This window comes from Muribaculum sp. NM65_B17, assembly GCF_004793735.1.
Lineage (GTDB): Bacteria > Bacteroidota > Bacteroidia > Bacteroidales > Muribaculaceae > Muribaculum > Muribaculum gordoncarteri.
Genome location: NZ_SRYY01000001.1, coordinates 57,672 through 115,342 on the forward strand (window position 1 = coordinate 57,672; position 57,671 = coordinate 115,342).

General features: G+C 48.8%; 54 protein-coding genes and 1 tRNA gene (2 of these 55 cut by a window edge). 22 read left to right on the forward strand and 33 right to left on the reverse strand.

The features are described from left to right. A protein-coding gene (locus tag E5354_RS00270) for a tetratricopeptide repeat protein (protein WP_135946023.1) crosses the window boundary here: on the forward strand, positions 1 to 1,329 show its 3' portion. The gene continues 354 nt to the left of window position 1, outside the view; 1,329 of the gene's 1,683 nt are visible here — the last part of the coding sequence; its start codon lies off the left edge, out of view; it ends in the stop codon at positions 1,327 to 1,329. 175 nt (positions 1,330 to 1,504) lie between these two features. On the opposite strand, the gene E5354_RS00275 is transcribed toward E5354_RS00270, so the two are convergent. Beyond that, entirely contained in the window at positions 1,505 to 1,849 is a 345-nt protein-coding gene (locus E5354_RS00275; protein ID WP_135946024.1) for a winged helix-turn-helix transcriptional regulator, read from the reverse strand. 175 nt (positions 1,850 to 2,024) lie between these two features. Between E5354_RS00275 and E5354_RS00280 the strand changes: the two genes are divergently transcribed. Continuing rightward, entirely contained in the window at positions 2,025 to 2,651 is a 627-nt protein-coding gene (locus E5354_RS00280) for a flavodoxin family protein (RefSeq protein WP_135946025.1), read from the forward strand. 69 nt (positions 2,652 to 2,720) lie between these two features. Here the strand turns inward: E5354_RS00280 and E5354_RS00285 are convergent. The 6 genes from E5354_RS00285 to E5354_RS00310 form a co-directional block, all read right to left on the reverse strand. Next, a tRNA-Gly gene (locus E5354_RS00285) sits at positions 2,721 to 2,796 on the reverse strand. 168 nt (positions 2,797 to 2,964) lie between these two features. Further along, positions 2,965 to 4,602, reverse strand: coding sequence for a chaperonin GroEL (gene groL / locus E5354_RS00290; protein WP_135946026.1), 1,638 nt, complete (start codon positions 4,600 to 4,602; stop codon positions 2,965 to 2,967). 18 nt (positions 4,603 to 4,620) lie between these two features. Next, positions 4,621 to 4,896, reverse strand: coding sequence for a co-chaperone GroES (locus E5354_RS00295; RefSeq protein WP_135946027.1), 276 nt, complete (start codon positions 4,894 to 4,896; stop codon positions 4,621 to 4,623). Positions 4,897 to 5,108: 212 nt separating this feature from the next. After that, positions 5,109 to 6,320 (reverse strand): bifunctional 3,4-dihydroxy-2-butanone-4-phosphate synthase/GTP cyclohydrolase II, encoded by a 1,212-nt coding sequence (locus tag E5354_RS00300; RefSeq protein ID WP_123395992.1) that lies wholly within the window; start codon positions 6,318 to 6,320, stop codon positions 5,109 to 5,111. Between the two features lie 11 nt (positions 6,321 to 6,331). Beyond that, positions 6,332 to 8,257, reverse strand: coding sequence for an LptF/LptG family permease (locus tag E5354_RS00305; RefSeq protein WP_135946028.1), 1,926 nt, complete (start codon positions 8,255 to 8,257; stop codon positions 6,332 to 6,334). Between the two features lie 89 nt (positions 8,258 to 8,346). Beyond that, positions 8,347 to 9,246 (reverse strand): helix-turn-helix domain-containing protein, encoded by a 900-nt coding sequence (locus tag E5354_RS00310; protein WP_135946029.1) that lies wholly within the window; start codon positions 9,244 to 9,246, stop codon positions 8,347 to 8,349. A gap of 354 nt (positions 9,247 to 9,600) precedes the next feature. On the opposite strand from E5354_RS00310, the gene E5354_RS00315 reads away from it, so the two are divergent. The 4 genes from E5354_RS00315 (at position 9,601) to E5354_RS00330 (ending at position 16,038) form a co-directional block, all read left to right on the forward strand. Further along, complete coding sequence (locus tag E5354_RS00315) at positions 9,601 to 11,205, forward strand: DUF6377 domain-containing protein (protein ID WP_135946030.1); 1,605 nt, start codon at positions 9,601 to 9,603, stop codon at positions 11,203 to 11,205. Between the two features lie 257 nt (positions 11,206 to 11,462). Continuing rightward, the gene (locus tag E5354_RS00320) at positions 11,463 to 12,893 is read left to right on the forward strand and encodes a DUF6377 domain-containing protein (protein ID WP_135946031.1); all 1,431 of its coding nucleotides are present in this window, start codon (positions 11,463 to 11,465) and stop codon (positions 12,891 to 12,893) included. A 92-nt stretch (positions 12,894 to 12,985) separates the two neighbouring features. Next, positions 12,986 to 15,199: a heavy metal translocating P-type ATPase gene (locus E5354_RS00325; protein ID WP_135946032.1), complete on the forward strand. Its 2,214-nt coding sequence runs from the start codon at positions 12,986 to 12,988 to the stop codon at positions 15,197 to 15,199. Between the two features lie 116 nt (positions 15,200 to 15,315). Beyond that, the gene (locus E5354_RS00330; protein WP_246863696.1) at positions 15,316 to 16,038 is read left to right on the forward strand and encodes a nitroreductase family protein; all 723 of its coding nucleotides are present in this window, start codon (positions 15,316 to 15,318) and stop codon (positions 16,036 to 16,038) included. A 79-nt stretch (positions 16,039 to 16,117) separates the two neighbouring features. Here E5354_RS00330 and pulA read toward each other — a convergent pair whose 3' ends face one another. The 12 genes from pulA to pyrB all read right to left on the reverse strand — a co-directional run bounded on the left by pulA (position 16,118) and on the right by pyrB (position 28,654). After that, positions 16,118 to 18,124 (reverse strand): type I pullulanase, encoded by a 2,007-nt coding sequence (pulA, locus tag E5354_RS00335; protein WP_369698999.1) that lies wholly within the window; start codon positions 18,122 to 18,124, stop codon positions 16,118 to 16,120. Between the two features lie 85 nt (positions 18,125 to 18,209). Beyond that, positions 18,210 to 18,521 carry a T9SS type A sorting domain-containing protein gene (locus E5354_RS00340; RefSeq protein ID WP_135946033.1) on the reverse strand — a complete coding sequence of 104 codons (312 nt, stop codon included), beginning with the start codon at positions 18,519 to 18,521 and terminating at the stop codon, positions 18,210 to 18,212. 211 nt (positions 18,522 to 18,732) lie between these two features. Further along, entirely contained in the window at positions 18,733 to 19,281 is a 549-nt protein-coding gene (locus E5354_RS00345; RefSeq protein WP_123395984.1) for a 30S ribosomal protein S16, read from the reverse strand. Between the two features lie 106 nt (positions 19,282 to 19,387). After that, on the reverse strand, positions 19,388 to 20,587 hold the full coding sequence (locus E5354_RS00350; protein ID WP_246863698.1) for a nucleoside recognition domain-containing protein: 1,200 nt from the start codon (positions 20,585 to 20,587) through the stop codon (positions 19,388 to 19,390). 14 nt (positions 20,588 to 20,601) lie between these two features. Next, complete coding sequence (locus tag E5354_RS00355; protein WP_123395983.1) at positions 20,602 to 21,630, reverse strand: porin; 1,029 nt, start codon at positions 21,628 to 21,630, stop codon at positions 20,602 to 20,604. A gap of 113 nt (positions 21,631 to 21,743) precedes the next feature. Further along, a complete protein-coding gene (locus E5354_RS00360) occupies positions 21,744 to 23,708 on the reverse strand; it encodes a KUP/HAK/KT family potassium transporter (RefSeq protein WP_135946034.1) in 1,965 nt (654 codons plus the stop codon). Between the two features lie 130 nt (positions 23,709 to 23,838). Then, on the reverse strand, positions 23,839 to 24,384 hold the full coding sequence (locus E5354_RS00365) for an IS1096 element passenger TnpR family protein (RefSeq protein WP_123395981.1): 546 nt from the start codon (positions 24,382 to 24,384) through the stop codon (positions 23,839 to 23,841). Between the two features lie 127 nt (positions 24,385 to 24,511). Then, complete coding sequence (locus E5354_RS00370; protein ID WP_246863699.1) at positions 24,512 to 25,201, reverse strand: lysophospholipid acyltransferase family protein; 690 nt, start codon at positions 25,199 to 25,201, stop codon at positions 24,512 to 24,514. A gap of 163 nt (positions 25,202 to 25,364) precedes the next feature. After that, entirely contained in the window at positions 25,365 to 26,645 is a 1,281-nt protein-coding gene (glyA, locus tag E5354_RS00375; protein ID WP_123395979.1) for a serine hydroxymethyltransferase, read from the reverse strand. A 35-nt stretch (positions 26,646 to 26,680) separates the two neighbouring features. Continuing rightward, positions 26,681 to 27,247, reverse strand: a complete 567-nt coding sequence (locus E5354_RS00380) for a flavin reductase family protein (protein WP_123395978.1) — start codon at positions 27,245 to 27,247, stop codon at positions 26,681 to 26,683. Positions 27,248 to 27,264: 17 nt separating this feature from the next. Next, on the reverse strand, positions 27,265 to 27,726 hold the full coding sequence (pyrI, locus tag E5354_RS00385) for an aspartate carbamoyltransferase regulatory subunit (RefSeq protein ID WP_123395977.1): 462 nt from the start codon (positions 27,724 to 27,726) through the stop codon (positions 27,265 to 27,267). Continuing rightward, positions 27,713 to 28,654, reverse strand: coding sequence for an aspartate carbamoyltransferase (gene pyrB, locus E5354_RS00390; protein ID WP_135946036.1), 942 nt, complete (start codon positions 28,652 to 28,654; stop codon positions 27,713 to 27,715). The genes pyrI and pyrB overlap by 14 nt, the downstream gene beginning before the upstream one ends. 199 nt (positions 28,655 to 28,853) lie before the next feature. Here pyrB and E5354_RS00395 point away from each other — a divergent pair, with 199 nt between their 5' ends. Both E5354_RS00395 and E5354_RS00400 read left to right on the forward strand, forming a co-directional pair. Then, positions 28,854 to 30,227: an aminopeptidase P family protein gene (locus E5354_RS00395; RefSeq protein WP_123396187.1), complete on the forward strand. Its 1,374-nt coding sequence runs from the start codon at positions 28,854 to 28,856 to the stop codon at positions 30,225 to 30,227. After that, positions 30,224 to 31,132, forward strand: a complete 909-nt coding sequence (locus E5354_RS00400) for a DMT family transporter (protein ID WP_135946037.1) — start codon at positions 30,224 to 30,226, stop codon at positions 31,130 to 31,132. The genes E5354_RS00395 and E5354_RS00400 overlap by 4 nt, the downstream gene beginning before the upstream one ends. 70 nt (positions 31,133 to 31,202) lie before the next feature. Here E5354_RS00400 and E5354_RS00405 read toward each other — a convergent pair whose 3' ends face one another. Both E5354_RS00405 and tilS read right to left on the reverse strand, forming a co-directional pair. Then, positions 31,203 to 31,742 carry a beta-class carbonic anhydrase gene (locus E5354_RS00405; RefSeq protein WP_123395974.1) on the reverse strand — a complete coding sequence of 180 codons (540 nt, stop codon included), beginning with the start codon at positions 31,740 to 31,742 and terminating at the stop codon, positions 31,203 to 31,205. A gap of 3 nt (positions 31,743 to 31,745) precedes the next feature. Further along, complete coding sequence (gene tilS, locus E5354_RS00410; protein ID WP_135946038.1) at positions 31,746 to 33,083, reverse strand: tRNA lysidine(34) synthetase TilS; 1,338 nt, start codon at positions 33,081 to 33,083, stop codon at positions 31,746 to 31,748. Positions 33,084 to 33,192: 109 nt separating this feature from the next. Between tilS and pheS the strand changes: the two genes are divergently transcribed. The 4 genes from pheS to E5354_RS00430 are packed head-to-tail and all read left to right on the forward strand — an operon-like array spanning position 33,193 to position 35,984. After that, on the forward strand, positions 33,193 to 34,212 hold the full coding sequence (pheS, locus tag E5354_RS00415) for a phenylalanine--tRNA ligase subunit alpha (RefSeq protein ID WP_123395972.1): 1,020 nt from the start codon (positions 33,193 to 33,195) through the stop codon (positions 34,210 to 34,212). 18 nt (positions 34,213 to 34,230) lie between these two features. Further along, positions 34,231 to 34,893, forward strand: coding sequence for an endonuclease III (gene nth, locus E5354_RS00420; RefSeq protein ID WP_123396186.1), 663 nt, complete (start codon positions 34,231 to 34,233; stop codon positions 34,891 to 34,893). Positions 34,894 to 34,898: 5 nt separating this feature from the next. Then, positions 34,899 to 35,537 carry a trimeric intracellular cation channel family protein gene (locus E5354_RS00425; protein WP_123395971.1) on the forward strand — a complete coding sequence of 213 codons (639 nt, stop codon included), beginning with the start codon at positions 34,899 to 34,901 and terminating at the stop codon, positions 35,535 to 35,537. A gap of 6 nt (positions 35,538 to 35,543) precedes the next feature. After that, positions 35,544 to 35,984: a GtrA family protein gene (locus E5354_RS00430; protein ID WP_123395970.1), complete on the forward strand. Its 441-nt coding sequence runs from the start codon at positions 35,544 to 35,546 to the stop codon at positions 35,982 to 35,984. Here E5354_RS00430 and E5354_RS00435 read toward each other — a convergent pair. Beyond that, positions 35,968 to 37,179 (reverse strand): dicarboxylate/amino acid:cation symporter, encoded by a 1,212-nt coding sequence (locus tag E5354_RS00435; RefSeq protein WP_123395969.1) that lies wholly within the window; start codon positions 37,177 to 37,179, stop codon positions 35,968 to 35,970. The two genes, E5354_RS00430 and E5354_RS00435, sit on opposite strands and share 17 nt — an antisense overlap. Before the next feature lie 258 nt (positions 37,180 to 37,437). Between E5354_RS00435 and E5354_RS00440 the strand changes: the two genes are divergently transcribed. From E5354_RS00440 to E5354_RS00470, 7 genes are all read left to right on the forward strand, one after another. Then, the gene (locus E5354_RS00440) at positions 37,438 to 38,733 is read left to right on the forward strand and encodes a TolC family protein (RefSeq protein WP_123395968.1); all 1,296 of its coding nucleotides are present in this window, start codon (positions 37,438 to 37,440) and stop codon (positions 38,731 to 38,733) included. 20 nt (positions 38,734 to 38,753) lie between these two features. Next, the gene (locus E5354_RS00445; protein WP_246863700.1) at positions 38,754 to 39,938 is read left to right on the forward strand and encodes an efflux RND transporter periplasmic adaptor subunit; all 1,185 of its coding nucleotides are present in this window, start codon (positions 38,754 to 38,756) and stop codon (positions 39,936 to 39,938) included. A 30-nt stretch (positions 39,939 to 39,968) separates the two neighbouring features. After that, on the forward strand, positions 39,969 to 40,718 hold the full coding sequence (locus tag E5354_RS00450; RefSeq protein ID WP_123395966.1) for an ABC transporter ATP-binding protein: 750 nt from the start codon (positions 39,969 to 39,971) through the stop codon (positions 40,716 to 40,718). 5 nt (positions 40,719 to 40,723) lie between these two features. Further along, positions 40,724 to 41,944, forward strand: coding sequence for an ABC transporter permease (locus E5354_RS00455; protein WP_123396185.1), 1,221 nt, complete (start codon positions 40,724 to 40,726; stop codon positions 41,942 to 41,944). Further along, positions 41,937 to 43,016, forward strand: coding sequence for a sensor histidine kinase (locus tag E5354_RS00460; RefSeq protein ID WP_135946039.1), 1,080 nt, complete (start codon positions 41,937 to 41,939; stop codon positions 43,014 to 43,016). Before E5354_RS00455 ends, E5354_RS00460 begins: the two co-directional genes overlap by 8 nt. Positions 43,017 to 43,033: 17 nt before the next feature. Beyond that, positions 43,034 to 43,783, forward strand: coding sequence for a LytR/AlgR family response regulator transcription factor (locus tag E5354_RS00465; RefSeq protein ID WP_135946040.1), 750 nt, complete (start codon positions 43,034 to 43,036; stop codon positions 43,781 to 43,783). A gap of 61 nt (positions 43,784 to 43,844) precedes the next feature. After that, on the forward strand, positions 43,845 to 44,723 hold the full coding sequence (locus tag E5354_RS00470) for a CPBP family intramembrane glutamic endopeptidase (protein ID WP_168353784.1): 879 nt from the start codon (positions 43,845 to 43,847) through the stop codon (positions 44,721 to 44,723). 9 nt (positions 44,724 to 44,732) lie between these two features. Here E5354_RS00470 and lptB read toward each other — a convergent pair whose 3' ends face one another. Next, positions 44,733 to 45,533, reverse strand: a complete 801-nt coding sequence (gene lptB / locus E5354_RS00475) for an LPS export ABC transporter ATP-binding protein (RefSeq protein WP_123396184.1) — start codon at positions 45,531 to 45,533, stop codon at positions 44,733 to 44,735. A gap of 95 nt (positions 45,534 to 45,628) precedes the next feature. After that, entirely contained in the window at positions 45,629 to 46,249 is a 621-nt protein-coding gene (gene udk / locus E5354_RS00480) for a uridine kinase (RefSeq protein ID WP_135946042.1), read from the reverse strand. A gap of 114 nt (positions 46,250 to 46,363) precedes the next feature. Between udk and E5354_RS00485 the strand changes: the two genes are divergently transcribed. Continuing rightward, positions 46,364 to 47,113, forward strand: coding sequence for an MlaE family ABC transporter permease (locus E5354_RS00485; protein ID WP_135946043.1), 750 nt, complete (start codon positions 46,364 to 46,366; stop codon positions 47,111 to 47,113). Further along, entirely contained in the window at positions 47,110 to 47,880 is a 771-nt protein-coding gene (locus E5354_RS00490) for an ABC transporter ATP-binding protein (protein WP_123395960.1), read from the forward strand. Before E5354_RS00485 ends, E5354_RS00490 begins: the two co-directional genes overlap by 4 nt. 57 nt (positions 47,881 to 47,937) lie before the next feature. Here E5354_RS00490 and rlmB read toward each other — a convergent pair whose 3' ends face one another. From rlmB to E5354_RS00535, 9 genes are all read right to left on the reverse strand, one after another. Continuing rightward, a complete protein-coding gene (gene rlmB, locus E5354_RS00495) occupies positions 47,938 to 48,693 on the reverse strand; it encodes a 23S rRNA (guanosine(2251)-2'-O)-methyltransferase RlmB (protein WP_123395959.1) in 756 nt (251 codons plus the stop codon). Between the two features lie 30 nt (positions 48,694 to 48,723). Next, a complete protein-coding gene (gene recN / locus E5354_RS00500) occupies positions 48,724 to 50,385 on the reverse strand; it encodes a DNA repair protein RecN (RefSeq protein WP_168353785.1) in 1,662 nt (553 codons plus the stop codon). Position 50,386: 1 nt separating this feature from the next. Continuing rightward, the gene (locus tag E5354_RS00505) at positions 50,387 to 51,289 is read right to left on the reverse strand and encodes a DUF4835 family protein (protein WP_135946045.1); all 903 of its coding nucleotides are present in this window, start codon (positions 51,287 to 51,289) and stop codon (positions 50,387 to 50,389) included. After that, positions 51,286 to 52,482: a bifunctional phosphopantothenoylcysteine decarboxylase/phosphopantothenate--cysteine ligase CoaBC gene (coaBC, locus tag E5354_RS00510; protein ID WP_135946046.1), complete on the reverse strand. Its 1,197-nt coding sequence runs from the start codon at positions 52,480 to 52,482 to the stop codon at positions 51,286 to 51,288. The genes E5354_RS00505 and coaBC overlap by 4 nt, the downstream gene beginning before the upstream one ends. A gap of 8 nt (positions 52,483 to 52,490) precedes the next feature. Then, a complete protein-coding gene (locus E5354_RS00515) occupies positions 52,491 to 53,252 on the reverse strand; it encodes a 3'-5' exonuclease (protein ID WP_135946047.1) in 762 nt (253 codons plus the stop codon). Positions 53,253 to 53,291: 39 nt separating this feature from the next. Next, on the reverse strand, positions 53,292 to 54,422 hold the full coding sequence (dnaN, locus tag E5354_RS00520) for a DNA polymerase III subunit beta (RefSeq protein WP_135946048.1): 1,131 nt from the start codon (positions 54,420 to 54,422) through the stop codon (positions 53,292 to 53,294). Positions 54,423 to 54,548: 126 nt separating this feature from the next. Next, a complete protein-coding gene (locus E5354_RS00525; RefSeq protein ID WP_135946049.1) occupies positions 54,549 to 55,757 on the reverse strand; it encodes an acyloxyacyl hydrolase in 1,209 nt (402 codons plus the stop codon). 33 nt (positions 55,758 to 55,790) lie between these two features. Beyond that, on the reverse strand, positions 55,791 to 56,825 hold the full coding sequence (locus tag E5354_RS00530) for a hypothetical protein (protein WP_135946050.1): 1,035 nt from the start codon (positions 56,823 to 56,825) through the stop codon (positions 55,791 to 55,793). 85 nt (positions 56,826 to 56,910) lie between these two features. Then, positions 56,911 to 57,291 carry an MmcQ/YjbR family DNA-binding protein gene (locus E5354_RS00535; RefSeq protein WP_135946051.1) on the reverse strand — a complete coding sequence of 127 codons (381 nt, stop codon included), beginning with the start codon at positions 57,289 to 57,291 and terminating at the stop codon, positions 56,911 to 56,913. A gap of 248 nt (positions 57,292 to 57,539) precedes the next feature. Here E5354_RS00535 and E5354_RS00540 point away from each other — a divergent pair, with 248 nt between their 5' ends. Continuing rightward, positions 57,540 to 57,671, forward strand: the beginning of a protein-coding gene (locus tag E5354_RS00540) for a glycoside hydrolase family 43 protein (RefSeq protein ID WP_370455923.1). Its footprint extends 819 nt past the window's final position; only the first 132 of its 951 coding nucleotides appear in the window; its start codon is at positions 57,540 to 57,542; its stop codon lies beyond the right edge, outside the window.

The window sequence follows — 57,671 nt, forward strand, 5'->3', positions numbered from 1 at the left end:
AAGAGCAATCTCAGCCTGGCATTCACAGTGCGTCAGGGTGGTAAGCAGTATGCGCTTCCGCGCGTTAAGGTGGCCGACGGTGTTGTGGCTACTGCCGCTCTTGCTGATGCCGCTACAGTGTCGCCTGCAATTGCTCCCGACAAGTTCCAGCGCATCATCAACGAGAAATTTGATGCCGATATAAAGTTCCTTATCAATCAGGCCAATATACGTGACGGTCAGTTGCGCACAGCCGAGATGAACAACCTCCATCAGGAGATTGCCGAGGCTAATGAGGACAATCGTCGCGAAATCAAGGAGATAAACATCACTTCTTATGCATCGCCCGATGGTGGTGTAGAACTGAACACCCGTTTGGCCGAGAATCGTGAGAAGAATACCAAGAGCTATGTTCAGAACAAGCTTAAGAAGGACAACATCTCGGAATTCGGTGAATTGACCGCCAATTTCACTCCTCAGGACTGGGAAGGTTTCCAGCGTCTTGTTGCAGCAAGCAACATTCAGGACAAGGAGTTGATTCTCAGCGTTCTTTCAATGTATAAGGATCCCGAGCAGCGCGAGCGCGAAATACGTAATCTTTCATCGGTGTTTGATCAGCTTGCCGAGGAGATTCTTCCCCAGTTGCGTTACTCTCGCATCACTGCATCAATCGATGTAATAGGCAAGAGCGACGAGGAGATCATGAACATCTACTCCTTAAATCCCAAGGCTCTTTCGGTTGACGAGATACTTTATGCAGCAACGCTGACCGACAACAACGACAAGCGTCTTCAAATTTATGATACAGCCATTGAGCTTTATCCCAAGGATTATCGTGCCTACAACAACCTCGGTATGTGCCAGTACATCGACCAGGACTATGAGGCAGCTGAAGCCAACTTCGCTCAGGCTGCACGCCTCGCACCCGAAAGCGGTGAGGCTCAGATGAACCTCGGACTTGTGTCGTTGCTCAACAAGAACTACAAGGAGGCTACAGCCAAGTTTGGTAACGCAGCCGGTGTTCCCGCTCTCGGTGACGCTCTTGGCGTTTACTACATGAAGCAGGGCGACTACAATTCAGCCATACGTGCATTTGGCGACAGCAAGACCAACAATGCCGCTCTTGCCCAGATTCTCAATAAGGATTACAGCAAGGCTAAGAATACACTTTCAGGCGTGGTTTACCCCAATGCCACTACATTCTATATAACCGCAATACTTGGTGCCCGCACCAATAATGAAAAGATGGTTATGAACAACCTCCGTCAGGCTATAAAGCTCGACAACACACTTGCTGCCAAGGCTCAGAACGACCTTGAGTTTGCAAAGTTCAACCTCCGCAATCTCTAATAGATTAATTTATTAAATAACAACGGCTTCACCTCACTCAGGTGGAGCCGTTGTCGTTTATATAGGGGAATCCTTAAATTATGGACAGTTATTGCTTCTAATTTCCATTGGATCAATGGTGGGCCTTCGTTTTTGAGAGAGATTAAGTAGCTATGATATAATTGGGCGTTTTTGTCTATTTTTGTCGATTTGAGATTATTGTATCGAAGTGTTCTCGCCCCCAATTTGCGAGGGATATGACATGAGGTAACAGAGTCTTTCCTAAGTCGGTTACCGAGTATTCGGTATGTGGCGGTATGTCGGGGAACAGTTTCCGTTGTATTATGCCGTCTATAGTTAATTGACTGAGCACTTGCGATAATACTTTTTCCGATACTGACGGAATATTGCGGTAAAGTTCGTTAAAGCGTACCGGCTCATTCTCCGATATTTTCATGAGAACGACCAGTGCCCATTTATTGCCGAGCCATTCAAGCATCGGAGCAGCCTTGCAGTATTCGTAGTCTAATTTTTTTGCCATATAAGGTTGAGAAAAGGAGCTGATTATGAATAAAACTAACTTTTCGGTAAGGGTCAAACCAATTGGTAAGTTATTGCTTCTGCATTGATAATCACCTAACTTTGCGCTACAAAGTTAGTGAATTTTATAATATAAAAACGATAATAACAATCGAGTCTTAAAAATCATATTAACGATGAAAACAGTCATAATAAACGGCAGCCCCAGAAAGAATGGCAATACTGCGAAAATTTGTGAGGCGTTTGTCAACGGTTTTCAATCAAAGCATCCTGAAGGGGAAATCGTTAGAGTACATCTATACGATTACACATTCAAGGGGTGTATTAGCTGTTTTTCCTGCAAATTGAAAGAAGGCAAAAGTTATGGACGATGCTGCGTTCAGGATGAATTGGCATCAGTATTGCAGATAGCGTCTACTGCTGATTGTCTTGTAATTGCAAGTCCCATATATCTTATGGATGTAACCGGAGCAATGAAGTCTTTTCTTGAACGACTTTGCTTCCCATTCGGATCATACGAGCATGGTTATCGTTCTCTGGCTCCAAAAAAGATGAGAACCGTGACTATTTATACAATGAATTGTACATCAGAAATTGCGCCAACATCGGCGATGGACAATGTTGATAGGTTTATTGGTCACATATTCACTCCTCCGGAACGAATTTGTGCCTATAATACATATCAATTTAATGACTACTCAAAGTATGTGGTGGAAATATTTTCAGAAACAGAAAAATTCAAATACCGTTTAGATATTTTTCCGCAGGAATTGCAAAAAGCATTTATACTTGGAGCAAAATAAATATATTAACAATAATATAATAATAAAGCACTGATTTTCAGATTGGGTTGAAAATCAGCGCTTTGTGGATGGAGCGGTAAACGGGGCTCGAACCCGCGACCCTTAGCTTGGGAAGCTAATGCTCTACCAACTGAGCTACTACCGCGATTATTTTCGTTGCAAAGTTAGTAATTAATTCTGAAGAGGCGTAACCGGACAGGCATATTTTTCAGCATAATGTTAGGCTTCATTTATGCGCACATCTTTGTGGGTAAAAACAAACGAGGCGCACTGTCAATTGACAATGCACCTCGGTGTTAATTTAAGTAGGGTATTACATCATTCCACCCATTCCGCCCATACCTCCGGCAGGCATTGCGGGAGCAGGATTCTCTTCCTTCTTCTCGGCAATTACGCATTCGGTGGTGAGGAACATTCCGGCGATTGATGCAGCGTTTTCAAGGGCTACACGAGTTACCTTTGCGGGGTCGATTACGCCGGTTGCAAAGAGATGCTCGTACTCGCCTGTACGTGCATTGTAGCCGTAGTCGCCTGTGCCTTCCTTAACTTTCTGGATAACAACGGCGCCTTCTACTCCGGCATTGGCTACGATCTGGCGCATAGGCTCTTCGATAGCACGCTTGATGATTGCGATACCGGTGTTTTCGTCATCGTTGTCGCCCTTGAGGTTTTCAAGGCTTGCGATGCTGCGGATGTAGGCTACGCCTCCACCGGGAACAATTCCTTCGGCGATGGCTGCACGGGTTGCGCTCAATGCATCATCGACACGGTCCTTCTTCTCCTTCATCTCAACTTCGGAGGGAGCACCGATGTGGAGCACTGCCACACCGCCGGCAAGTTTGGCAAGACGCTCGTGGAGCTTCTCCTTGTCGTAGTCGCTTGTAGTGGTTTCAATCTGAGCCTTTATCTGAGCTACACGCTGAGCAATGGCTTCCTTGGAACCTGAGCCGTTTACAATGGTGGTATTTTCCTTGTTTACAGTAATCTTTTCAGCCTGGCCGAGCATGTCGATAGTCGACGATTCGAGGTTCATGCCCTTTTCCTGTGAAATAACTGTTCCGCCGGTGAGTACTGCGATGTCCTCAAGCATCTCCTTACGACGGTCGCCGAATCCGGGAGCCTTGACTGCACAAATCTTGAGCGAGCCACGCAGACGGTTCACAACGAGTGTTGCAAGTGCCTCCTGATCTACATCCTCGGCGATGATGATGAGCGGACGACCACTCTGGGCAGTAGCTTCGAGGATGGGGAGCATCTCCTTGAGCGACGAGATTTTCTTGTCGTAGATGAGTACATAGGGATGATCCATCTCGCACTCCATCTTCTCGGTGTTGGTAACGAAGTAGGGTGAGATGTAGCCACGGTCAAACTGCATACCCTCGACGATGTCGACGGTGGTTTCGGTTCCCTTGGCTTCATCAACCGTGATTACGCCCTCTTTCTTTACCTTGCGCATAGCCTCGGCGATGAGCTTGCCGATTTCGGCATCGTTATTGGCCGATACACGAGCAACATCCTCGATTTTCTTCAAGTCGTCGCCTACTTCCTCGGCCTGACCCTTGATGTTCTCAACAACGGCTGCTACAGCCTTGTCGATACCGCGCTTGATGTCCATGGGGTTGGCACCGGCGGCTACGTTCTTCAAGCCTACGTTGATGATTGACTGTGCGAGAACGGTTGCAGTGGTTGTACCGTCACCTGCATCGTCACCGGTCTTTGATGCAACTTCCTTAACGAGCTGCGCGCCCATGTTCTGGAAGGGGTCTTCGAGTTCTACTTCGCGAGCCACCGACACACCGTCCTTTGTGATGTGGGGAGCACCGAATTTCTTATCGATTATAACGTTGCGGCCTTTAGGACCAAGAGTTACTTTAACTGCATCGGCGAGAGCGTCAACGCCTTTCTTGAGCTCTTCGCGAGCCTTGATATCAAATTTAATTTCTTTTGCCATGATTTCTGTTCTCCTTTTTTAGTCTTTAACGATTGCCAAAATGTCAGATTGACGCATGATGAGAAGCTTTTCACCGTCGAGCTCAATCTCGGTGCCGGCGTACTTGCCAAACATTACAACATCATTTTCCTTAACCACCATTTCTTCATCTTTAGTGCCTTTTCCTGCAGCGAGGACTGTGCCGCGCAGGGGCTTCTCTTTTGCTGAATCGGGAATGATGATACCTGACAAGGTCTTCTCCTCGGCGGGAGTGGGCTTTATCAATACTCTGTCAGCCAATGGTTGGATATTCATAGCTTTTTATTTTTAATTTGTTAGATATATGTTTTTTGTGATTATTCAGTTTCACTCAGTTTTCATGTACTCTATTAGCATATATTGTGCCAATGTCAATACGTGACAAAAGAGGTTGACAAATTGTCACCTCCCCCGCGTCACATATATATAACAATAGAAGCCGTCATGTGTTTATGACGGCCTCCGTAAAAATTGGGAATATTCCTTAATTACATGTGCAGATTGTGGCCCATGCGCTCTTTTTTGGTGCGCATGTAACGGATGTTGTATTCGTTGGGCGCAACTTCGATAGGCACGTTCTCGGTTATTTCAAGTCCGTAGGCTTCAAGTCCGACGCGCTTTACCGGATTGTTGCTCATTAAGCGCATTTTACGTACTCCGATTTCGCGAAGTATCTGCGCTCCCACGCCGTAGTCACGTTCGTCGGCGAGGTGTCCGAGGCATATATTGGCGTCTACGGTGTCCATTCCGCCTTCCTGCAGCTTGTAGGCTTTCATCTTCTCCATGAGCCCTATGCCGCGGCCTTCCTGATTGAGGTACACTACAGCTCCGCGACCCTCTTTTTCGATCATTTCAAGTGCGCGGTGGAGCTGGTCGCCGCAGTCGCATCGCTTCGATCCGAAGATGTCGCCTGTCATGCATGACGAATGTACACGCACGAGGGCCGGTGAATCGTCACCTGCGAGGTCGCCTTTTATTATAGCCACGTGTTCAAGTCCGTTGCTCTTCTGTCGGAAAGGAATCAGCCTGAAGTGTCCCCATTGTGTTGGCATGTCTACCTCTACGCCTTTCTCGACAAGTGACTCCTGGTTCAACCGATAGGCGATCAAGTCCTTTATCGATATGAGTTTCAATCCCCATTCATCGGCGCGACGGCGAAGTTCTGGCAGACGAGCCATGCTTCCGTCCTCGCTCATGATTTCCATGAGAGCTGCAACGGGCTGCAAACCCGATAAGCGGGCAAGGTCGACGGCGGCTTCGGTGTGTCCGGCACGGCGCAACACTCCTTTATCCTGTGCGTAAAGGGGATTGATGTGTCCGGGACGGCCGAATGTTTCGGGACGCGAAGCCGGGTCGGCAAGTGCGCGAATTGTAGCTGTGCGATCGTTGATGCTCACGCCCGTGGTGCATCCTTCAAGTTTATCGACTGTTATTGTAAACGGTGTGCCAAGCATCGAAGTGTTGTTGCTCACCTGATGGTTAAGTTCAAGTTCCTCGCAGCGTGACATGGTCATGGGTACGCACAGCACGCCTCGGGCGTTCTTGAGCATGAAGTTGACTTGTTCGGGTGTTATTTTTTCGGCGGCTACAATGAGGTCGCCTTCATTCTCACGGTCCTCATCGTCAACCACTATTACAAATTTGCCTTCGCGGAAATCCTTCAAGGCTTCGTCTATTTTGTCCAGCTTTATGTCGTCCATATTGCTAAAATTTAGTTATCGGTGTCTTCTGTATCAACCGTTAACAGCGAAGCAAGTTCACTGCATGTAGTGATTATGTGGTGTATTTCCTCTTTCAACTTGTCCTGAGTACGTGTCCCGGCGATATATAAAGGAATACCGATGGGGAACATTGCGGCGCACAGCCATCCGAGCCACTTGTAGTTGGTGGGGTGGTAGAACCACAGGCTTTTCATGACAGGAAGCTCCATGAGCTTCAGTATGATGATGCGGTTTCGGCTGTTGGATATGTAGTCGACCGTGTGCTCCAGGTCGGCGCTTATCGCATGAAGTTCGCGCCTGTTGTAGCCCTGAGTCCAGTAGTCGATGTAGCTTTGTCGTCCCTTGTATAGGGTCATAAATTCGTTGCACCTTGCAATCAGGCCGTCGATCATTGAAAGAGCTTCGGGTATTTCGACTTCGGTCATTACCACTTCCTTTACTTCAAGCTTGCGGGTTTCGCTGCGGCCTATTAGCTTGCGGAAGAAGTTGGTGTAGGCGTCACGGTTGAATAGCGCCGAGTCGTTTACCGCCTTATAGGTGAAGAATATTCCCAATGGCAGCAGAATGAATGTCGATAACCACATTCCTTCCCACACTTCGATGCGGCCGTCACGCGCCATCTTGTTGCCGGTGTTGTCGATGATGAAGTAGAAAATGAACAGGAATACCGAGATTACGAGCGGCATTCCGAGTCCTCCTTTTCGTATAATGGCTCCTAACGGTGCGCCGATGAAGAAGAACACAAGGCACGCCACCGAGAGAGTGAATTTCTTCATAAGCTCGATATGGTGACGGCGTATCGTGCGGCGGTCGTCGTTCATCGTGTAGGAGCGGAACTCGTAGTCCTGGCGTATGCGCTTGGCCTTGGACAATGCTTGGGTCAGATAGGACTTTGCAAATGACGGGTTGGAGCCTCGGAACAGTGAATCGATGTCGAGCGGCTTGGTCATTGTGACCTCTTTCTGCTTTATGCTCAACACTCCTTCGGGCGATGACTGATAGGTGTAGTAGGGCAGTCCGAAATAGCCCATCTCCTTGATTGACTTTCCATATTCGGCGCCGATGCTGTCGACACGCTTGTTGACCGAGTCGATGGTCTGTTGCAGCTCGGCCATGTTCTTGCCCACAAACTGATTACGCATTCCGCTCTCGTCCATACGGTTGAAGTTGGCGTCGAATGCAATCATAACTTCCTTGTTGTCAAATGACTCGCGACGATAGGGGACATTGTTGGCTGACACTCCCTGTTCGCGAAGATTTTCAAATTGCTCTCCCTGCCAAAGTTTCAGGATGAGGTGGCTCTTGTCGTCGGTTATGCTCATTTTTCCGGAATCGGAATATATGATTGTAGCGTTGTCGGAGCCTTTGCTTACATTGTAAATAAGCACATCATACAACATTCCGGTGTCACGGTTCTTTTCGCGGACATAGAGGTTGAAACCTTGAATCTGGTCGTAGAAAACTCCTTCGGGAATCTCCAACTCGGGCGATTTCTGCCTCATCGAGTATAGCAGCGTGAACATTTTGGTCTGCGATATGGGGAGCACGTTGTTCTGGAAGAAGAATGCGCCTATCGCAACGAGGACCATGAATATGATAAGCGGTCGCATGGCTTTGATAAGCGACACGCCTGACGCTTTCATGGCCGTAAGCTCAAATCGCTCGCCAAGATTGCCGAATGTCATCAGCGACGCAAGCAGTACCGCGAGGGGCAGGGCCATGGGCGCCATTGATAGTGCCGCATAGAAGAAAAGCTCGCCGATTACGCTGATTTCAAGGCCTTTTCCCACAAGGTCGTCGATGTTTTTCCACAGAAATTGCATCAACACGATAAAGAGACATATCAGGAATGTCATTAGAAACAGAGGCAGAAAGCTCTGTAGCATAAATAGATATAGTCGCTTTATTCGTAGCATTCGGGCTTATTGTTTTAGAGGGGCAAAGTTACAATAAATCCACAACTTGAGCAAGAAATAAGTCGTATAGGTTAAAATGTCACCATATGTCATTTCGTGTTGAGTGACGACATTGTTTGTGGCGACGAGCGGAATGCTCTCGGTGACTGCCCGGTCAGGTGCTTGAAATATTTTCCGAAAAACGATTGGTTGGTGAAGTTGAGCTTTGTGCTGACTTCCTGAATTGTAAGACCGGTGTTGCGTAACAGTGTTTTCGCTTCCAGGATTACGTAGGAGTCGATCCATTCGCTGGCAGTGCGTCCGCTTGCCTCCTTTATTGTTGCCGAGAGGTGTTTGGGACTTATGCATAGTTTATCGGCATAAAACGATACAGAGCGTTCGGTGCGGAAATTCTCTTCAACTATGCATATAAAGTTGTAGAGGAGTGCGTCACGACGCTTCATTTCCTTGGTGTTGTCGACCGATGACCAGTGAGCCAGGTAAAGCCCCAGTGTTTCATAAAATAGCGCTTCAAGCAGAGTGCGCACGACTTCGCCCTGATACTGATGACCTTGAGAATAGGTTTTCCGACGCAGAATGTCACGCAGTTCGGTCTGGCTTGCCACTTCATCATCGGTAAGTGCTATTACGGGATTGTCGCGGAAATGAGTAAAGCACGGCAATGTCTTGGCCAACGGCGGCAGCATGTCGCCGAGCAGGCTTGAACTTAAGCTAATGAAGTGCCCTTTGAAGTCGGGCGATGTGACATAGCGGTGTAATATGTGTCCCGGACGCAGCACCATCATGTTATGTTGGGTCATCTTCTGGCACGATGAATCATAGTATAATGTCAGCGAGCCCCGTTCACATAGAATCAGCAACATCAAGTCAACTTTTGCAGGAAGCACGAGTTCTTTTATCTCATTAAGATTGTCGCATATTGCGATTGTGTCGATGCTTGCTGCAAGACGCGATGATGAAGGGATATGGTCGATTGTGGCTATGTCCATTGTCGTTGGTTTTATGCGGTTTTAACAGCCGGTATTTAGCTTGGCAATTGCCGGCAACAGGATTGTTGATGTCCATGATAGGCGGGTGACATCACCGGCCAAGTGCCCTTTTGCCATATATAATGATATGTTTTTGATGGATATGAACGCAAAGGTGATGCGGGTCAATTCCGATAATAGTCTGTATGATTTGTTTATAGTGGATTTTATTATCATTGAGCATGCAAGATTGCGATGTTGTGCAAAGTAAAGAAATTAATTTGTAATGAACAATATTTTAAATGATTTTATATCATGATGTTGGTGCCTTATTGCGAGATTATTATTATTTTTACGGAATAAAAAATTGAAGCAATGAACAGTGACTTCAAATACTGGTGGTTTAGGATTGTCGTAAGTGTCATTTTGCTTATGGCTGGTGTGATGCCGGTATACTGCGCAATGGTAGGGAAGCAGGAGGTGCAGGGAGCATTGGACATTCTTGACATGGAATTGCAGCACAGCGACCTTTATATGCAACGCCGTGCATCGAAGATTGATTCGGTGTCGGATGAGATGAGGAAGTGCGCACCCTATTCGTCGGAGCAATTGAGGCTTATTATGGAGCTTGGCGACTGTTACTCGGGTTATCTCACTGATTCGGCTCTTGTGAGCTATTGGCACGGAATGCAGATTGCCGACTCAATTGGCGAGCATGACATGGCTATGCAACTTGAGCTTAAGCTTATCTCCAATTTGCCGGTTGTGGGGTTTATCGATGAAGCGGTAAGCCGGTTTGAACGTATGAATATAGATTCGTTGCCGCCTGAACTTAGGGCTCTTGCGTTTGAGTCGGGTAGGCAGATGTACAGTTATATCGCTTCTTTTTACGGAAATTATCCCGATGCCTATCGTAAATGGAATGACAAGGCTGTTGACATGCAAAAGCGTCTTCTTGAGGTGATACCTAAGGATACACCTCAATATCTGTTGAACCAGGGTGAATACTATTATCTAACGGGAAAATATTCCGAGGCCGAGGCCACTTTGTCGGAGTTGCTGTACTCGGTTGGCGACGATTCCAATACGGGAGCACGTGCGGCTCATATCATAAGTCAGATAGCCGCGTTGAAAAACAAGGATGACGAGCATGTGTATTATCTTGCAAAATCGGCCATTGCCGATGTAAAGTCGGCTACCCGTGAGGTCATGTCGCTTCAAGAACTTGGAGTGAAACTATATGAGCTTGGCGATATAGATCGAGCCTATTCCTATCTGTCGATTGCGTTGGGTAATGCCGTGGAGTGTAATGCGTCGATGAGAATGTTGCAGACATCGCTTGCGTTACCGGTGATCGGTGCCGTGCACAGGACTGAACTTGAACGCGGGCGTCACCGACTTTACATGGTGCTCGGAGGAATGGCCGTTATGATGATTGTGCTGGGAATACTGCTGTTGGTTCTGCGCCGGGAGATGAGGCGCATGAAGTTGCTTCAGCAGCATCTTGAGGGTGCCAATAGCATCAAGGAGATGTATATGAGTCAGTTCCTGAATCTTTGTACCATATACATGGATAAACTTAACCAGTTCTGTAAAATAGCCGAGCGGAAAATTTCGACCGGTCACACCGATGACTTGTACAGGATGACAAAGTCGGGCAAGTTTGTCGAAGAGCAAAGCCGTGAGTTTTATGACACTTTTGACAAGGCCTTCCTTCACATCTACCCTGATTTCGTGGAACAGGTTAACGCATTGCTAAAGCCTGATGAACGCATAGAGCTGCGAGACGGAGAATTGCTGAATACCGATTTGCGCATTCTTGCTTTCATGCGTCTTGGCGTGGATGAAAGCACGCGCATAGCTCAGGTGTTGAATTATTCGGTGAATACAATATATTCCTATCGTAACCGATTGAAGAATAGGGCTGTCAATCGTGAAAATTTTGAAAATGATATAATGAAAATAGGCGCAATCTCCTAAACTTTGCTAAAAATGTTGCATTATATATAAATGATATTTAACTTTGAATGTCAAGTGATAGGATTGTATAACCTGAATTTTGCTATTGTAAAAGAAAATAGATAATACCATTGCAACGTAATAGTATTGAAATCATATTGCTTATAATTGCTATTTTTGCAGGGACGGCTCGGGCTTCCGATATTCCAATAATAATATCGTCGGAGAATATCGAGAATGTGCTTGAACAGCTCGATAAGGTCCTTGAAAATCGTAATATGTATATAGCTTCACGTCTTAACCGTATTGATAGTATAAAGTCATTGCCCGTTGGTGTGGGGCGTGAGGCCTATAGGATGCTGGAAGTCGGTAAGGAATATGAGTCGTTCAATAACGATTCGGCATTTGCTTATTTTCGCAACGGCTATGATCTCGCTCGAGTGACTGACAATATGCCGCTTCGGCTTGAACTCAAATTGAGGTTGATAAAGTCGCACATTCGCAATGGATTTGTTAAGGAGGGATATGATATGTTTCTCGCTATTCCTGATGATTCCATTCCTGATTCCATGCGATCGATGTATTACAATAATGCCGCCGAGGTGTTCTTTCAGGTCTGCATGGTATATTTGTCCAAGCCTCCCTATAATGATTTATGCAACCAATACCGTCATGAGTATATGAAGTATATCGTCCCCGGCTCAGTGGAGTGGGAATTGTGCGAAGCCCAGAACTTTATACGTATGGGTAACTATGGAGCGGGGGTGGCTACTGCGATTGAAGTGATGGAAAGGGCTCCCGATTATAGTCCGGAATATGCCAGAGCTTCTTATCTGGCCTACTATTGTTACGAACAGCAGGATAATAAACTAAACGAGCAACTTTACTTCATTTCACAGACTGCAATATCGGAGGTTATGGGTGGATGTCGCGAAGGGTTGGCTTTGCACTCGATGGGACAATTACTCTACGATTACGGCGATATAAGCCGAGCACATCGCTACCTGTCGGCTGCTATTGACATGTCATCGATGAGTGATGCTAACCGTAGAGCCGCTCCTGCGGTTGAGTCGCTCGTGCTGATGGAGCGAAGTTTTAAGGACAGGGGTGAATACAACACAACTGTTGTTTGGCTGTTGGTATTTACTTTGGTAATCTGGCTTGTAATAATAGTTGGTGCGTTGATATATTATCGTCGAGATATGGCTCGCTTGCGTAAGGCGCATGCCCGTATCGCGCAAGCCAATAACGCGAAGGAAACTTATCTTAAGAATTTTCTTGACATGTGTGCTTTGTCGACCAAGCGCCTTGGCAATCTGTGCAAAACCGTAAACCGTAAACTTGCTTCGGGGCAGATTGAGGACTTATATGGTATAACCAAGTCGGGGCGCATAATGGATGAGCAGCGTAAGGAGTTCTACATGATATTCGACAATGCCTTTCTGCACATATATCCGTCATTTTTTGAGGAGCTTAATTCATTGTTGCGGGAAGAGGAGCGTTATGTCGCTCCAACTGACGGAAAGCTGCCTACTGAGCTGCGTATATATGCTCTTGTTCGTCTTGGCGTTGACGATGGAAGTCGTATTGCGGAATTTCTTGGATATTCAATCAATACCGTATATGCCTATCGTGCCAAGGTTAAGGCCAAGGCTATAAATCGCGACACATTTGATGCCGACTTGATGCGCATCGCTGTCATAGAGTGACATTGTCAGTTCTCAAATATTCGGTTTTGCCGTGACATTAAATTAATCGGAGTGTTGTATATTTGTAACAACAAATCCGAAATTCATAATTCATGGCAAAATTAAAAGAAGAAAAATCCATATATCCTGTGAGCGGTATGCACTGTGCCGCTTGTGCCGGTAAGGTCGAGTCGGTGCTGAACTCTCTTGACGGAGTTAAGGAGGCTGTTGCCAACTTTGCCTCACGTGAGGCGAGTGTAGAATATGATCCCGATGTGATTACTCCTGAACAGATGCGTGATGCGGTACAGCGTTACGGCTATACGCTCCACATCGAGATGAGCGAAGAGGAGCTTGACCGGATGCGTGAGGCCGAGATGCGAAAAGTAAAAAGAAACGTGACATTCTCGGCTGTGCTTACCGCAGTGATATTGATAGTGTCGTTTGCATTCCATCACGGAGGAACGGCTGTAAATGTGCTGTTGTGGTGTCTTGCCACTCCGGTAGTGATTATTGGCGGCCGTCAGTTCTATGTCAATGCCTGGCAGCGCCTGCGTCAGGGCTCAAGCGACATGGACACTCTTGTTGCGTTGAGTTCGGGCATCGCTTATCTGTTTAGCGTATTCAATACTCTATTCCCCGAGGTGTGGTTGCGTCACGGTCTTATGCCTCATGTCTATTTTGACGCGGCGGCATGTATAATAACGTTTATCTTGATAGGGCGCATGCTTGAGGAGCGTGCCAAGCAACGCACTGCTGTTTCGATAAAGAATCTGATAGGGCTTCGGCCCAAAAGCACCATCGTGGTGTTGCCCGACGGCACGCAGGTTGAGAAGTCAATCTCCGACATAACGATAGGTGACATACTGCTTGCCCGTCCCGGGGAGAAGATTGCGGTTGACGGCATAGCTGTGGATGGAGAAAGTCATGTCGACCAAAGCATGATGACAGGCGAGCCGATGCCTGTAGCCGTAAGGGAGGGAGCCAAGGTGTTTGCCGGAACGGTCAACGGCGAGGGCAGCTTCACTTACCGGGCCCAAAGCGTGGGGTCGTCGACCATGTTGTCACGCATAATCGCCCTGGTTAAGGAGGCGCAAGGCTCCAAGCCGCCGATACAGCGCATTGTCGACAAAGTTGCATCGGTATTTGTCCCCGTTATTATAAGCCTATCGGTCGTAACGTTGTTGCTGTGGCTGTTTTTCGCCAAGGATAACGGCGTCACTTACGGAATATTGTCGGCCATAACTGTGTTGGTTATCGCCTGTCCGTGTGCTCTCGGACTTGCCACACCCACTGCCTTGATGGTGGGAATGGGGCGCGGTGCCGAGGAGGGCATATTGATACGTGACGCTGTGAGTCTTGAAATCGCCAAGGGCGTAGATACTGTTGTTCTCGACAAGACAGGCACATTGACCAAGGGAAAGCCCGAAGTGGTCGACAGCATGTGGGTTGTCAGCGATAATGCCCATGCACGTAACGTGCTCTATTCGATTGAGCGCAGGTCGAGTCATCCGTTGGCTGCCGCAATAGTTGAAAGCCTTACCGACTGTGAGCCGGTGCTCGTACTTGCGTTCCGTAACATCCCCGGAGAGGGATTGCGCGCCCAGGTGGATAAGATAAACTACTTTGTAGGCAATGAGCGGCTTTTAAGCAACAACGGTGTGACAATTCCCGCCGAGGTTTCGGCCACGGCATCTAAATGGGCGGCCGACGGTTGTTCGGTAGTCTACATCGCGTCGGAAAATGAAGGGGTCATGGGATTGTATGCCGTGGCCGATGCTGTAAAGCCGACATCGTTGCGTGCGGTTGAAATGCTGCGTGATGAGAATGTGGAGCTGCACATATTGACCGGCGACTCTTCGGAGGCCGCGTCACTGCTTGCACGCCGTGTGGGCATAGAACATTACAAAGGCAACGTGACACCAGCCGACAAGTGGCAATACATAAAGTCGCTTCAGGATAGCGGACGCAAGGTGGCTATGGTGGGTGATGGTGTAAACGACAGCGCGGCATTGTCGATGGCCGACCTTAGTATTGCAATGGGGTCGGGAAGTGATGTGGCCATAGATGTGGCCCAGATGACGATAATATCGGATAATCTTGAGAAGGTGCCCCAGGCCATAAAGCTGTCACGTGCCACGGTTGGCATCATAAGGCAGAATCTTTTCTGGGCGTTTATTTATAATGTAATCGCCGTGCCTGTTGCAGCCGGATTGCTGTATCCTTTTACGGGATATCTGTTAAACCCTATGATTGCCTGTGCATTGATGGCGTTAAGTAGCGTGAGTGTCGTCACAAATTCATTAAGATTGCGGAAAAGAGGCTGAAAAACATGACGAATCGATGAACTTTATCGATGATTCGGGTGTTGTTTATGCAAACTTGGAGTGCTTACCTACTTTATTCTTGTAATTAGATCATGAAAGATGTAAAATCTACATTATTGGACCGGCGTAGTATACGCAGATACGAGCGTGACGATATACCGCAGGAAACGATGGACTTAATCTATGAGGCTATCAGGAATACTCCGACCAGTTATAACGGTCAGCAGTTTTCGGTAATCGACATAGATGACCAGAGTGTTAAGGAAAAATTATATGAGTTGACCGGACAGAAACAGATTAAGACCTGTCGCAGGTTTATGCTTTTCTGTGCCGACTACAATAAGATAAGAACCATTGCTGATGCAAAACTCATAGATTTGCCGGGCTTCACTCACACTGCCGACGGTGTTATCGTAGGCGTGGTCGATGCTGCCCTTGCGCTTATGAGTGCGCTTGTCGCCGCTGAGTCATGCGGGCTTGGTACGTGTCCCATCGGTTATGCCCGCACCGCAGCTCCCGAAGCGATAGCAAAGATGATGGACTTGCCTGAAGGTGTATTCGTTGTGTGCGGCCTTGCCATAGGCGTTCCTCGCGAAATGCCCGATTTGAAACCCAAGCAGCCGCGTGAGCTTATGATATTCCACAATGCCTACAGGCGTGACAACATGGTGCCCGATTTGCTGAAATATGACAAGGAGATTTCGGAGTACAATGCCACTCGTACAGGGACCAAAACCGACAACGACTGGGCGGGACACATCATTGGCTATTACCGTGAGGCGATGGCCTACAAGACACTCGATGCGCTTCGTCGCAGAGGATTTGATGTAAAGCAATAATTTTAGACATATAATAGATGAAAATAGCGCGGCTCCTTTAACGGAAACCGCGCTATTTTTTGTGAGTGGTCGATGTCGATTATTTCTCTTTGGCGAGAATAAGTGCCGAGCGTGGAGCGACTGTCAGTTTGCCGCCTTTGCTCATTCCCAATCCTTCAGCGTTGAGTTGACCGTCCTGTGCCACTACAATCCAGTTGCCTTTGGGCACCTTTACTTCCTTTGAATCGTCGGAGCCGTTGAATATCAGCTTTATCTCTTTCCAGGCATCACCGTTGGCGTTATCCTTTATTGAGTAAGAGATGAGGTTGGGCTCGTTGTTGGTGTTGTCAAATACGATGTGCTTTGCCACATCCTCGGCAGTTGTCATGCGGAATGCGGGATGGCTCTTGCGGAGCTTTATAAGCTCGCGGTAGTAGCTGAACAGATCGGCGTTTTCGTGTTTCTTGCTCCAGTCGATTGCATTGATTGAATCGGGTGATTTATAGGAGTTGTGGACGCCTTTCTTGTCGCGGAATATCTCTTCGCCGGCAAACATGAAGGGTGTGCCCTGTGAAGTGAACACGATAGTCTGCGCAAGCTTTGCCGCACGCTGTCGGTCGGCGGTGCTTTCGTCGGGAAGCGACTTGATAAGCTTGTCGGTGAGCGTCAGGTCATCGTGACATGAAACGTAGTTTATCACCTGTGTCGGGCTTAGTGCGTAGGGCTTCTTTGAATTGTTACCCTTTGAATAGTCAACCTGGGGGTGATCGGTTGCAGCTACGATGCCTATCTTAACTGTTTCCTCGTTACCCGGCTTGCCTGTGGCAAATCCGCGATCGGCGGCATTGGTGTAGTGTCCCTTCACAGCGTCACGCAAGTCGTCGCTGAACACGGCTACTTGAGGCATCTGTGACACATTGTCCTTCAATGCGCGTTTTTCAACGGGGAGGGGAGAGTCACCTGCGGTCCAGCCTTCGCCGTAGACAAATATGTCGGGATTGATTTTTTTAAGCTCGGCTGCAACTTCGTTCATGGTTTCAATGTCGTGAATGGCCATGAGGTCAAATCGGAATCCGTCGATGTGATATTCATCGGCCCAATACTTCACTGAGTTGATGATGAAGTCACGCATCTGCTGGCGCTCCGATGCGGTTTCGTTGCCGCAGCCCGAAGCATCGCTGTAGCTACCGTCGTCACGATGACGGTAGTAGTAGCCCGGTGCGGTGAGCGAGAAATTGGAGTCATCGTTCTGCGCGGTGTGGTTGTAGACTACATCCATGATAACGCCGATGCCGTTGTCGTGGAGAGCCTTGACCATCTCCTTCATTTCGCGCACACGGGTTTCGGGTTCGGCCGGATTGGTCGAATAGGAACCTTCGGGAGCGTTGTAGTTGTAAGGGTCGTAACCCCAGTTGTACTGATTGGAGGGCAGCTGCGACTCGTCGACGCTGTTGTAGTCGTAGGAGGGCAGAATGTGGATGTGTGTTATGCCAAGCTCCTTCAGGTGATCGATTCCGGTCTTGTCGCCGAGAAGTGAACGGGTTCCCTCTTCGGTAAGTGCAAGGAACTTGCCTTTGTTCACAATGCCCGATGAGGGGTGCATCGAGAAGTCACGATGATGCATCTCGTATATTACGGCATCATTGATGCTTTTCAATGCGGGTCCGCGGTCATTGGCCCAGCCTTCAGGGTTGGTGTCGGCAAAGTTTATTATGGCGGCACGGTGGCCGTTGGTCCCTACGGCCTTGGCCCACACTCCGGGAGTTTCGTCAAGCCATTTGCCCTTGTATTTTATCTGGAAAGTGTAGAATTTGCCGTATAGTTGTTCGGGAACCGAAACACGCCATGTGCCACGCTCGCTACGCTTCATTGCGAGGGTGTCGGTTGCGGCCGAGTTACGGTCGGTGGGATAGAGTAACACATGTGCCTCCTGTGCTTCAGGCGACCACAAGGTAAAATGAGTGCCTTTTGAGTCGACAACGAGTTCGAGATCGTTGCCGTCGTAGGTTTCAAAGGTGGAGTACATGGCATCGGGTGATGCTGCGAGAGCCTTGTCGGCTCCATACACCAGAGCTGCTGACACGATTGTGCCGGTGCATAGCTTCATTAGATTCAATTTCATTAAAATTTAATTAATAGAGATAATAATATGCTATAAGACAATGCGATAGCGCGATTATTCAATAACGTTGTCATCGCACAACAATTTTCTTGGACCAAGAGCTGCATTTGACGATGTAATATCCTTGAGGAAGTTCGACGGTCAGGGTATAGTCGGCTTTGATTCTTTTTACAAGTTGTCCTGTAATGGAATAGATATAGAATTCATGAGCCTTGCCGTCGCTTACCGTTATTTCCAGGCCGCCTGTTACAGGCTTTATTGTCGGTGAGTTGTCGATTACCTCGGTTATTGCATCGTCGTTCATCTCTTGCACGGATGATGCCGCCATAGGCAGTGTTGTCATGGCCGTAAGCAATGAAATGATGACAAGCAGTTTGTTCATTAATTTTGGTTGGTTGATATACTTTATACAAAGTTAGGCATTTAGTGTGGTTTTCACAATATTACGTTTCCCAAAAAACAATAAAATGAGTTATTTGTCTATGGGATATTTATGCTAAGGCCGAAACCTTACGCATTATCCTTATGGATATAAGAAGAGTCCCGAAATCATGACGGTTTCGGGACTCTCTTGTAAGGTAGCTAACCGAATATTATTCAGCAGCGGGAGCCTCTTCTGCAGGGGTTTCCTCAGCAGCGGCTGCTGCAGCGGCAGCATCAGCTTCGGCCTTTGCGGCAGCGATTTCGGCTTTCTTCTTGGCAACGGCTTCGGCCTTAGCCTTGTTCTTTGCCTCTTCAGCCTCAAGACGCTTCTTGTCCTCAAGCTCCTTCTTGCTTGCGATTGATGCCTTAGCAGCATCAACAGAAGCCTGACGCTTGAGCTTCCAAGCCTCGAAACGACGCTGAGCTTCTTCTTCATTGAATGCGCCCTTCTTAACACCACCCTGGAGATGCTTCATCAAAAGCACACCTTCGTGAGAAAGAATAGTGCGAACTGTGTCGGTGGGTTGAGCACCTACGTTAAGCCAATACAAAGCACGCTCGAAGTTCAATGTTACTGTAGCAGGATTAGTGTTCGGATTATAAGAACCTATCCTTTCAATAAATTTACCATCACGTGGTGCCCTGCTATCGGCGATTACAATAGGATAAAACGCATAGTTCTTGCGACCATGACGCTGTAATCTGATTTTAGTTGCCATTTTTAATTAAATGAATTAGATGTTTTGTATTTGCTAAATGCGAGCGCAAAGTTAGTGACTATTATCGGATTTGCCAACTTAATTTGTCTTTTTCTTATGGCTTTCCTCAAAATAGTGTGATTATTACATAGAGTCCGTGGGCAATCATTGCAGCCATAAGACCTCCAATTGTGTGGGAGAGAATTGCTTTAGGTGTGAGTTCGCGGTAGCCGAGCGAGTCGAGCATGGCTGTGTGGGTGCTCAGGTATACGCTCCAGCACATTCCTATGGCAGTGAATACGGCGATAGCGTTACCGTCGATCCATCCTTGTGAGATGAAGTTGGGTACAAGACTTAATGCAGCCCCCACGGCTCCGAGTGCGGTTATCGGAAATGCCACCAGATGCGGATCGTTGAATCCGAATAGCACTTCAAACACGATATTGATTTTTTGAGCGAGCCAAGGCAGAAGCTCGACGCCTTCGTAGGCCGCTCCTGTGTATTCGCCCGATGACGAAGCTCCGAATGTGAGAATCATCACGAGTGTTGATATTATGAGCACACCTGGAATTATGGCTATGCCCACATCGACTCCGGTGCGGCCACCGTCGAGGAGTGAGTTCAATATGCGGATGAACAGCGACTTTGACTCAACGGCTTTCTCCTCGGTTACTTCATGTTGCTCCTCGACTGCAGTTTCATGGGCGTAATTGGGGTAGTTCTTGATTACGAAATACTGCATCAACCGTGTTGAAACGATACATCCGCAGAAAGCTCCGAAGAAGCCTACCAGTGGAGCAAGGAAGAAGCCTTGGCCCACCATGAATACGATGACGAGGAGTCCCATGCCGAAAGCTGTACCGAAATTGGTGAGCGAGATGTACTGGAATTTCTTGAAATAGCTGCTGAATCGCTTGTCCTGTGAAAGGGATATGATGGCGGGATTGTCGCTGAGGAATGTCATCACCGCGCCGAGTGCGGCAACTCCGGGCAGATTGAACAGTGGGCGCATCAAGGGGCGGAGCATGTTTTCGAGAAGTTTAACAACACCAAATTCGACGAAAAGTCGTCCGATGGCTCCTGTTATAACGCATATTCCCATGAGGTAGAATACCGTGTTGAGCAACAGGTCATGGGCCGTGTGCATGATTGTGTTAAGCATGTTGGGCACACCCATTATCGACCCGATATAATAGAAGAGAGCGAAAATTACGGCCAGACATATTACGCCTGAGGGAATGTAGCGTGTTATGCTGAATTTTGATGTGGCCGGTGTAGCTGTGGCCGGTTGGATTACATTGTCATCCTGCTGATTGATTGGATCCATTGTTGTGAGTGCTTTTACCGTTTAAAAGATAGTAGATTCATGTTCCATTTTACGCCTATGTCAAAGATTGTGGTTTTGTTCTGCATGAGGTCGGCATCGTTTGCGTTTTTGCCCCATGAGTAAAACAGGTTGGCGTGAAATCTTAGCGAATAGCTGCGATTTTTCAGAGGGGAGAACTCAAGGCCGCCACCTATCATTTTCATTTCCGTTCCGGGGAGCACACACATGTCGGCATCGCTTCCCGAGCGATTGACATCGTAGGTCATCTTTCCGAAAATGTTCCACTTTTCGGTGGGGCGGAATGATATTTCGCCCATTATCGATATGTCCTTGAGCAGAAATGTCTGTCGGCGTGATGCTCTATTCATGAGATCGAGCTCAAGTGTCAATTTGTCGACGGTGAATTTGTTGCCGAGGGCGATGTAGTTGATGAATCGGCCGGGAAGATATTCAATCATGTTTATCGAATATATGGCGTTGAACCATCCGTGATTGCCGTTCCAAAGTAGGTTGTAGGAGTACATGTCGCGGTTGTCGCGTGTATAGAACGGACTTTCGCAGAATTGGAATGTCAGTTTGTCCGATTCTGTAAAGCTGTATCCGGCCGATGCTCCTATCTCATAGCAGGGGATGTTGTTCCAAAATACGGAGCATCCGTAAAGGTCGATGGGGGCGCGGTCATATTCCCAACCGCCTATGGCCACGACCTGTTTACCTCCGGCAATCGACCATTGGCCTATGTTGTAGTTGAGGTAGACCCAGTCGGTCGCATCAAAGAATGTGCGGTCGGAGTGTTCTTTGTTGAGTCGTTGCCGCCAGGAGTATGATAAATTGTCGGTGATGTTGCCGTCGGCCCGAATATTTATGAATTTGCCTTCGAAGCCGGTGTTCTCCTTCACCGTCGTTCCGTCGAGCCAGTGGCGTTGGTAATCAAGTCGTGTTTCGAGCCTGAGAGTAAGCAGTCTTTCTTCATTGTCGTTCGCTTGAGCTTTGGAGCATAGAATGCTCAACGCTATAAGCGCAGTGCAAATCGCTCTTCTCATAGTGGTAATAAATTCCGGTTAACGTTTATTTGTGATTTGATGTGCAAATATAGGATTTTTATACAATAAACGCCAAATAAAAATTGAATGTTAATAATATTTACGCTTGATAATCACGATATGCGCGTTATTCGACGGTTGGGGCGATTGTTTATGATTAGCGGAACCTGTTCCACGGTTACTATGCTCGTGTCAAGACCGAGGGCTTTGTCGGCCGTGATGGTGATGTGACGCAAAAGCTCGTAAATTGCCATTATGCGTCGTTCCGAAGGCTTGCAGTTGCTTGATTGCGAAAAAACTCGTTGAATGATGACAAATCTGAAGTCGCCGGGAATGGAGTGACGCATCATCGATGGATAGGTGCTCGTGAGGTTGAGTTGGTTGTCGGCTACGAGATCTTCTACAATCTGACGCAGGTAAACACTCACCTGAGGACGCACCTTGAAACCTATGCGCAGGGTTACAAGGAACAGTGCGTCGTGTACGATTGTTTTCGAGCTGTATTCCAGTGTGTCGGGTTCGTCCACATGGTCGATTCTTACTATCCAGTAGTGATCGGCTCGCTTGGGCTGCTTGTTTATTATTGAATATAGAAGTTTGCTTTCAACTTGACCTTCAGTTTGAGAATAACTGATATAAACGACATTGGATGCATATTTGGCTATTTCCCGGTCGTTGCGTATGTCGTTGATTATGTCGACATAACCGTCAAGCGGTTTATAGTCGATGAAGCGTGACCTTACACGGCGTCCTATGTGCCATGCCAGCATGACCGCGCACAGTAATCCGGCAATCAGCACGGTAAACCATCCTCCATGCATGAACTTGAACACATTGGCGGTGAAGAATGCGCCTTCAAGGGCGATGAACACCAACATAAACAATGCCGTAATCCATGATGCTACGCCACGTGACCTCAGGTAGAATCCGAGCAGCACGGTGGTTGTTAGCATGGTCACGGTTATGGCCAATCCATAGGCCGCTTCCATGCGTGCCGATGAACGGAATATGACGACAGTCAGCAGGCATCCGATAAAGAGGAACATGTTTATTGCAGGTACATATAGCTGTCCCTTTATCGTGCCGGGATATTTTATGTGCATTCTTGGCCAGAAGTCAAGGTTTATAGCCTCGCTTATCAATGTGAACGAGCCGCTTATCAGTGCCTGGCTGGCAATTATGGCCGCTCCTGTCGACATTATGATTCCCGCTATGAGGAACCCATTTGGCATTATGGCGTAAAAGGGGTTGACGTCAGACGCGATAGCTCCTTTATGGGCTATGATCCAAGCTCCCTGTCCGAGATAGTTGAGGATGAGCATTATCTTGACAAATATCCAGCTTACCGAGATGTTTAGCCTTCCGCAATGTCCGAGGTCGGAGTATAGTGCCTCGGCTCCTGTGGTGCATAGAAACACGGCTCCGAGAATGAACATCCATCCGGGATAATGCACGATGAGCTTGACTGCGTAGTAGGGATTGAACGCATGAAATATGGAGTTGTCGGCTCCTATGTTCATGATGCCGAGAATTCCGAGCATCAGAAACCAAATCAACATGAAGGGGCCAAACCATCGCCCTATGGCCGATGTGCCCGAGCGTTGAGCCAGAAATATAAGTGTTATGATTGTAAGCACAATCGGCACTACCGGGGTGCGGGGATCGATGTCACACAAGCCCTCTACCGCCGAAGTGACGGTGAGTGCGGGCGTTATGACACCGTCGGCCAACAAGGTGCTTGCCCCGATGGCAGCCACTATGTAAAGCCATTTGTGTGGCAGTTTGCGCACAAGTGAGAAAAGTGCAAGTATTCCTCCCTCTCCCTTGTTGTCGGCCCGCAATGCGATGATTACATATTTCAGAGTCGTTTGAAGCGTAAGAGTCCAGATGACGCATGACACTGCACCTATTATATAATCGGCATCGTAGGCGGGATAAACGTGCATGATGGTTTTCATCACGTATAGGGGTGATGTGCCTATGTCGCCGAACACTATGCCTATGGTTACGAGAAGGCCCATAGCCGTTATGCGGCGTACGGTGGGAGAGGTCGAGTGTGATGAAGTTCCGGTTGTCATATCAAAAGAAACGTATCGGGCATTTAAATTGTTGAATGAGCTCCGTCATCATGATGTGTAATAAAGCAAGGGGGCGACTCCGCGTTACGGAATCCCCCTTGCTCTATATATATTATGTAAAAGCCCGCTTCTACATGTTTTCGTCAAATGTCATTTCGTCAAAACCGGCGGCATCAAATTCATCGTCATTGAATTCATCGCTTCCGTAGAAATCTTCGTCGAGGTCGTCGACCTGTGTTGCAGCAGCGTTTTTGGCCTCAAATTCTTCAATATCCATGGTCTGTGGGGGAGGTGTGCCCATCGAAGCTATGCACACCGGGTCCTTAAGGTTCTTTCCCGGGACACTCTTCTTCATTTCAATGAAGAAGCAACGGTCGGTCATGTAGTCGAATACGAATATTAGGCGCTGTCCGTCGTCGATGTAGTCGCTCAATATCGTTTCATCCATGAGATAGACGTCTTCGTCCGATTCCGAGCCCATGTCCTCAAGAGTGATTTCCTTGCCTTTCTCCCAATTATCGTCACAGATGAAGAATGAACACATCTGGTTTTTGTCATAGTCGACCGAGTCGCAGATGGCGTTTCTTAGGTCGAGGAATGTTGCATCGGCGTCGATGCTGATTTCCCTGCGGAAATTGTCGACCTCGTCTGATACAAGTCTAAAGTTGAATATCATATTTTATAATTTATATTCGGTTATATCGATACGTTTTATCATTCGCGAAATTAATAAAATTCCCATATAATGTACACAGTTCCCATGACAAATTTTGTGATGCTTTGGCGAAAATAGTCAGAGGCATTTATTTATGTCGCTCGGGCAATGAGTCGTGTATGGTGGCGTAGCTTCCGTCAAGTAATTGAAGCAAGTCATGTTTTCCGTTCACAGCCTCTATGGGCTTGTGTATAGTCAAGGTTATGTGTCCCCAATCGGGAATCTTCTTAAAGCGAGGCATCACCTCAAATGAGCCGTCGATGGTGATTGGAACGACCGGAAGTCCGAATTCCATCGCAAGGACAAACGCGCCGCGCTTGAAGCGCCGCATCTTGCCGTCCCATGTGCGGGCTCCTTCGGGAAATACGACAAGCGACATCCCTCCGCGCAGCTGCTTTTCGGCTTTCTCCATCGTGGCCTTGGTGGCCGACGGCGACGAGTTGTCGACCATGATGTGGCCCGACACCTTGCATGAATAACCTACAAACGGAATTTTTTCAAGCGACTTCTTCATCATCCAGCGGAAATTGTGGTTGAGGTATCCGTAGATGGAGAATATGTCGTAGGCTCCCTGGTGGTTGGCTATGAATACGTAGGATGTGTGGGGGTCGATGTTTTCGCGGCCTTTGACAGTGACCTTGACCATGGACATGACACAGAAAAGGCGCGCCCACCAATGCGGGAAAAAGTAGCCCGCCCAGCGACCCATGCCCAGCATGCTCAGGATGATGGTGATTGTCGCCGTCAATATCGTGGCCGTCAGCAGAACCGGGGCCATGATTAAAATCTGATATATTCTATACAGTATTAACATCGTGATGCAAATATAACAAGCGTGATGCTAAATTGCAAAACATAATATGTATTTTTTGAATATAAAAACAATGACGGTCGGAGCCACAGCTCCGACCGTCAATATGAGTTGATTTATTGTCGTAGGTTTAGTAAGCAAACATGGGGTAGGACTCCATTGTGGTGTTTACCTTTTCACGTACTGCGGCAATTACTTTCGGGTCGTCATGGTTGGAGAGAACGGTGTCAATCATCTCTACGATTTCGCCCATAAGTTCCTCTTTGGCACCACGGGTTGTGATGGCCGGAGTACCGAGGCGTATACCCGATGTCTGGAACGGACTGCGTGAGTCGAAGGGTACCATGTTCTTATTGGCTGTGATGTCGGCTTCAACAAGCACTTTCTCGGCAACTTTTCCGGTGAGGTCGGGGAACTTGGTGCGGAGGTCGACGAGCATGCAGTGGTTGTCGGTTCCTCCCGATATGATTTTGTAGCCCTTGTCGACAAGTGCCTGAGCCATTACGGCTGCATTCTTCTTGACCTGAGTCTGGTAATCCTTGTAAGCGGGCTGAAGAGCTTCGGCGAATGCCACGGCTTTTGCTGCGATAACGTGTTCCAGGGGGCCGCCCTGTACACCGGGGAATACGGCTGAGTCGAGCAGTGCCGACATCTTGCGCACCTCGCCCTTGTTGTTGGTCTTACCCCAGGGATTGTCGAAGTCCTCTCCGAGCAGTATGATACCGCCGCGCGGGCCGCGAAGTGTCTTGTGGGTAGTTGAGGTGACGATGTGGGCATATTTTACCGGGTTGTCGAGCAGTCCGGCTGCGATGAGTCCGGCGGGATGAGCCATGTCGATCATCAGTATCGCACCGATTTCATCGGCAAGACGACGCATGCGTGCGTAATCCCATTCGCGAGAGTAGGCGCTTGCACCGCCTATAATGAGCTTCGGACGCTCACGACGGGCCACTTCCTCCATCTGGTCATAGTCGACAAGACCTGTATCCTCCTTTACGTTGTACTCCAAGGCTTCAAACATCAATCCCGAGAAGTTGACAGGGCTTCCGTGTGACAGGTGTCCGCCGTGGGAAAGATTGAGTCCCAGGAACTTGTCGCCGGGTTTCAGGCAGGCCATGAATACGGCCATGTTGGCTTGTGCTCCCGAGTGAGGCTGTACGTTGGCGTAAGCTGCGCCGAAAATTTCCTTAACTCGGTCGATGGCAAGCTGTTCGGCTTCATCTACAACCTGGCAACCGCCGTAATAACGGTGTCCGGGATACCCTTCGGCATATTTGTTGGTGAGGCATGAGCCCATTGCTTGCATTACCTGGTCGCTCACGAAGTTTTCGGATGCGATAAGTTCAATGCCATGTTTCTGACGCTGATGTTCACGCTCAATGATGTCGAAAATACGAGTGTCTCTTTCCATTCAGTCTAATTGTTTATTGTGTATATTTAATCCAGTTACTTCTTTTTCTTGACCGACCATCCGAAATGTCCTATGCACTTTCCGAGCTCATAGTAGCCTCCGTGGCTGTAAGCCATCAGTCCGGAGCGCGACAGCTCGAATGCTCCGCTTTCGGGATTGATGAGGCTTTCGTCGGCCAATACGTTCAGCACTTCGGCTATGAACATGTCATGGCTGCCGAGGTGTATTATCTCCTTGACCTTGCACTCGATGCTCAGCGGCGACTGCTCTATGTAGGGACATCCTACCTTTACGCCTTTCACCGGTGTCAGTCCTGTTTCCTTCCACTTGTCGTAGTCGCGACCCGACTTGACTCCGGCCCAATCGGTGGCACGTGCCATGTCGATGGTGGTGAGGTTGATTGTAAACTCCATCTCCTCGCTGATTATGTCGTAGCTGTGGCGCGACGGACGCAGCGAAATGTAACACATAGCCGGGTCGGTGCAGATGGTTCCTGTCCATGCCACTGTCGCCATATTGTAGCGTTCGGGAGTGTTTCCGCAGCTAACAAGCACTGCGGGGAGGGGATATATCATTGTTCCCGGTTTCCAGCTCTGTTTCATAATGGGGTGGGAGTTGTTTATTTTATTTGGGCATCCTTTGCACTTACCGTGTGGCCGCAGTAGTGACAGCGTATCACGTGATTTTCGGGGTCGATAAGCTCAAATTTTGTCTTCATCGGCTCGTTGTTGGTGATGCACTTTGGATTGTCACACTTCACGATGCCGATTATGGTTTGAGGCAATGTCACGTGATATTTCTCGACGACTTCAAAGTCGCGGATGATGTTTATCTTGGCCGTAGGAGCGATGAGCGCTATGCGGTTAAGCACGTCTTCGGGGAATATGGTGTCGGCCACCTTTATGATACCCTTTGTGCCGAGCTTCTTGCTGTCGAGGTTGTTGCCGATGGTCACGTGCTTGTCGAGCTTCTCGATTCCGAGTATCTTTACGGCCTGGAACAAGGCCGATGACGGGATTCGGTCGATGACGGTGCCGTTGCGCAATGCGGCTACGGCAAGTTCTTTCTTACATGTTGTCATGATTCTTCTCCTTTAAAATGTCAATACCTAATGCACGGCATATAATGGCCTGACGGGCGTAGAGTCCGTTTTGTGCCTGTTGGAAGTAGTAGGCTTTCGGGCTGTCGTCGACATCCTGGTCGATTTCGTTGACGCGGGGCAGCGGATGCAGCACCCTGAGATTGTCGCGGGAGTTCTCGAGCATTGCGGCATTCAGGTTGTAGAGATTCTTGACTTTCTCGGATTCCATTATATCGGTGAAGCGTTCACGCTGTACGCGGGTCATGTAGAGGATGTCGCTGCTGTTGATCACTTCGGGTGAGAAGTCGGTGTACTCATTGTATTTTATTCCGTGCTCATCGCAGAATTTGGTATATTCGCGAGGCATGCGCAACTCGTTGCAGGCAATGAAGTTGAATGTGGGGTTGAAGTATTGCATGGCCATGAGCAGTGAATGTACAGTGCGGCCATACTTGAGGTCACCCACCATGGTGATTGTCAGATTTTCAAGCGTGCCTTGTGTCTTGTATATCGAATAGAGGTCGAGCATTGTCTGCGATGGGTGCTGGTTGGCTCCGTCGCCTGCATTTATTATAGGTGTGTCGGTTACCTCGGTGGCGTAACGTGCGGCTCCTTCAAGGTAGTGACGCATAATAATCAAGTCGACATAGTTGCTGACCATCTTGATAGTGTCCTTAAGGGTTTCTCCCTTGGACGAACTTGTGGTGTTGGCATCAGAAAATCCTATTACACGGCCTCCGAGTCGGTTGACAGCTGTTTCAAAACTAAGTCGGGTGCGGGTTGACGGTTCAAAGAATAGCGTCGCTACAACACGGCCTTCAAGAATCTTGTGATTGGGATGTTCCTCGAAGTACTGTGCCTGTCCAAGCAAGCTTAAAATCTCGTCCTTACTGATGTCGGAGATTGATACAAGGCTGTTGCTGTTCATCGTAATGGTGATGTGAATTATTCTGATTGCAAATTTACTACATCCCACTTTTATAAGCAAATAATTTTTACATTGATGAAAATGAATTGTGGATGATGAATAAATGCGGCTATTGCGGAGGTTGATGTAAATATTCAAATTATTTTAATGTATATTTCACAAGAAAATATTAATTTTGACAAGATTAAATTTAATGGCTATGTTCTCAAAGGAAACTTATGTAAACCGTCGTGCCGAACTTAAAAAGAGAGTCGGCAGCGGACTGCTATTGTTCTTAGGCAATGATGATTGTGGCGCAAACTATGAGGATAACACCTATCCTTATCGCCAGGACTCTTCGTTCTTGTACTATTTCGGCCTCCCATATGCCGGTCTTAATGCAATCATAGATATAGATGAAGACCGTGAAATCATATTCGGCGACGAGCTTACTATCGACCACATCGTGTGGATGGGTACTCAACCCACGATTCACGAGAAGGCTCTGCGCATAGGCGTGGGCGAAACTCTGCCGTCGCGCAATCTGCGTGATTATCTCGACAAAGCTGTCAAGAGCGGACGAACTATACATTATCTTCCCACTTATCGTCCCGAACACAAGCTTAAGTTGTGGGAATTCCTCGATATAAAGCCCGGTACCGAGCAGCCTTCGATTCCCATGATACGTGCTATTGTCGACATGCGCAACCACAAGACCCCCGAGGAGATTGCGGAGATAGAGCGTGCATGTAATGTTACGGCCGATATGCACATCGAGGCAACCCGCGTGTTGCGTCCCGGAATGAGAGAGTATGAAGTGGTGGCTGCCCTTGAGGCTGTGGCTAAGGCCAACGGATGCGGATTGTCGTTCCCGACTATAGCAACCGTGTGCGGCCAGACTCTGCACAACCACTATCACGGAAACATCGTAAAGCCCGGCGACATGCTGCTTGTGGATGCCGGTGCGGAAACCGAGATGGGATATGCCGGCGACATGTCGTCGACTATATGCGCCGACAAGTACTTCACCAATCGTCAGAAAGAGATTTACGACATACAGGTGGCTTCGCACTTGGCAGCCGTCGATGCGCTTAAGCCCGGAGTGCCGTTTAAGGATGTATATGAACTGTCGGCACGTGTAATCTGTCAGGGCCTGAAGGATCTCGGAATCATGAAGGGAGATCCTGCCGAGGCTGTAGCCGCAGGAGCTCACGCGATGTTCTTCCCTTGCGGTCTTGGTCACATGATGGGACTTGATGTGCACGACATGGAAAATCTCGGTGAAGTGTGGGTAGGCTACGACGGTCAGCCCAAGAGCACCCAGTTTGGTCGCAAATCGTTGCGCCTCGCCCGTCCTCTTGAACCGGGCTTTGTGCTCACCATCGAACCGGGCGTCTACTTCATTCCCGAACTAATTGACTACTGGAAGGCCGAGAAGCGTTTTGAGGAGTTCATCAATTACGACAAGCTTGAAACCTACAAGGACTTCACCGGTATCAGAAATGAGGAGGATTATTTGATAACCGAAGACGGAGCCCGCCGTCTTGGCAAGAAGATTCCGTTGACCACCGAGGAAGTTGAAGCTTTGCGATGAATTCCAATACTAAGTCAATAGTGCTCGCATCGGTAGCGGTGTTGAGTTGGTCGACTGTGGCTACGGCATTTAAGATAGCTCTGAGTCAACTTACCTATTTTGAGATGCTTTTGGTGGCGTGCATAACCGCATTCATGATTTTCACCGTGTGGATGACGGTTGAGCGGAAATGGGGACAGTTGCGCAAGGTGTCACCGAAATTGTGGGGCACATTCGCACTCCTCGGACTGCTGAATCCCGTGTGCTACTATCTTGTGCTTTTCAAGTCCTATTCTTTCCTGCCGGCTCAGGTGGCCCAGCCCATTAATTATATGTGGCCCATAGTGCTGCTTGTGCTTCTTGCAATATTTGACAAGCAGCCCATTCCGGGACGAAAGTACATAGGCATGGTTATGTCGCTTGGTGGAGTGGCTTTCATCTCGCTTGGCGGCAAGGGAATAACCGGCGATCTGTCGCCTGTGGGTCTTGGTCTGGCAGCCTTCAGCGCATTGCTTTGGGCTACCTACTGGATGTTCAACAACCGGTTGAAAGATAGAGTCGACGAGTGTGTCAGTCTTTTCTTGAGTTTTCTGTTCGGTACGGTCTACATGTGCATCGCGGCATGTTTCATGCCGGTGGATATAAGTTCTTGGTCGGGAATTCTGGCCGGAATGTATATCGGCGGGTTTGAGATAGGCATACCGTTCATCTGCTTCGGGATGGCCATACGCATTACGAGCAATCCGGCATTGATAAATCAGATGTGCTATTTATCTCCGTTCATGTCACTCTTCTTCATAGCGGTGATTCTTGGAGAGCCCATAATGTTGACGACCTATATCGGCCTGTTCCTGATTGTCGCAGGTATTGTATATAATCAATACTTTGCCGTGCCGTCGGGCAAGCCTAAGCGACAATTGTCGTGACATGATGGAATATTAAGTTGATAAAAAAGGACAAGGTTGCATGTCACGTGCAACCTTGTCCTTTTTTATGTCATAGTGCTGAAAGTTCTCCCGTCAGCGAATCCATTATGTAGCCTTTGACCGTTACATCGGTTGGTATGAGCGGGTGGTTGCGCACGAGGTCGACCGTTTCCTCTACAGCCGCATGAGTGTCTTCAAATCCATGCAGCCAGCTCTTCAGGTCGATGCCGCAGTGCATCATCAGGTTTATGTGTTCGTCCGATATGCCTCGGCTGCGCATCAGGTTGAGCATTTTGTTGGCGTTCATTCCCTGTACTCCGCATCCGGTGTGCCCTATTATCATCACTTCGGTCACGCCAAGCTCATAGATGGCGACCAACAGGCTGCGCACTGTCGAGTCAAAAGGATTCGTGATTGTGCCTCCTGCGTTCTTGATCATCTTCACATCACCGTTCTTAATTCCGAGGGCTGCCGGCAGAAGTTCTACGAGCCGGGTGTCCATGCAGGTGACGATTGCGATTTTCTTGTCGGGGTATTTTGATGTCTTGTATTTCTCATACTCCTTTGTTTCTACAAATCTGCGATTGAATCGCAACATCTCTTCAATCATGGTCTATTGTTGTTTAAAAGTTGAATCGATTGTAAGCCTTATCGCTTTGCGAGTCGTTGATGTGACGGGAAAATGTCGTGATGCACGCATTCCCATTACCCACAGTATCACATCGTTGCGGGTTAGCAGCCATGTGAGTTGCTTGTCGTACAACGACATTTTGGCGTCGGAAAATATGTCGCTCACAAGTCGGCTGCCTTTCATGCCGAATGGTGACATCCTGTCGCCTTCGCGCCAGTGTCGTATTACGAATTTGGGGTCGCCTTCCAGTGCCGATGAATCGAGGTACATCGTGTTGGCGTCACGTGTGAACTTTATGTCGTCGGCATTGACTGATTCGCAGGTCAATCCTGGGGGAAGTGACGACTTGTCGTTCAGGTTTATTTCAATCTCCTGATTATGGAGTGTCGTATGGGGTGATACTATGAGTGTTCCACGGTCGATGAGCGCCTTATGGTCAGCTGAGAAGAACTCCTTTCCCGATGAGTCGGACGATGCAATCATGTCGGCTGCCTGGGCGTGATTGAAGCCATATCGTTTTATCGATTCATACAGTAATTGAATGGAATTTTGGCACTCTTTGGCCATTCGAGCTATGTCGATGCTGTTGTCGGCCGACAGGTAGGGCGCTTTAAGCGCATTTACGCCTTCATTGAACAGCTGAAGGTTGTCACGCAGGTTGTCGATTGTAGTCGTAATCGTGTTTTCGGCATCGGGAAACAACTCATATAGCTGTGGAAGCACAACGTTACGCAGTCGGTTGCGCTTTACATCGTTGATAAGGTTGGTACTGTCGGTTACATATTCGATGCCGTTACGTGACAGATATTCGATGATTTCACGGCGTGATGTGTCGAGCATCGGACGGATAATGCAGCCGTTGACCGCTTTCATGCCGGCAACTCCGGTGATTCCGCTTCCTCGCAGAACATTCAGAAAGAATGTTTCGATGTTGTCGTCGCGATGATGGGCTACGGCTACCGGAATGTCGCCGTATTTTGTTGAAAGTTCCCGAAACCAGTCGTAACGTAAGTCACGACAAGCCATTTCGGTTGACACTCCACGTTTTTTTTTATATGATTCGACATCGAAGTGTATCTCTTCATATTCGGCATTGAATCGGGCTGCCGTCATTGCGGCATGTCGTCGGTCACGTTCCGACTCCTCGCCGCGCAGGTGAAAGTCGCAGTGGGCTGCTGTGCATCTGTAACCCAGGACGGTCAGCACGGCGAGCAATGCCACGGAATCGGCCCCGCCGCTCAATGCCACAATTACATGTTGCTCAGGGTCGAGCATACCGTTACGCTCGATATTCGCTTTTACTTTATCGACAAAATCCATGACTGCATCAGGTGCGATTGTTTGATATTATTACTCGGCGATTGGATTTTATTTCCAAAGTTACAGAAAAATTTTGTAATTTTGTCGCAATAAAGTAATTGACACAGCTATGTTAGAAAAAATAAATTCTCTCAAGGCCGAAATCGAGCAGCTTACCGCTGCCAATGCCGGTGAGGTAGAAGCACTTCGCATCAAATATCTTAGCAAGAAAGGCGAGATATCGGTTCTGTTCAATGAGTTCCGTAATCTGCCCGGCGATCAGAAGCGCGTCATAGGTGCTCCGTTGAATCAGCTTAAGGACTTTGCCACCAACCGCATAAACGAACTTCGTGAGTCTATGGGCAATGCCGACAATGTTGACCTGGATCTTGACCTTAGCCGCACTGCGTCACCGATAAAGCTTGGTACTCGTCACCCGTTGTCGCTTGTGCGCAATGAAATCGTGTCGATATTCTCACGACTCGGATTCTCAATCGCCGAAGGCCCCGAGATAGAGGATGACTGGCATGTGTTCTCTTCGCTTAACTTTGCGGCCGACCATCCGGCACGTGACATGCAGGACACGTTCTTTATCCAGCGCAACCCCGATGTGTTGCTCCGCACTCACACTTCGAGCGTGCAGTCAAGGGTTATGGAGAAGGCTCAGCCGCCTATTCGTATAATCTGCCCCGGACGAGTTTACCGTAACGAGGCCATATCGGCACGCGCCCACTGCTTCTTCCATCAGGTTGAGGCGTTGTATGTCGACAAGAACGTGTCGTTTGTCGACCTTAAGCAGACACTGCTCTACTTCGCACAGGAGATGTTTGGCCCCGAAACCAAGATACGCCTTCGCCCGAGTTACTTCCCGTTCACCGAGCCTTCAGCCGAGATGGATATATCATGTAACCTTTGCGGCGGTAAGGGATGCTCATTCTGCAAGCACACCGGATGGGTTGAGATTCTCGGTTGCGGTATGGTCGATCCCAATGTCCTTGACGCTTGCGGCATAGACTCCAAGGAGTACACCGGTTTTGCATTGGGCATGGGTATAGAGCGCATCACCAACCTCAAATATCAGGTCAAGGACTTGAGAATGTTCTCGGAAAACGACACTCGCTTCCTTGAGGAGTTCACAAGTGCCCATTAACAGCGTTACCCCATGGCTATGACTGTCAAAGAACGCTACAGGCAGGTGATAGAGTGGTTCAAGACCGCTATGCCGGTGGCCGAAACGGAGTTGCGATACGAGAATCCGTTTCAGCTTCTTGTGGCTGTCATATTGTCGGCTCAATGTACCGACAAGAGGGTTAACATGATCACTCCTCCGCTGTTTGATGCTTTCCCGACGCCCGAGGCGATGGCTGCCGCTACACAGGATGACATATATGAGTACATAAAGTCGGTGTCCTATCCCAACAATAAGGCCCGCAATCTGCTCGGAGCTGCAAGGATGCTCGTCGAGGAGTTTGGCGGCGAGGTGCCATCCGACATGGATGACCTCATAAAACTTCCGGGGGTAGGGCGCAAGACCGCCAATGTCATGCTGGCGGTGGTGTGGGGAAAGGCGGCGATGGCAGTCGACACCCATGTGTTCCGAGTGAGCGAGCGCATAGGTCTTACGACCAATAGCAAAAATCCGCTGCAGACCGAGAAACAGCTGTGCAAATATATTCCCGAGGATATAATTCCGCTTGCCCATCACTGGCTGATACTTCACGGGCGTTATGTGTGCAAGGCTCGTCGTCCCGACTGCCTTAATTGCGGATTGACCGGTGTGTGCCGATACTATCGCCGGGAAAATAAGGAGAAAACAAATAACGAAATCTGACGCGAATGGATGTAGAACAGACATTCCTTTTTATAATAGAGGTCGTAGGCACTGTCGCTTTCGCAATAAGCGGAATACGCATGGCTGCCGCCAAGCATTTTGACTGGTTTGGCGCTTATGTCGTGGGACTTGTCACTGCGATAGGTGGCGGTACGGTGCGTGACCTGCTTCTTAACATTCCCGTATTCTGGATGCAGACATGGTGGTATATCGCCGTGACGGGATTGTCGCTTATCGTAGTTATTGTGTTTCGCCGGATTCTTGTGAAGACGCGTGTCCTGTTCCTGTTTGACACCATAGGCCTTGCCTTGTTTGTAGTCATAGGAATCCAGAAGACTCTCGCCGTTGACTATCCTTTCTGGGTGGCCGTGATCATGGGTATTACAACCGGCGCTTTGGGCGGTGTGTTGCGTGACATACTTGTCAACAATGAACCGCTTTTGTTTCAAAAGGACATATATGCCACAGCGTGTCTTGCCGGAGGGCTTGTATATTGGGTGGCCTATTCTTGCGACTGGTCTATGCCGACTCAAGGCATCGCCTGTGCGGTAACGGTAATAGCAATGAGATTGCTCGCCGTAAGGTACAGCTGGTCGTTGCCTGTGCTGGTTGATATCGATGAAAATACCGGAAATAAAGTGTAATTGATTATGGCTAACGGATTGAAGCTCCCCAACAAATCACTGATGCAGTTTATCAAGTATGCCTGTGTGGGCGTGCTAAATACGCTTGTCACGCTTTGCGTGATATACGTGTGTAAAGCTTTGTTTGGTGTCAATCCGCTTGTGTCCAACGCCATCGGCTATGTCTGCGGCGTTGTTAACTCTTTCCTGTGGAATAAGAATTGGGTGTTTAAGTCGTCGGGCAACTACTACCGCGAAGCTATGATATTCCTTATAGGGTTCCTTATATGCTACGGATTGCAGTTGCTCACCGTTTGGCTGTTGAGCTATGAAACCCGCCTTGAATACTTTGAACTAAAGATTGCCGCGTTCACCCTTTCGGGTTATGGACTTGCAACGCTTATAGGCAACGTGGTCTATACCTTGTCCAACTACGGATACAATAAAATCATCACTTTCCGAGGATAGCGGCGTCATCTGACGCTTCGTGACGATTGCGCTTGCCAAACAGCTTGTCGACAATCAATGCGATGAATCCGTCGCCGGTTACGTTACATGCCGTGCCGAAGCTGTCCATTGCTATATATAACGCTATCATGAGCGCTTGATCCTTTTCGGTAAATCCAAGCATGGACGCGAGCAGGCCGAGCGATGCCATTATAGAGCCTCCGGGTATGCCGGGGGCGGCGATTATCGTGACACCGAGCATACATATAAATCCGACAAACATGGGAAAATCATAGGGCAGGCCGTTCATTATCATCAAAGCCACGGCACATGACACTATTTTAAGTGTGCTGCCCGACATGTGTATTGTGGCGCAAATCGGTATTACAAAACCCGCTATGTCCTCGCTTACTCCCATCTTGATAGCCTGACGCAGAGTCACGGGTATTGTAGCCGCCGACGATTGGGTGCCAAGTGCGGTGAAGTAGGCCGGGAGCATGGTAACCAGCAACTTGAACGGATTGCGTCGCACTACCAGTGCCGCGACGCAGTATTGGAGTACAAGGATGAAGATGTGCATTGCAAATATCACGAGTATCACCTTGAAGAATGTCGCAAGTATGTCGCCCACTTGTCCCGATACGGTCATGTTGAGAAATATGCCGAAAATGTAGAGCGGCAGCAGGGGGATGATTATACTCTTAATAACCTTGGCCACTATGTCACGGAACTCATTGGCGCATTTTCTTAGGGTATTTCCTTCAAGATAGGCAATGCCTACTCCGAGCATGAATGAGATTACCAATCCCGTCATAACGCCCATCAACGGAGGTATTTCTACAGTAAAATAGGGGAGTAGGTCGGCGGCGTTTTTGAGGCCGCTGTCGATTGGACTCGGATTTATCAGATGCGGGAATGTGGTTGCGCTTGTGAAGTAGGAGAGGAATCCAGCAAATATAGTGGCACCGTAGGCTATGGCGGCGGTCACAACCAGAACTTTTCCTGCTTTTCGGCCAATATCGGCTATGGCCGGAGTCACAAATCCTACAATGATGAGAGGAACGAGAAATCCGAGGAACTGGCTGAACAGTCCGTTGAAAGTCATGAATATTCTTCCGAGCCATTCGGGAAATATATATCCGCAACCAATACCGAGGGCAATGGCAAAAACTATTTGAAGGAGCAATCCTATCTTAATCTTCTTTTTTTCAGGCATTATGCAGGATGTTAGTAGTGAAAACTTTACCAAAAATAGTGCATTTTCGCGTTTATAACAATATTCTGACGAAGAAAGATTAGAATTATTATTATGAAATGATTTTTCACTTTGCTTAACAGCACGCATCGATAATTAGTTACTTGTCGAGGTAATAGTGATAAATTGTAACGATATTGGCCGTAACATCTAATAATTTTGCATGAAATCAATGGCAATATTAAATTTGCTTTAGTAAAATCAAATGAATGCCGTCAAATGAATAAAAGAATCCTACTATGTGTCGTGACTATTGCGGGACTGTCGGTTGCACAAGCTCGTGATTGGAGTTACAATGATTGTATCGAGTATGCGCGTCAGCACAATATCTCGTTGCAGCAGTCGCGGATCAGCGGTGAATTGAGCGAGTACACTCTTGAAGAGTCAAAGGCCCAATGGCAGCCTACACTTGACTTTGCCACATCCCACACATTGAGCAACACCCCGTGGGGGTATGGCAACAAAAACAGCTACAACAGCAACTACGGGTTGAATGCGGGCTGGACTGTGTGGAACGGTGGCGAGCGTGAAAACACCATCAAGCGCAACAAACTTCAGACTCAAATTTCATCGTTGAATACCGAGGACATGTTCCGTTCATTGGAAACCGATATGCTGTCGGTCTACATGAACATTCTCTACGCCAAGGAGTCGATAGCGATATACGAGGAGGCTGTCAAGCTTAGCGAGGCTCAGGCCGACCGTGCCCGTCAGCTGATGGAGAGCGGACGAATGTCACGCGTCGATTACGCGCAGTTGCAGGCCCAATACGAGCAGGATCGCTATTCGTTGGTAAATGCACAGGGCACTTACGAAACACGCCTCATGGAGCTGAAGCGACTTCTCGAACTGGGTATCGATACTGAAATATCGCTCCAGGCCATTGAGTGGACGGCGCAGGAGGTGCTTGCTGAAGTTCCCCCGATTGAGGAGAGCTATCAGCTTGCGTTGGCTACCGATTCAAGACTTAAGGCCAATAAGCTTGAGGAGGAGAGTTCGGACTATGACATAAAGATTGCCAAGGCGGGTGCCATGCCCCGAATATCGTTGAATGCCGGAATAAGCACCGGATATTTTGCTCCGGGCAACAACTTCGGAGAGCAGATTAAGCGGAGTGTCAGCGAATCGATAGGGCTCACGTTGTCATTGCCGATACTCGACGGCAAGAGAACCAAAATGGCTGTGGCACGCGCCAATGCGCAGCGCATTAATGCACAGCTTGACACGGAGTCGCGCCTCAACGATATAGCTCAGCAGATTGAGTCGTGCTACATCGACCTGCGTGCCGCACAGTCACGCTACACGGCAGGCGAGGAGCAGGTAAAGTCGGCTGAACTCAGCAACGAACTTGTCAACGAGCAGTTCAATCTCGGTCTTGTCAACACCATCGAGTTGCTCACTGCCCACAACAACCTCCTCGAAGCGCGACACTCGTTGCTTCAGGCCAAATACATGGCTATACTCGAACATAAGATGATTGAGTTCTATCGCACATCATCGGTAACTATGCCTTAACAAAACAAATAATTATAATTATGAGAATCCAGCAATTAATTTACACTGCTTCGATAGCCCTGATGCTTTCGGCATGTTCAAAGGAAGCCAAGATTTCGCTTGAAACGGCCAAGGTTGAGGTGGGGGAGATCAGTGAGTCGGTGACTGCTACCGGAACTGTTGAGTCGGTGACGCAAGTCGATGTGGGTACACAAGTAACGGGTATAATCGATAAGTTATATGTCGATTACAACTCAGTGGTGACCAAGGGCCAGCTTTTGGCTGAGATTGAGAAGACCTTGCTTGAGAGCGACCTGAAGAGTGCCGACGCCAACATGGAATCGGCCCGTCTTACCTACGAATACAATAAGACTAACTATGAGCGTGACAAGAAACTTCACGACAAGCAGCTTATAAGCGATTATGAGTTCCAGACTTCGGCCAAGGACTATGAAGTGTCGAAAACTTCCTACGACAAGGCTCGTGCCGACCGTGTGAGAGCGGCAAAGAACCTGAACTATGCCGAAATATACTCGCCTATCGACGGTGTTGTGATTTCGCGTGAGGTCGAGGTGGGACAAACAGTCGTGTCCAACATGAACGTGGCTAACTTATATGTAATCGCCGACCTTGACAACATGCAGGTTGTGGGAAATGTCGATGAGGCCGACATAGGCCAGGTGAAGCTCGGTCAGGCCGTGACATTCACTGTCGACGCTTATCCCGAGATGGTGTTTAACGGAACCGTAACGCAGGTACGACTCAATCCCACCACTGAAAGCAATGTGGTTACCTACGAGGTTATAGTTGCCGCTCCCAATCCCGAACATAAGCTTATTCCGGGCCTGACCGCTAATCTCACGATATATGTGACTCAGGAAAAGGACATACTGACGATTCCCAACAAGGCGTTCCGATTCCTTCCTCATGACTATCCCGATGCAAAGAATCTGCCCGCGGCCCCTGCCGATGTAGAGCCCTTTATGGCTGCCGCGCCCGACATGAAGCGGGTGTGGGTGGTGCGTGACAATGCTCTTGTGCCCGTGACAATAAAAACCGGAGTGAGCAACGGTGCTGTGACCCAGGTGATTTCAGGTATAGGCGAAAACGATGTCGTAGCCGTTGAGTACGACATGGGAATGCCGCAAATGGGAATGCCGCAGGGCATGGGCGACGGTGAACGCAGTCCGTTTGCTCCCCAACCGCCGGGACAAAGGAAAAAGTGACATGGATAATTCCAATAACAGGAAATCATCATGAATACAAATCGAGAGATAATAAAGATTGAGAATTTGCGTCGTGACTTCGTCGTGGGCGGTGAAACCGTCCATGCCCTGCGAGGTGTGTCGTTCACGATTCACGAAGGTGAATTTGTAACGATAATGGGTACATCGGGTTCAGGTAAATCGACGCTTCTTAATCTGCTCGGATGCCTCGACACTCCCACTACCGGCGAATACAAGCTCGACGGAGTGTCGGTGCAGTCCATGAGCAAGAACGAAAGGGCTGTGACACGAAACCGCAAGATAGGATTCGTGTTCCAAAGCTATAATTTGCTTCCCAAGACCACCGCTCTTGAGAATGTCGAGCTGCCTCTGCTATATAACCCGAAAGTGTCGGCGCGACAGCGCCGTGACATGGCCACGAAGGCTCTTGAGGCAGTGGGACTCCATGACCGGCTGTATCATAAAAGCAATCAGATGTCGGGAGGACAGCAGCAACGTGTTGCCATAGCACGTGCTCTTGTAAACGACCCTGTCATCATACTTGCCGATGAGGCTACCGGAAATCTTGACACCCGCACATCCTACAGTATTCTCGTGCTGTTTCAGCAGCTTCATTCGAGAGGACGAACGATCATATTCGTGACCCACAATCCCGATCTTGCCGCTTACTCATCGCGTAACATAGTGCTGCGTGACGGAAAAATCGTATCGGATGTAATTAACCCAAATCCGGCATCGGCCAAGGAGGTCTATGACTCGTTGCCTGCCCAAAACGACTGATGAATATGAAATTTGGCAATCTGTTTAAAATAGCGTTGAAGGCTCTCAACAACAATAAGATGAGATGCTTTCTCACGATGCTCGGTGTCATCATCGGTGTTGCGTCGGTGATAACCATGCTGGCAATCGGACAAGGTTCAAAGGACAGCATAAAGGCGCAAATTTCCGAGATGGGTTCCAACATGATAATGATTCATCCCGGCAACATGCAGCGTGGCGGTGTGCGTCAAAGTGCCGATGACACTCAGTCGCTTGAGGTTGTTGACTTTGAAACGATACGTGACGAGGCAGCCTTCATTTCATCGATATCGCCTACTGTCAACAGCGGCGGCCAGTTTATCAACGGTAATAACAACTACCCTTCGACAATATACGGAGTCACTCCCGACTACCTCGATATACGAAAGGTTAAAGTCGCTGACGGTGCCATATTCACCGAGCAGGATATAAAGTCGGCCGCCAAGGTGTGCCTTCTGGGAAAGACGGTCATTGACAATCTGTTTCCCAACGGAGAGAATCCCATAGGCAGGGTGGTGCGATTCAACAAGATACCGTTCACCGTCATAGGCACTCTTGAACCTAAAGGAACCAACTCCATGGGTATGGACCAGGATGATGTAGTGCTCGCTCCCTATACTACCATAATGAAGAGGGTGCTTGCAATCAACTACATTCAGGGACTTTATGCGAGTGCTGTTGACGAAGACATGACCGATGACGCAATCGATGAGATAACTGAAATACTACGACGCCAGCATAAGCTGAAGGATGGTGCCATTGATGACTTTGAGATACGTTCCCAACAGGAGTTGAGCGAAATGATGAACTCCACGAGCGACATGATGACGGTGTTGCTTGCCTGCATAGCGGGAATTTCGCTCCTTGTGGGAGGTATAGGAATCATGAACATCATGTATGTGTCAGTTACCGAGCGTACCCGTGAAATAGGTCTGCGCATGTCTATTGGAGCACGTGGAATCGATATACTTGTCCAGTTCCTTATCGAGGCTGTGATTATCAGCGTTACGGGAGGTGTGATAGGTGTCATAGTTGGTGCACTTGCTTCATGGCTCGTGAATGTCGTAGCACATTGGCCCGTTTCAATCCAAGTTTATTCAGTGGTCCTTTCGTTTGTCGTATGTACCGTTACGGGAGTGTTCTTCGGATGGTATCCGGCAAAGAAAGCTGCAAACCTTGACCCGATAGAAGCTATTAGATATGAATAGTGAAATAAATAGTTACAAACAGCCTTCTCAGACACTGCAGAAGTGGGTGAAAGTAGTCACCCACTTCCTGTGTCTTGGTATAATCTTCATTCTTCCCGAGGTGCTTGTGAGCCGTAGCTTTCCGGCCGGAAGCGATATCCCATGGGGAATGTATGCCAAGTCACTGCTATTTGTTGCGGTGTTCTACATTAATTATTACATCATAATAGATTATTGCCTCGGAAAGCGTCGATGGGTGTTGAGGCTTACTGGACTTAATGTCGTCATAATCATCGTGACGCTGCTATGCGCTTATTTCTTGATGGATATGCATTCGGGCGAAATGCCGCGCCGCGTACCCCGTCATGTTGATGCGCACGCCGATTTGCTCAGGCGAGTGTCATTTCTGATGCGTGACGTGGTTATGGTGATTCTCACCGTGGCGTTGAGCGTCGCCATGAAGCTTAGCGACTATTGGGTGAAGCTTAACCGTCAGCGTCAGGAAATGGAGATGGTGCAGCACAAGGAAGAACTTGAGAGCCTTAAGAAGCAGCTTAACCCTCACTTCCTTTTCAATACGCTGAACTCGATCTATGCTCTCATAGCCATAAGCCCCGACAAGGCTCAGCAGGCTGTTCATGAGCTGAGCCAGCTGCTGCGTTACGTGCTCTATGAAAATTCGCCTACTGTTCCCATCCAGGATGAGCTTACATTCATCGACAACTATGTCAAGCTCATGAAGCTGCGCATAGGCGATAAGATGCCTATCAATGTCACGCTCGACAGCGGCGACTGCAATGACTGTCACATAGCTCCGCTGCTGTTCATCTCGCCGGTTGAGAATGCTTTCAAATACGGCAATACAGGTCGGTCGGGCGACAGCATCGACATTTCAATCGTGTGCCGCGAAGGATCGATACATTGTCACATCGCCAACAATTTCATCGATTCGGAGAAGCGTGACATAGCATCCTCGGGAATAGGAAATGTCAATCTTCGGCGTCGTCTTGACCTTATTTACGGCAACAAGGCCGAAATGTCGACAAAAATAGATGGCGACCGATATATAGTTGACATGATAATAACGTTATAATATAAAAATATAAGTATATGCTTACATTACGTTGCTGCGTAGTAGATGATGAGCCCTTGGCTCAGGAACTGGTTGCGTCATATATTGAAAAGACTCCTTTCATGGAGCTTGTTGGTAAGTTCAGTTCGGCTCAGGATTCGGTCAAGACGATTCTGGAGGAGGATATTGATGTAGTGTTCCTCGACATACACATGCCACAGCTCAACGGGATGGAGTTTGCGAGAATAGTGCCTCCGACCTGCCGTATAATATTCACTACGGCCTATGACCGGTATGCAATCGAAGGGTTCAAGGTCAATGCACTTGACTACCTTATGAAGCCCATAAGCTATGAGGAGTTTGTGGGAGCGGCCAACAAGGCTCTGCAGTGGGTTGAGCTGCGCCGTAGGGCCGACGAGCTTGACAACAACAAGCGTTACATCATAGTGAAGAGCGAGTATAAACAGGTGCAGATACCTATCGACAAGATTCAGTTTATCGAAGGACTGAAAGATTATGTAAAGATATATGTCGAAGGTGAGAAGAGCGCCATTCTCACTCTTACGAGCATGAAGACGATAGAGCGTTATCTGCCGGCTGCCGAATTCCTGCGTGTTCATCGCTCATTCATTGTGAATACATCGAAGATAAGCATTATTGAACGCAACCGCATTGTATTCGGCAATCACTATATCCCGGTAAGCGAGAGCTACAAGCAGGCGTTCAACGATTATGTGGCCGGCTACTCGCTGTCGCTACAGCGTGACAATCAACCGGGCGAAGATTGATGTGACGATGTCGTCATTTTTCATTAACTTTGCAGTGTAATCAAAGTTAATGTTCATTGATATGGAGCAACAGTTACGCATAAGCGCAGGAAAGAGTCTTGCTTTGTTCATTTGCTGGTGGGTGCTTTGCACTCTTCTCGGCTCGGTTATAATAGGATTGGTGGGCGCCGACGATGTTGTCAGGTTACGCTGGGCCACCGTGTTGCAGGACCTGTTCATATTCATTATGCCGGTTGCCATGACTGCATTGATAGCCGCACGCAATCCGTTGCGCTTTACGGGCGTTGACCGTTGGCCATGCAGTAGTGCCGTTATATGGACTATGGCTGTCGTGGTTCTGGCGATTCCGGCAATGAACGTTATCGTGCAGTGGAATGCCTCGCTCACCCTGCCTGAATCGATGAGCCGCATCGAACAGGTGCTTCGCGCGAGCGAACAAGCCGCCAACGGTATGGTGATGATGCTTATGAGCGGTACATCGGTTATCGATCTCATTCTGTCGATACTTATAATGGGATGCTTGACCGGTATTGCCGAGGAGCTGTTTTTCAGGGGGATGCTGCAAAAGCTGCTTCACGTGCAGCTGCGTAACGCGCATATAGCCATTTGGGCCACTGCCGTTATATTCAGTGCCGTGCATCTTCAGTTTTTTGGCTTTGTGCCCCGCATGTTGATAGGAGCCTTTTTAGGCTATCTTGCATGGTGGAGCGGCTCTTTATGGCTTCCTGCCATGGCCCACGCTCTAAACAATAGCCTTGTCGTTATAAATCAGTGGCTTGTGAATACGGGGCAGAGCAGTGTCGATGCCAATTCAGTGGGAGCCGACGGTTCGGCTGCCGACATAGCGATAGCTGCCGTAAGCCTTGCCGCAACAATCGGCGCACTCTGGTACCTGTCGTCACGTGTTTTCGGAAAGAGCCGAAAAGCGACGATTGATTAGAGCCGGCTCTTAATCGAATTTCTTGCGACGGAAGTTGAATCCGCGACCGAGATACTTTTCGCGTACAACGGGATTCTCGGCAAGCTCTTCCGATGTACCCTGGAACAGTATCTTACCCTCAAAAAGCAGGTAGGCACGGTCGGTAATCGACAGTGTTTCGGGGGCGTTATGGTCAGTGATCAGAATACCTATGTTCTTCTCCTTCAATTTATAGACGATATACTGGATGTCCTCAACCGCGATGGGGTCGACGCCGGCAAACGGTTCGTCGAGCATTATGAACTTGGGGTTGATGGCAAGGCATCGTGCGATCTCGGTGCGTCGGCGTTCACCTCCCGACAGCTGGTCGCCGAGGTTTTTGCGCACTTTCTGCAAGCGGAACTCCGCGATAAGGCTTTCAAGCTTGTCACGCTGATACTCACGTGATGTGTTGGTCATCTCAAGCACCGAGCGGATGTTGTTCTCTACGCTCAGCTTGCGGAATACCGACGGTTCCTGGGCGAGGTATCCAATGCCATTCTGGGCGCGTTTGTAAACCGGATATTTGGTTATGTTGAGGTCGTTGAGGAATATTTCACCTTCATTGGGGGTTATAAGCCCGACGGTCATGTAGAATGTGGTAGTCTTGCCCGCGCCGTTAGGCCCGAGAAGTCCCACAATCTCACCCTGCGTGACATTGATTGACACGTGGTTTACGACCGTGCGCTGACGATATTTCTTTACGAGATTTTCGGTGCGCAGCACCATTTTGCCTTCAAATAAGGTTTTTCCGGCATCGGGGTCGGTCACTTCACAGGTGTTGGCATCCATGTTCTCGACTTCGATAGCGGGAGCGTCATTTACAGGTTCGTTTATCTTTTCGTCAGACATATATTGGGGTTGGCTGATATTGTTTCGTGAAATTGTCATTTGGGAAGCCTTTTCAATCGGCTTGCAATGTAGTCGGTAAGCAGTTTTATGGCCACCGTGTTGTTGCCTCCTTGGGGCACTATCAGGTCGGCCTTGCGCTTTGAAGGCTCGATGTAACGCTCGTGCATGGGCTTCAGCACTGCCTGATAACGGTCGATTACCATCTGCGGAGTGCGTCCGCGCTCTATGCAGTCACGTGCGATTACTCTTATGAGTCGGTCGTCGGCATCGGCGTCTACAAATACCTTTACATCCATCAGCTGACACAATGACGGCTGGGTGAGCACAAGTATGCCCTCGACTATGATGACATCACGCGGCTCCACATGCACGGTTTCTTTCTGACGGGTGCAGGTGAGGTAGCTGTAGGTTGGCATTTCGATGGATTTGCCCTCCTTAAGCTCGCGCAACTGCTTTTCAAGCAGTGTCCACTCGATTGATGCGGGCTCGTCAAAGTTGATTTTGCTGCGTTCCTCCATGGGAATGTGACCGGAGTCCTTATAGTAGGAATCCTGGGGAATGACAGCGACTTCGCCTGCCGGCAGACTCTTTATTATTTTGTTGACGACGGTGGTCTTACCCGACCCGGTGCCGCCGGCAATACCGATTACAAGCATTTTTTGCTACAGTATATGAGATTTTAGACACACAAAGTAAATAAAAAATCCCTTACAAGCCAAGAAAATCCTTAACTTTGCAGCATCAATCCTAATATAGATAATCAATAAACTATGATTATAGAATCGTCGTTGACCACTTTCGGTCAGTACTGCATTTTTATGTGCCGTGTATTTACTCCTCCTCAGAAGTGGAGGGTTTTCGGACGCAAGTTGTTGCAAGAGATAGGCAAGCTCGGCCTTGACTCGATTCCGTTGACGATAGTAATATCAATTTTCATCGGAGCCGTTATATGCATCCAGATGCAGCTCAACATGACATCGCCCATGATGCCTGCTTATTCGACAGGTCTTGCCACGCGTGACATCCTGTTGCTGGAGTTCAGCTCGGCGGTGTTGTGCCTTATACTTTCAGGAAAGGTGGGCTCCAACATAGCATCGGAGATAGGCACCATGCGAGTTACCGAGCAGATTGACGCTCTTGAGATAATGGGTATAAATTCGGCTCAATTCCTGGTGCTTCCCAAGATATTGGCATTCATGTTCTTCATTCCCGTGCTTGTGGTGTTCTCGATTGCTACGGGACTGTTTGGCGGATGGTTCATAGCCGCATTTACCGACATGATTCCGGTGTCGCGTTACATATACGGAATACAGACAATGTTTGTCGAGTGGTATGTGTGGTACACTATAATAAAGGCTCTCGTGTTCTCGGTGATCATCACATCGGTGGCTTCATATTACGGATATTACGTTAAAGGCGGTGCGCTCGATGTGGGCAAGGCTTCGACAAATGCCGTAGTTGCAAGCTCGATTCTGATTCTCCTCTTTGATGTCATACTTACTAAACTGTTGATGCAATGATTGAAGTTAAGGACATTTATAAGTCGTTTGACGGAGTTCAGGTGCTCAAAGGTGTGAGCGCGACATTTGAAACCGGTAAGACGAATCTGATAATCGGACAGAGCGGTTCGGGAAAGACCGTGTTGATGAAATCGATTGTGGGTCTTGTGCGTCCCGAGAAGGGAGAGATTCTATATGACGGCCGTGATCTGCTTCAAATGAATCGCGAACAGGTTCAGTCGTTGCGCACCGAGATAGGAATGTTGTTTCAGGGTTCGGCGCTTTTCGACTCGGAAACGGTGCTTGGCAATGTCGAGTTCCCGTTGATGATGTACACTCGCATGAGCGATGCCGAGCGCCGCGAGCGTGCTCAATTCTGCCTTGAACGCGTGGGTCTTAAGGGAGCCGACGACAAGTATCCGAGCGAGATTTCGGGAGGTATGCAGAAGCGTGTAGCCATTGCGCGTGCAATCGCACTTAATCCTAAATATCTTTTTTGCGATGAGCCTAACTCGGGACTTGACCCGAAAACATCGATTCTTATAGATGAATTGTTGAGCGACATAACGCATGAATATCAGATAACTACCGTAATCAACACCCATGATATGAACTCGGTGCTTGGAATAGGCGAGAACATCGTGTTTATCAACAAGGGTTACCGTGAGTGGGTTGGCAATAAGGAGCTTATATATGAAACGACCAACGAGGCGTTGAGTCACTTCGTGTTTGCCACCGACCTGTTCCAAAAAGTCAAAGAATACGTTATCCACAACGCACACCGATAACAAAAAGAGCCGCATCAATCAATGCGGCTTTTTTTGTATCACATATTTCTCGAGTAATCAGATTACTTCCATGTTGGATTGCAGGCGCTGGCGCACGACTTCGTAGATGATGACACCGGCGGCTACTGAAACATTTAGCGATCCAATGTGGCCGAACTGGGGTATTGACACAAATGTGTCGCATAGCTTCATGACCTCGGGTGATAGGCCAACATCCTCGGCTCCCATAACTATTGCCACGGGAACGGTATAGTCGGCCATGGTGTAGTTTATATCGGCCTTTTCCGAAGCAGCCACTACCGTGTAACCGTTATCCTTAAGGAATCTTACAGCCGATGCCGCGCTACGCTCGCGACACACGGGAATGTGCAGCAGCGCACCTGCCGAGGTCTTTACGGCATCACCGCCAACTGATACACTTCCACGCTCGGGAATGACGATGGCGTCTACTCCGGCACATTCGCATGTGCGCGCGATAGCTCCGAAGTTACGCACATCGGTTATGCCGTCGAGAACGACTATGAAGGGGAGCACACCGTCCTCATAGAGTTGAGGAACTATGTTGTCGAGGCTGTGATAGGTGACTGCCGAAAGGACGGCCACCACGCCCTGATGATTTTTGCGCGTTATCTTGTTGATGCGCTCTACGGGGACGCGCTGCGTCACAATTCCGTGGAGGCGTATCAGTTCGTTCAGCTCGTTTATAAGGTCGCCGTGCAGATCCTTCTTGATATAGACCTTGTCGATGTCCTTGCCTGCTTCGATGGCTTCCATGACGGCGCGTATGCCGAATATGTATTCATTGCGTTCCATATATACCGTGGTTTAGAGCGTTATTTTCGTTTATTTAATATTCAATAGTGACTTGGCGTTGGCCCGAGCGGCATCGTTGACTGTCGAGCCGCTCAGCATTACGGCGAGCTCGTCGATGCGTTCGTCGGTCGATAACCTTCGTATTCGGGTGTGGGTGGAGTGCTCGTCATCCTGCTTGTAGACCTTGAAGTGGGCGTTGCCTTTGGCTGCCACCTGGGGCAGATGGGTAATGGCCATGACCTGGATGTTGGCGGCTATCGATTGCATCATTGCGCCCATGCGATTGGCGACATCACCTGAAACCCCCGTGTCGACTTCATCGAATATAATCGACGGTAGTTGCATCTTGTCGGCGATTATCGCTTTTATCGACAACATGAGTCGCGAAATTTCTCCGCCCGATGCAGTGCCTCCAACCGGCATCAAGGGCTGGTTTTTGTTGAAGGCGAAGAGGAAGCGGATGCTGTCGGCTCCGGTCGATGACAGTTCGGTCGGGGTAAGATCCACCTTTATTTGCAGATTCTTCATGCCCAGTGGCATGGCGCGTTCGCGCAGGTCGGCCTCAAAGCGGGCGGCCTCCTCGGTGCGTCGTTTCGACAGTTGTGCGGCAAGTTCCTTGGCGAGGCTCTTGGCGCGGCGAGCTTCCTTCTCAAGCTCTTCGATGGTGAACGAACTGTTTTCGAGTTCGTCAAGCCTTGCACGGAACGATTCACGCAGTTCGATAAGTTGGCCTACCGTCGACACATGGTGCTTGTGCTGCAGCGCATAGATGTCGTTTAACCGCTCTTCAATTGCGTCAAGCTCGGCCGGATCGGCGTTCAGGTCACTGTCAAATGCACTTAGCGTGTCGGCTATGTCCTGAATTTCGATGCGTGCCGACTGCAGGCGCTCGGCGAGTGAGTCGGCGTTCTCCAGTATGCGGCCGAGAGCTTCACAGTAGTCGCCGGCCTCGCTTAAGAGCGACAGTGCGTTGGAGTTTCCGTTGAGCAGTGCGTCAAGTGCGCCGTTTATGGTCGACTTTATGTCGGTCATGTTGGATAGAATCTCGCGTTCGTGCTCAAGTTGCTCCTGCTCGTCGGCGACAAGATTCATCGCATCGAGCTGTTCGAGCTGGAAACGCGTGAAGTCCTCGTCGCTGCGGTTCTGCTCAATTTTTCGTTTGGCTTCGTGCAGTCGCTTCACTGCGCTGCGGAAAGCTGCATAACGCTTGCGATAGTCGCTCAACAGCGTGTCGTTGCCGGCCATACTGTCGATTACGCGAAGCTGAAATTCAGGCGAGGTGAGCAACTGATTTTGATGTTGTGAATGGATGTCGACAAGCTGCATGGCGACATGCGAAAGCAAGTCGAGAGTGACCGGAGAGTCGTTGATGAATGCTCGCGAGCGGCCTGCGGGGGCCACTTCACGGCGAAGGATGCACATAGTGTCGTCCCACTCGATGTCGTTGGCGAGGCAGTACTCCTTCAGGGTGGGGTAGTCGTCGATTTCAAACGTGGCTTCAATTATCGATTTCTTGCCCGAGTCGCGCACAGCCTTAATGTCGGCGCGTTCGCCGAGAATAAGCGACAAGGCTCCGAGCATAATCGACTTTCCGGCACCTGTTTCACCGGTAATGATGTTGAATCCGTTGTCAAACGTTATGTCGACGGTGTCGATTAACGCATATTTTGATATGTGTAACGATTTGAGCATTTTATTGATTTTTACCATTTACCATCGCATCAATCCGTGATGATTCGGCCGGAAAGATGTAGGATAACAATTGATGGACTCTTTTGCGTTCACTCTCAGGCGAACGGGAGTATATGTTTATAATCTCATCGAGCTTCGCGTCCTTGAACATTGGCAAGGCTATCGACATGGGTGCGGTGTCATAGACCTTCTTCATGTTGTCGATGGCGGCCGTTATGTTGGTTCGTCCTTTATCGGGACTCATCGACATCTCATCGAGCCCCTTGCGGTGATAGGTGTAGATGAAGTCACGCAACGGCGCTCCCGATTTGTCGGTGAATGTCTTGATTATCGCGCTGCGGTTGCGGTTGTCCTCAAGCATTCTCCATCCGCTTTGTCCCGACGACTGGGCCATGTAGACGATGTTGTCGGCCTTTGCGTAGAATCGGTCGCCGCCTTCGGGTGAAAAGCTGTCGAAATCCAATCCCAAAATAAGGTAGGCATAGAAATTCAGCAGTGCGGTGAGATTGCTCTCAAAGGTATTTTCGGAGAATATAAGCGGCTCGCCTTCATGATACTCAAACTCAATGCGGGTGTCCTTGTGGTTAAGCAGCGTTGTGGTGTAGGTGCTGTTGTAGACCGGACGTGACGACTGTATCTGCAGGTCGCCCCGCATCATGGGTTCGTCGTACTCTTTTATGGTAAGAAACAACCGGCACTCTATGCGCTCGTTGGGCGAGAATCGTGCATCGCTCCAGTCGCGGTTGTTCATGTAATCGGCTATAGCGCTCTGAAGTGTTGTGAATACCGACAATCCCGCACCCTGCGCTTGCGAGCGATCAATCTCGACGGTGCAGTTCAGCTCCCGGGCCAATAGTGATAACGGGAACAAAAGGGTTGCGGCAATCCACAATCGTTTCGTCATAGCGACAGCAGTGTATCGATTATGTCGGAGGCAACTTCGCGCTTTGACTTCATGTCAAAGTGCAGCTCGCCGCCGTCAAGCTTATAGATGGTGACCTTGTTGGTGTCGGTGCGGAATCCTGCACCTTTGTCGCGCAACGAGTTCATCACTATCATGTCGAGGTTCTTGGCCTTCAGCTTATGGAGGGCGTTTGACATTTCGTTGTCGGTTTCAAGTGCAAATCCCACAAGTCGTTGTCCGGGCTTTTTCATTGCTCCGAGAGTGGCGGCTATGTCGGGATTTTTTACCAGCTCGATTACCGGCAGGTCGTTGTGCTCGCGCTTAATCTTTCGGTCGGCGGGATGAGCCGGGGCGTAATCGGCCACAGCGGCACACATTATAGCAGTGTCGCATGACGGGAATATGCGTTCACAGGCTTCAAGCATCTCGCGGGCCGACTCAACATCGACAACCTTTATGCGCGGATTGACCGCCTTTAACGCCACGGGGCCGCTTACTATTGTCACATCGGCTCCACGCGAGGCAGCTTCTTCGGCTATGGCGTAACCCATTTTGCCCGAGCTGTAGTTGCCGATGAAGCGAACGGGATCGATTTTCTCGTATGTCGGTCCGGCGGTTATCATTATATGCTTTCCGGCAAGTGACATTCCGCAGTCAAAAAAGCGGTCGAGCACACTTGCTATCACTTCAGGCTCCTCCATGCGGCCTTTCCCCACAAGATGGCTTGCGAGTTCGCCCGAGGCGGGCTCGATGATGTGATTGCCGTAGGAGCGCAGCAATTCGAGGTTTCGTGTAGTCGACGGATGGGCAAACATGTCGAGGTCCATCGCCGGGGCAATAAATACGGGTGCTTTGGCTGACAGATAGGTGGTTATGAGCATATTGTCGGCAACGCCGTTGGCCATCTTGGCGATGGTTGATGCTGTTGCCGGGGCGATTATCATCGCATCGGCCCACAGTCCGAGGTCGACATGGCTGTGCCATTCGCCGGTGTTGGCCGTGAAAAATTCGCTGACAACCGGTTTGCCGCTTAATGCCGACATGGTGACGGGTGTTATGAACTCCTTGGCCGCCGGGGTCATGACAACCTGCACTTCGGCACCGGCCTTGACGAGCAATCGCAAGAGATAAGCCGACTTGTAGGCGGCTATTCCTCCCGATATTCCGAGTATTATATGTTTGCCTTTTAGCATTTTCGAGTTTACTTCATGCGAAGCTTTATGTTGGTGATTACTTGTTTGGTGTTGGCGGGGAATTCACCCTGCATCATCCATGAGTAGTAGCCTATGTCGCGGCGGAAAACATCCTCCACAAGCTGGCCCTTGTATTTTCCGAAGTTAAACACCTCTTTGCCGGCTTCGTTGTATATGATGCGGCCCATGAGGTCGACATTCTTGTTCTGTGACGAGAAGTCAGAGAGGAACGCGATGTCGTTTTTCAGCGAAGGGTAGTGGTCGAGTTGCGCCTTCAGTACTTCGTAGGTGGCACGGGTGTCGGCGTTGGCCGAATGAGCTTCGGTGAGATCCTTTCCGCAATAGAATTTATAGGCTGCAATCAATGTGCGCTGCTCCATCTTGTGGAATATTGTCTGCACATCGACAAATTTTCTTCGTGACAGGTCGATGTTGACTCCTGCGCGTAGAAACTCTTCCATGAGCATGGGCACATCGAAGCGGTTGGAGTTGAATCCGGCTATGTCACATCCGAGAAACACGTTGGCGAGTTCCTGAGCCACCTGCTTGAACGGCGGTGCATTCTTTACATCGTCATCGGTTATGTGATGTATTGCCGTTGCCTCGGCGGGAATCGGCATACCCGGATTTATGCGCAGGGTGCGTTCGGTTTCATTGCCCGAAGGCATGACCTTTATATAGGAAATCTCCACGATGCGGTCACGCAGGATGTTGGTGCCGGTGGTTTCGAGGTCAAAGAAAATTATAGGATTTTTTAGAGCAAGTTCCATTATGAATTTGCGAGAGAGGGATTTACCTGAATATTGGGTTTAGAAATCGGATACGGTCATCGGCATCAGCAGCATCAGCAGCTCGCTGTTTTCGGAGTTCTCCGAAGGAACGAACACTCCGGGACGGCTGGGGTCGGAGAGCTTGATTAGAATGTCGGTGGTCGAAATGGTATTGAAAATCTCAATGAGGTAGGGTGCGCTGAAGCCTATGATCATTTCAGTGCCGGTGAAGTCGCAGGGAACAACCTCGCGGGCCGATGTGCAGAAGTTGTTGTCGGTGGCCTTCATAGTAAGCTGATCCTTTTCAATCTTGAATTTCACGAGGCCGTGGCCCTGATCGACAAATACGCCCACGCGTCGCACTGCGTTGAGGAACGATTGACGGTCGACGGTGATAACATAGGGATTTTTTACGGGAATGACGCGGTTGTAGTCGGGGAATGAGCCTTTGATGAAACGGCAGTTGAACTTGTAGGAGGGGCTTTCAAATGTAGCGCTCTTGGGTTCAAGCGTCACCTTCACCTCGTCTTCCTTGGCAAACACGTTCTTGATAACTGTTGCCGGCTTTATGGGCAGGATGCAAGAGCCTTCAACGCCGGGAGCCGACATAGCGTTGCGATACTTAACCAGCTTGCGGGTGTCGGTGGCGACAAATGTTATGGCATCGGGCTTGATGTCCCAGAGAATACCCATCATCTGAGGACGCAGGTCGTCGTTGCCTACCGCAAACAATGTGTTGTCGATACCCTTGATTATTTGCTCGGTGGGGCAGGTGAACTCGATGATGTCGGTCGACTCGTCGACGCTTTCGTTGGAGGGATACTCGTTGCCGTTTATTGCTATGAAGCTGTAATTACCGCTGGGATATACGATTTCAACCGCAAGGTTGTCGTCGTTGATGTCAAATGATATTCCCTGGTCGGGCATTTCCTTGAGCAAGTCGACCATACGGCGAGCGTCGACACAGAATTTTCCTTCGCCTTCGGCATCCATCACTTCAAGATGTGCCACGAGCGTATTCTCAAGGTCGGAAGCTGTAATGGTGAGCGTATTGTCGCTAAGCTCAAACAGGAAGTTATTGAGAATCGTCAGCGCATTCTTGGAATTGATGACTTTACTTACAGCCGAAACGTAGCTGTAGAGCGTCTTACTGGAAACATTGAACTTCATAACTGTATGATATTTGTATGTGATTTTTATTCTAACTTACAAAAATAGCAATTTCTGCTCACATACACCTTATAATACAGCAATAATATTTCGGCATCGGGCTGCTGTCGTAGCTACCGCGCTGATTCAGCGGAGGTCGTGGAAACGATAGCCTATGCCTATCATGAGGTTGTTGGGATTCTCAAACTTGTTGAGCTGGTAGCCTATGTGCAAAAACAGGCTGCGGGTCATGTGTATCTTCAGCGCAAGCACCTGGTAGAGGTTGCGCGTGTCGGGGTTGCCCAGGATGTTGTAGCCTACACCGGCATTGATTGAAAATATGGGCATTACAAGCTCGCCACGCAATGAAAGTCCGGCCGAAACCTGATGAAAGAAGGGCGGGCGGCGGAATTTGATGTCGTCGCCGTAGGTGCCGTCGACCCAATAGGAAGCCAAGTCGGAACTTTCGTCATATTGAATGTCGACCGACATTCCGGCGCGAAAGAACCGGTTGAAGTTATACATCGGCGAGAAGTTTATTCCGGCTATTCCGAATCGTCCGGGAAGCAATTCAGGCGAATCGTGCAGCATTATCATGCGCTTGCGTGCCGCTCCATACACGACAAGGTCGTAACTTATGTGAGGCTTAACCGGGTCAACTGCAGGGTGGGGAGTGTCGAGCGACGATTTTGTCCTGTCGTCAAATGTGTAAGTCATTCCCACACGCGCTCCGAGTGAATTGACTCCGGGATTGGGCCATGAGGTGTTGCCGTTGGAGTAGTGGGTCATGTCGATTCCTGCCGTAAGGCTCCATTGGCGTGACATGCGGTAGTTGAGCATGAAGCCGAGGTTGATGTAGGCGTTCACCTTTGAACCCACGATGATGTTCACCGGAGGGAGGTCGGGATTATACTTCTTCCAACCGAATGACGCACCGAAGTTCCACTCATAGTCCAATGACAATCGGGGTGACAACTTGATGATTGGAGCACCTTGAAAGAGATAGAGATTTATAGGAGAACCTGTGCGCGCGTTGTTGAAGAAAGTGGTGTAGGATAGGCCGATGCCCTGATAGGTATCGGGATATAGACGACCGGTGCGCGTGACATCTGAGTATTTAAACGAATATTTGAGGTGGGCCGACATTGCGCTGTGGAGCTTTGTCGCACCCGTTTCGTCATAGTCCTGTGCCACATGGTTGGCCGAAGATGCCACGTAACCGCCGCGGAGATCGGCTCCGATGCGGTGTATATATTTCGGCGCGTTGGCGCAAGTGTCCTGCTTCGATAGGTTGGCGGCGTTGACCGATGCCGATGCCAACAAGGCGGTTATCGCAATTATATGTTTAAAAATCATGAGTGTAGATTTCGTGCAGATTATTTATCGGGTTTATTCGTCGATTGTCGCTTCTTCCCATTTGCAACTGTAGTTGTAGGGCTGCATCACCGTGACCACAAACGGTAGTTTGAGCTCCTTGTCATTACGGTTGTTCACCAATGTCAACTCGCCGTTTGCTCTCATGATGATTCGGTTGATCGACAGGTTTAGCTCTCTTGCCGACATTGGTGGAACCTCGACGGGATAATCTACATTGAAGCTTCCCCCGCCAATCAGTGCGTTGTCGGGAGTGTCGGTGACTATGATCTCGCGTGAGAATTGAATTTCCCGACCGTTGAATCCTCCCGCGATTTCCTCGACATCGTCACGGTGGATGTAGGATGGTATCTCCACTACCGGCATTTCGGCATCGGGGTCGAGTTTCAGTCGGTCCATGCCGTTGGTATTGAATATCACCATGGTGGTGCAATGTTGTTGGGGATTGAACACCTGTTTTGTCACCGATTGCGTTTCGTTGATAATTCTAAACGGAGTGCTCTGCTCGTCGCTGAACCCCTGCGAAAGGCTTGACTTATTGTAGGATAATCCCTTTATTGAATATAAGGTAGGGCCACCAGGCGACGGCAATATCGAGAACGCAATGAACTCTTCCTTGTAGGTGTAGGACAACATTATGCTGCCGCGCACATTGTAATCAGTCATATTCCTGATTGAGCTGATTGTCAACTCGTTTTCGCCGGTGCGCGTTACTTCAAAAGCCACATCGTCGTTTTCGGCCAACATGCGCGTTATTTGGGGCATACTGCTTGAAATTTCGTAGAGATAGATGTAATCTCGGTCGTCGTATTTGTTATATATGTCGCCCGTGTGATCAAACAGCGTACAATCGAAAGTGGCATCGTTGTAGAATGCAATCTCTATGGACTTCAGTTGCGATGTCTGGAATGTGATTGATTTATTGCCTTGGTCGGGAATCTCAATCTCGGTAATTGAAGGATGTTTGTCGTCAATGAAAATATCGTTGTTGCATCCTGTGATAATCATAGTAATGAGGATGGGTAGAATCCTCGATAGCAGGGTTTTCATATTTAAATGATTGGTATTTTTGTGCAAATATAGTGAAAAATATCTCAAATATTCTCACATAACGATTTTTATCGTTTTTTAACCATCAATGATTGGCCGGAGATTGCACTGTCAACAATATGGGATATTCGCGCTTTATTTTTCCTGTGAATTTCTTTACAACCTCGCTGTAGCTGTGGCGCAACAGGCTTATTATTAGTTCGTCGGTCAAGGCTCCGCGCATTCTCACCTGATTCCAGTACTTTTTGTTCCAATGCCATGCCGTGGTTATCTCCGGATGGGATTCGCGCAGTTCCACAGCATAGTCGGGGTCGCATTTCATTACGAGCCAGTCAATGTGGTCAAGGTCTATAACCGCAAATATTTTGCCCAATATCTTGAATGCGAGAATCGATTCATTGAAAGGGAAATCCTCGGTCACCATCGGTAGTGACAGGCAGTAGTCGCGCAGTTCCGTTATGTTCATGACGGTTGTTGTTTATGTTTGATAGTCATTGCTTTGTTCCCGTTGTAATAGCGGTAGCTTTAATTTATGAATTGCAAAGTTATGCAAAATAACGGATTTTCATTATCTTTGACTCGGGTCTTAGATACTTTCGCTCGACAAAAGCAAAATTTATTCATATCCAAGACTCAATTAATATTAATCCAATTATCCCTCACATTGCAATGAAGCGTGTATTAGTAATGATTTTTGTAGCTCTGGCAGTAGTTATGTCAGCAGATGCCGCCGAGCGTAAAGCAAGGGTTCGTAACAACGTGCCTCTTGACTCGATAGTGCTGAGCGATCCGTGCATATTGGCCGATAGCGCCACGATGACTTATTACATGACGGGAACAGGCGGC

Excerpts from the sequence above, each read along its gene's own strand:
- E5354_RS00310 (WP_135946029.1), bottom strand. The coding sequence starts at position 9,246 with ATGGACATAGCCACAATCGACCATATCCCTTCATCATCGCGTCTTGCA.
- E5354_RS00535 (WP_135946051.1), bottom strand. The coding sequence starts at position 57,291 with ATGAACATAACGGAACTGCGCGACTACTGCCTGTCACTACCGATGGTG.
- E5354_RS00465 (WP_135946040.1), top strand. The coding sequence starts at position 43,034 with ATGCTTACATTACGTTGCTGCGTAGTAGATGATGAGCCCTTGGCTCAG.
- coaBC (WP_135946046.1), bottom strand. The coding sequence starts at position 52,482 with ATGCTAAAAGGCAAACATATAATACTCGGAATATCGGGAGGAATAGCC.
- recN (WP_168353785.1), bottom strand. The coding sequence starts at position 50,385 with ATGCTCAAATCGTTACACATATCAAAATATGCGTTAATCGACACCGTC.
- E5354_RS00445 (WP_246863700.1), top strand. The coding sequence starts at position 38,754 with ATGAGAATCCAGCAATTAATTTACACTGCTTCGATAGCCCTGATGCTT.
- E5354_RS00325 (WP_135946032.1), top strand. The coding sequence starts at position 12,986 with ATGGCAAAATTAAAAGAAGAAAAATCCATATATCCTGTGAGCGGTATG.
- E5354_RS00380 (WP_123395978.1), bottom strand. The coding sequence starts at position 27,247 with ATGAAACAGAGCTGGAAACCGGGAACAATGATATATCCCCTCCCCGCA.
- pulA (WP_369698999.1), bottom strand. The coding sequence starts at position 18,124 with ATGAAGCTATGCACCGGCACAATCGTGTCAGCAGCTCTGGTGTATGGA.
- glyA (WP_123395979.1), bottom strand. The coding sequence starts at position 26,645 with ATGGAAAGAGACACTCGTATTTTCGACATCATTGAGCGTGAACATCAG.
- E5354_RS00530 (WP_135946050.1), bottom strand. The coding sequence starts at position 56,825 with ATGAAAACCCTGCTATCGAGGATTCTACCCATCCTCATTACTATGATT.
- E5354_RS00440 (WP_123395968.1), top strand. The coding sequence starts at position 37,438 with ATGAATAAAAGAATCCTACTATGTGTCGTGACTATTGCGGGACTGTCG.
- E5354_RS00280 (WP_135946025.1), top strand. The coding sequence starts at position 2,025 with ATGAAAACAGTCATAATAAACGGCAGCCCCAGAAAGAATGGCAATACT.
- E5354_RS00370 (WP_246863699.1), bottom strand. The coding sequence starts at position 25,201 with ATGGCCCCGGTTCTGCTGACGGCCACGATATTGACGGCGACAATCACC.
- E5354_RS00340 (WP_135946033.1), bottom strand. The coding sequence starts at position 18,521 with ATGAACAAACTGCTTGTCATCATTTCATTGCTTACGGCCATGACAACA.
- E5354_RS00350 (WP_246863698.1), bottom strand. The coding sequence starts at position 20,587 with ATGGATCCAATCAATCAGCAGGATGACAATGTAATCCAACCGGCCACA.
- E5354_RS00320 (WP_135946031.1), top strand. The coding sequence starts at position 11,463 with ATGTATATAGCTTCACGTCTTAACCGTATTGATAGTATAAAGTCATTG.
- E5354_RS00315 (WP_135946030.1), top strand. The coding sequence starts at position 9,601 with ATGAACAGTGACTTCAAATACTGGTGGTTTAGGATTGTCGTAAGTGTC.
- dnaN (WP_135946048.1), bottom strand. The coding sequence starts at position 54,422 with ATGAAGTTCAATGTTTCCAGTAAGACGCTCTACAGCTACGTTTCGGCT.
- groL (WP_135946026.1), bottom strand. The coding sequence starts at position 4,602 with ATGGCAAAAGAAATTAAATTTGATATCAAGGCTCGCGAAGAGCTCAAG.
- E5354_RS00455 (WP_123396185.1), top strand. The coding sequence starts at position 40,724 with ATGAAATTTGGCAATCTGTTTAAAATAGCGTTGAAGGCTCTCAACAAC.
- udk (WP_135946042.1), bottom strand. The coding sequence starts at position 46,249 with ATGCTTGTAATCGGTATTGCCGGCGGCACCGGGTCGGGTAAGACCACC.
- pheS (WP_123395972.1), top strand. The coding sequence starts at position 33,193 with ATGTTAGAAAAAATAAATTCTCTCAAGGCCGAAATCGAGCAGCTTACC.
- lptB (WP_123396184.1), bottom strand. The coding sequence starts at position 45,533 with ATGGATGCCAACACCTGTGAAGTGACCGACCCCGATGCCGGAAAAACC.
- E5354_RS00460 (WP_135946039.1), top strand. The coding sequence starts at position 41,937 with ATGAATAGTGAAATAAATAGTTACAAACAGCCTTCTCAGACACTGCAG.
- E5354_RS00525 (WP_135946049.1), bottom strand. The coding sequence starts at position 55,757 with ATGATTTTTAAACATATAATTGCGATAACCGCCTTGTTGGCATCGGCA.
- E5354_RS00425 (WP_123395971.1), top strand. The coding sequence starts at position 34,899 with ATGGATGTAGAACAGACATTCCTTTTTATAATAGAGGTCGTAGGCACT.
- pyrI (WP_123395977.1), bottom strand. The coding sequence starts at position 27,726 with ATGACAACATGTAAGAAAGAACTTGCCGTAGCCGCATTGCGCAACGGC.
- E5354_RS00470 (WP_168353784.1), top strand. The coding sequence starts at position 43,845 with ATGGAGCAACAGTTACGCATAAGCGCAGGAAAGAGTCTTGCTTTGTTC.
- E5354_RS00485 (WP_135946043.1), top strand. The coding sequence starts at position 46,364 with ATGATTATAGAATCGTCGTTGACCACTTTCGGTCAGTACTGCATTTTT.
- E5354_RS00300 (WP_123395992.1), bottom strand. The coding sequence starts at position 6,320 with ATGGACGACATAAAGCTGGACAAAATAGACGAAGCCTTGAAGGATTTC.
- tilS (WP_135946038.1), bottom strand. The coding sequence starts at position 33,083 with ATGGATTTTGTCGATAAAGTAAAAGCGAATATCGAGCGTAACGGTATG.
- rlmB (WP_123395959.1), bottom strand. The coding sequence starts at position 48,693 with ATGGAACGCAATGAATACATATTCGGCATACGCGCCGTCATGGAAGCC.
- nth (WP_123396186.1), top strand. The coding sequence starts at position 34,231 with ATGACTGTCAAAGAACGCTACAGGCAGGTGATAGAGTGGTTCAAGACC.
- E5354_RS00395 (WP_123396187.1), top strand. The coding sequence starts at position 28,854 with ATGTTCTCAAAGGAAACTTATGTAAACCGTCGTGCCGAACTTAAAAAG.
- E5354_RS00435 (WP_123395969.1), bottom strand. The coding sequence starts at position 37,179 with ATGCCTGAAAAAAAGAAGATTAAGATAGGATTGCTCCTTCAAATAGTT.
- E5354_RS00515 (WP_135946047.1), bottom strand. The coding sequence starts at position 53,252 with ATGGAACTTGCTCTAAAAAATCCTATAATTTTCTTTGACCTCGAAACC.
- E5354_RS00450 (WP_123395966.1), top strand. The coding sequence starts at position 39,969 with ATGAATACAAATCGAGAGATAATAAAGATTGAGAATTTGCGTCGTGAC.
- pyrB (WP_135946036.1), bottom strand. The coding sequence starts at position 28,654 with ATGAACAGCAACAGCCTTGTATCAATCTCCGACATCAGTAAGGACGAG.
- E5354_RS00400 (WP_135946037.1), top strand. The coding sequence starts at position 30,224 with ATGAATTCCAATACTAAGTCAATAGTGCTCGCATCGGTAGCGGTGTTG.
- E5354_RS00275 (WP_135946024.1), bottom strand. The coding sequence starts at position 1,849 with ATGGCAAAAAAATTAGACTACGAATACTGCAAGGCTGCTCCGATGCTT.
- E5354_RS00365 (WP_123395981.1), bottom strand. The coding sequence starts at position 24,384 with ATGATATTCAACTTTAGACTTGTATCAGACGAGGTCGACAATTTCCGC.
- E5354_RS00295 (WP_135946027.1), bottom strand. The coding sequence starts at position 4,896 with ATGAATATCCAACCATTGGCTGACAGAGTATTGATAAAGCCCACTCCC.
- E5354_RS00345 (WP_123395984.1), bottom strand. The coding sequence starts at position 19,281 with ATGGCAACTAAAATCAGATTACAGCGTCATGGTCGCAAGAACTATGCG.
- E5354_RS00355 (WP_123395983.1), bottom strand. The coding sequence starts at position 21,630 with ATGAGAAGAGCGATTTGCACTGCGCTTATAGCGTTGAGCATTCTATGC.
- E5354_RS00490 (WP_123395960.1), top strand. The coding sequence starts at position 47,110 with ATGATTGAAGTTAAGGACATTTATAAGTCGTTTGACGGAGTTCAGGTG.
- E5354_RS00305 (WP_135946028.1), bottom strand. The coding sequence starts at position 8,257 with ATGCTACGAATAAAGCGACTATATCTATTTATGCTACAGAGCTTTCTG.
- E5354_RS00405 (WP_123395974.1), bottom strand. The coding sequence starts at position 31,742 with ATGATTGAAGAGATGTTGCGATTCAATCGCAGATTTGTAGAAACAAAG.
- E5354_RS00430 (WP_123395970.1), top strand. The coding sequence starts at position 35,544 with ATGGCTAACGGATTGAAGCTCCCCAACAAATCACTGATGCAGTTTATC.
- E5354_RS00360 (WP_135946034.1), bottom strand. The coding sequence starts at position 23,708 with ATGACAACCGGAACTTCATCACACTCGACCTCTCCCACCGTACGCCGC.
- E5354_RS00505 (WP_135946045.1), bottom strand. The coding sequence starts at position 51,289 with ATGACGAAACGATTGTGGATTGCCGCAACCCTTTTGTTCCCGTTATCA.